Raw genomic sequence first — 49,591 nt, 5'->3', positions numbered from 1 at the left:
CGAACCACTAACTCATCGGTGGATCCGGGCTCAGGTGCACAAAAGCGCCGTTCATCGTTTCCAGCTACCGGCCGGCGGGGGAGACGTTCAGCAGACGGCCCGCCAGGCCGCGCGACTTCACGGTCAGCTTCTTGGCGACGTCCGAGAGCACCTGAGCCGCTGCCGAGTCCGGCACGGCCTGCACGATCGGGGTGCCCGTGTCGCCGTTCTCGCGCAGCCGCGGGTCCAGCGGGACCTGGCCGAGCAACGGCACCTCGGAGCCGATGGTGGTGGTCAGCGACTCCGCGACGGCCTGACCGCCACCCGCGCCGAAGATCTCCGCGCGTGAACCGTCCGGCATCTCGAAGTACGACATGTTCTCGATGACGCCCGCGACGCGCTGACGCGTCTGCAGGGCGATCGATCCCGCCCGCTCCGCCACCTCGGCGGCTGCCTGCTGCGGCGTCGTCACGACCAGGATCTCGGCGTTCGGCACGAGCTGCGCCACCGAGATGGCCACGTCGCCGGTGCCGGGCGGCAGGTCGAGCAGCAGCACGTCGAGGTCGCCCCAGAACACGTCCGCGAGGAACTGCTGCAGGGCCCTGTGCAGCATCGGGCCGCGCCACACGACCGGGGTGTTGCCCGGCGTGAACATGCCGATCGAGATGACCTTCACGTCGTGCGCCTGCGGCGGCATGATCATCTTTTCGACCTGGGTGGGCTTGCCGTCGGCACCGAGCATGCGCGGGATCGAGTGGCCGTAGATGTCCGCGTCCACGATGCCGACCGACAGGCCGCGCTCGGCCATCGCCACGGCCAGGTTCACGGTCACCGAGGACTTGCCGACCCCGCCCTTGCCGGACGCGACGCAGTACACGCGCGTCAGCGAGCCCGGCTGGGCGAACGGGATGACCGGCTCCTCGGTGCCGCCGCGCAACGTCTTGCGCAGCTCGGTGCGCTGGGCATCGCTCATCACGTCGAGGTCGACGCGCACGGACGAGACGCCGTCGAGCGCCTCTACGGCCGCGGTGACGTCCTTGGTGATCTTGTCGCGCATCGGGCAGCCCGCGACCGTCAGGTACACCCCGACGACCACAGCGCCGTCCGAGCCCACCTCGACGTCCTTGACCATGCCGATCTCGGTGATCGGGCGGCGGATCTCGGGGTCCTGCACACCGGCGAGCGCCTTGCGGACGTCCTCGACGGTGGGGAGGGGCTGCGTGGTGGTCACCCAGCCATGCTACGTCCGGTTCACACCTGTCCTACCGGCCGGTCACTTTTGACCACAGGGCCAGGTCGTAGCGGGGCCGCAGCTGTCCGTAACATCGACGTCCGTGCCGGAATCGGGTAGTTCCCGGTTGCCCACCCGTGTCGAGCTAGGGGTGTGGCGATCGTTCCTCCGCGCGCATGCACGGATCACGAGGGTCCTCGAGGCCGAACTGATTGCTGAGCAGCGCCTTTCGCTCGCGGCGTACGACGTGCTGGTTCAACTGGCCGAGACGCCTTCCATGCGCATGCGCATGACCGAACTGGCCGACGCCGTCCTGCTGTCCCGCTCTGGCGTGACCCGCCTGGTGGACCGTCTGGAACGTGCGGGCCTGGTCGGGCGGGAACGCGCCGACGGTGATGGACGCGGCATCGTGGCCGTGCTCACACCGCTCGGTGCCGAACGCCTGCGCAGCGCGTCCGCCACCCACCTCGCGGGAGTCGCCGAACACTTCGGGGAGAGCTTCGGGCCCGGTGAGCTCGAGGCCTTCGGCCGCACCTGCGACCGCCTGGCAGCGGACGACGTGTATCCGTGATCACCGTGGTGGGTCTTGTGCACGTCGAGGCCGGCCGCCTCCTCGTTGTGCGCTCACGCAACAAGAAGGCCTTCTACCTCCCCGGCGGCAAGATCGAGCCGGGCGAGGCCCCGTCCGACGCCCTGCGCCGGGAGGTGCGGGAGGAGCTCGGGATCGAGCTGGAGCGGCCGTCGGTGTTGAAGCGCTACGTCGCCCCGGCGTACGGGGAGGGCGAGGGTGCGATGGTCGACATGACCTGTTTCACGGCCTCGTTGCTGGGCACGCCGCAACCGACGAGCGAGATCGCCGAGCTGACGTACGTGACGCGCGACGAGTACCGCGAGCACGTCGAGACGGCGCCCGCGATCCACGAGGTGCTGGCGGACCTGGTCGCGAGCGGACAGGTCAGGCCGTGATCCGGCGCACCTCCGCCAGCACCTCCTCGTCGACGTCCTCTTCGGTCAGACCGGCCAGCTCGCGTTCGTCGTAGACGTCGTCGAGCAGCGCCAGTCCGTCCGCCAGCTCCAGCCGGTCGTGACCACACCAGCGATGCGCCCACCTGGCCAGCTCCCGCGGCGAGAGCTCACCGGCGAGCGTCAGCCTCGCCATCGCCCGCACGCCGGCTTCCAACCCGCCGTCCGAGCCGAGGTGGTGGTGCTCCAGACCGACCTCGGTCATCGCGTCCTCCAGCAGAAGCGGAACCTCGTCGTCAGCGGTCCGCACCGACGCCGCGGCGAGCCGGGACATCGCCGGGCCGTCCACGCCCGCCACGAGCAGATCGCACGCCGCCCGGACGACGTCGGCGGCCGATCGCCGGTCGACGTGCCACAACCCCACGACGTCGCGGAACTCCTCGACCGTCACGGTCTGACCTTCCGCTGGTTGTTCTGCTCCTTCACCAGCTTCTCCAGCTCACTGCGGATGAAGTCGCGCGTCGCCACCTCACCCACCGCGAGCCGCAACGCCGCCAGCTCACGGGCGAGGAACTCGGTGTCCGCCTTGGTCTGCGCCGCCCGCGCCCGGTCCTCCTCCAGCGACACCCGGTCCCGGTCGTCCTGCCGGTTCTGCGCGAGCAGGATCAACGGCGCGGCGTAGGCGGCCTGCGTCGAGAACGCCAGGTTCAGCAGGATGAACGGGTACGGGTCCCACTGCAGGGTCACGGCGAACAGGTTCAGCGCGATCCACGCGACGACGATCAGCGTCTGCCAGAACAGGAACTTGCCGGTCCCCAGGAACCGCGCGAGCCGTTCGGAGAACTGGCCGAACGCCTCGGGGTCGATCGAGAAGCGGAGGCCACGCGGCTCGCGCGGCTGGTCGAGTCTGCGCCGCGGCAGCAGTTCAGGCATGGCTCAGTCCCGTCTCGCGCCAGTTGTCCGGCAGCAGGTGGTCCAGCACGTCGTCGACGGTCACCGCGCCGAGCAGGTGCTCGTCCTCGTCGGTGACCGGGGCGCACACCAGGTTGTAGGTGGCGAAGTAGCGGGTGACATCGCTCAGCGAGGCCGACGGCGGCAGCCGCACCAGTGAGGTGTCGAGCACGCCGGCGACCAGATCGGACGGCGGTTCGCGCAGCAGCCGCTGGATGTGGACGCAGCCGAGGTAGCGGCCGGTCGGGGTGGCCGAGGGCGAGCGGCACACGAAGACCATCGATGCCAGTGCGGGCGTCAGATCGGGATTTCGCACTCGTGCCAACGCCTCCGCGATCGTCGCGTCCGGCGTGAGGATGATCGGCTCCGGCGTCATCAGACCACCGGCGGTGTCGAACGAGTACTCGAGCAACCGCCGGACCGGTTCGGACTCCTCGGGTTCCATCAGCTCCAGCAACCGGTCCTTGGTGCCCTCGGACAGCTCGCCCAGCAGGTCGGCCGCGTCGTCCGGGTTCATCGCCTCCAGGATGTCCGCGGCGCGTTCCTCGTCCAGGTGAGACAGGATGTCCTTCTGGTCCTCTTCGGACAGTTCTTCGATGACGTCGGCGAGCCGCTCGTCGTCCAGCGCGTCCGCCACCTCGTGGCGCCGCTTGGGCGGCAGTTCGTGCAGCGCATGAGCCACGTCCGCCGCGCGCATGCCCTCGAACACCGCGACGAGCTGCTGGGCGCCCTGCGGCTGGCCCGCGATCTCGTTGACGCTCAGGCCGCCGACGTCCTCCCAGCGGAAGACCTGCGTCGGGCCCTTGAAACCGAACCTGCCGGTGCGCTGCCGGGCTGCCACCTTCACCACCCGCCAGTCGCGGGTGCGGGTGAGCTCCATCGCGGCGTCCACGACGATCGCCGTGCTGCCGTCGGCGAGCTGGATCTTGGCGTCGAGCAGCTCGCCGATCACCATCACCTCGTTGACGCGCTGGTGGAACGGCCGCAGGTTCACCGATCCGGTCGCGAGCGTGACCGCGTTCGGCTCGATCGAGGTGAGCCGCAGCATCGGCACGAAGATGCGCCGGCGGGTCACCAGTTCCACGACCATGCCGAGCACCCGCGGCGGCTGGCGGTCGATCCGGAGACTGATCACGACGTCGCGGGCCTTGCCGATCGGTTCGCCGTCGGGGCCGAAGACGGGAAGTCCGGCCAGCTGAGCGATGTACACCCGGTTCACAGCCACCACATGACCAGGCTAGATCAGGTTCTGGCGGCCCACCCGGCGATCTCTGCGCACTTGTCCGCCAAGTCCGCCAAGTCCTCTTCGAGCGCCCAGATCCAGTTCGCGACGGCGCGGTAGAACGTCCAGTCACGCGCCTTGGCGACGTCGAGCTCACCGGCGTCGCACAGCGCGAGGAACCTGTCGGTGATCCCCTTGCGGCCGTCCAGCTCGTCGAACCTGTTCCACAGCAACGGAATCATGCAGTACTCGCGGTCACCGGACAGCGGCTTCGGGTCGATCATCAACCACGGTTCGCGGTCGCCGCGCAGCACGTTCTCGTAGTGCAGGTCCTCGTTGACGAGCGTGGTGCCCATCGACCTGGTGTCGCCGATCTCACGTGCGGCGTCGAGCATCCGGCGAGGCACCGCCGGGTGGTCGTCGAGGTCGCCCTCGAACCTGCGGATCTCCGCGGGTGCCTTCAGCTCGCGATGACGCCGCAGCAGCGAGCCGATCACGTCGACAGCCGTCTCGATCGGCTCGTGGTTCAGCGTGCGCGTGTGGTCGAGGCGTTCGAGCAGCAGCGCGCCGAGCTCCTCGTCGTGATCGAGTAGCCGCACCACGCCGTCGCCGTCGTAGAGCCTCAGCGCCAGTGGTTCGTTCTCGGTTTCCTCGCCAACCCAGGTGATCTTGAGCACGGCCGGGTGCCCGTCGGCTCGGCGGACCGGCAACACGACGGCGCAGTACCCGTTCATCACCGCCCCGTCGGGGGTGAGCTGCCAGCGGGAGCACGCCTTCGTGGCGAGTTTCGGCAGGGAGGCCACCCACTCGTCAGCTCTGTCGCCGAGATAGAGACCGAAGCCTTCCGGAACGGTGATCATGCGCTGAACTCCAGGCGGTACACCGCTTCCCACTCCGGTTTGGTGTTGAGGCGGGCCGTCCGCAACGCCTGCGTCGTCTCCTCGTCGGGTTCGGTGAGGTGCGCGGTCGCGGTGGCGTCGATGAGGTGCGAGTGCGTGCTGGGGGAGCGCACGGTGACGGTGACCTGGGCTCCCTGAGTCAGACCAGGCACCTCTTGTTCGGTGCCGCCGGTGATGACCCACAGCGCGTCGTCACGCCAGTGCGCGTGCACGAGACGAGGTTCGTGGCCGGGCGAGGTGATCCACACGGCCGCCGCTTTGCGCAGCGCCGCGTCCAGTACTCGAGTGATCTCCACCGGTTCAGCCTGCCAGGCTTTGTGAAACGGGACTCAGCGAATATGCGCCCGAACGCGACCCGTGCCACTGTGGCGCAGATAGTTACCGGCCGGTACGAGGAGGTACTCCAGTGGTCGACCAGCAGCGTCCCCGTCGCTCGTGTCTGGCGGTCCCCGGCTCGAGCCAGAAGATGATCGACAAGGCGCGCACGCTGCCGGCGGACCAGGTGTTCCTGGACCTGGAAGACGCCTGTGCGCCGCTGGCCAAGCCCGACGCCCGCAAGACCATCGTCGCCTCGCTGAACGAGGGCGGCTGGGGCGACAAGGCTCGCGTCGTGCGCGTGAACGACTGGACGACGGAGTGGACCTACCGCGACGTCACCGAGGTCGTCGAGGGCGCGGGTGCGAACCTCGACTGCATCATGCTGCCGAAGGTCCAGACGCCGGAGCAGATCGTCGCGCTCGACTTCCTGATCACGCAGATCGAGAAGACGATGGGCTACGAGGTCGGCAAGATCGGCATCGAGGCGCAGATCGAGAACGCCCTCGGCCTGAACAACGTCAACGCGATCGCCACCGCGTCCCCGCGCGTCGAGACGATCATCTTCGGCCCCGCGGACTTCATGGCGTCGATCAACATGAAGTCGCTGGTCGTCGGTGAGCAGCCGCCCGGCTACGACGTCGGCGACGCCTACCACTACATCCTGATGCGGATCCTGATGGCCGCGCGGGCCCACGACAAGCAGGCCATCGACGGCCCCTACCTGCAGATCCGCGACGTCGAGGGCTACAAGCGCGTCGCCGGTCGTTCCGCGGCGCTGGGCTTCGACGGCAAGTGGGTGCTGCACCCCGGCCAGATCGAGGCGGCCAACGAGGTCTTCAGCCCGAAGCAGGAGGACTACGACCACGCCGAGAACATCCTCGACGCGTACGAGTACTACACGTCCGAGGCCGGGGGTAAGCGCGGCGCGGTGATGCTCGGCGACGAGATGATCGACGAGGCGTCGCGCAAGATGGCTCTGGTGATCTCCGGCAAGGGCCGTGCCGCCGGCATGTCGCGGTCGAACGTCTGGACTCCGCCGGAGGACTGAGGTTCGTTACGGATTGTGCGCTACTTCACCCCGACAATCACTGGACGTGTTCGACCGTCACAGGTTGCGTTCAAAACGGGTGAAGTGGCGCACAATCCGTCACCGAGGTTTGCGATCGGCCCCCCGGTGGGGTGCATGCTCGTGGGCATGTCACGTTCGAGTAACGGTAAGGCGAGCAGACGGTTGCGGCTCTTCAAGCGCCGCGAAGACGACCTGCTCGAGCGCAGCTTCCGCAGCTGCCCGGGATGCGATGCCGACGTCCACGTGTTCGCCGACGTGTGCCGCCACTGCGGCGACTCCCTGGAGATCGTCCTCGCGAGCTGAGCCTCGCTACCGAATACCTTGGTTCGCCGCCGCGATGATCGCGATGATGACGATCGCCAGGTACAGCAGCCAGCCGGCGATGACGACGTAACCGATGATCACGCCCGCGAGCGCCATGCCGCGGCCGTCCTCCTCGCCCCGCTTGATCCGTCCCATCGCGATGTGGCCGAAGACGACGCCGACGATGGCCGTCACGCCGCAGGTCGCGAAGCCCACCAGCGACAGCACCAGCGCGAGGATCGCGTTCGTCTGCGGCTTGGGCGGCTGGTAGCCGTAGCCGCCGTACATCGGCTGCTGCCCGTACATCGGCTGCTGGCCGTAGGGCTGGCCGTATGGATCACCCGGCTGCTTCGGGTTGTACGGGTCGTACGTCATCGCGGTCCCCCTAGAAAGTGGTGAGCCGGGATCTTAGGGTTCGTCGGCGCAGTTCGTCGCGTGTGAGTGCGCGATTCCACCAGTCAGGGATGCTGTCTCGGTACAGCGGGTGTGACTGTGTTGCGGAGAGCACAACGCGGTCGCAAACGAGCGTTAACCGGTCCATACTCGCCGGTAACTCTTGCTTCGGAAGGGAAGTGCGATGGCGCGCCTCGCCCAGACCGCGGGTCTCACGGACATCCAGGAAGAAATCCTCGCGACCGTTCGCACGTTCGTGGACAAGGAGATCATTCCGCACGCCCAGACGCTGGAGCACGGCGACACGTACCCCACAGACATCGTCGAGGGCATGAAGGAGATGGGCCTCTTCGGCCTGACGATTCCGGAGGAGTACGGCGGCCTCGGCGAGTCGCTGCTCACCTACGCGCTGGTCGTCGAGCAGATCGCGCGCGGCTGGATGAGCGTCTCCGGTGTCATCAACACCCACTTCATCGTGGCGCACATGCTCAAGCAGCACGGCACGCAGGAGCAGAAGGAGAAGTACCTCCCGCGCATGGCCGCCGGTGAGGTGCGCGGCTCGTTCTCCATGTCCGAGCCGGAGCTGGGGTCCGACGTCGCGGCGATCCGCACCCGCGCGACCAAGTCCGGTGACGGGTACTCCATCAGCGGCCAGAAGATGTGGCTGACGAACGGCGGCACGTCGAACCTCACCGCGGTGCTGGTGAAGACGGACGAGGGCGCCGAGAAGCCGCACCAGAACCTCACCACGTTCCTGGTGGAGAAGCCCGAGGGCTACGGCGAGGTCCTGCCGGGCCTCACGATCCCCGGCAAGATCGACAAGATGGGCTACAAGGGCGTCGACACCACGGAGATGGTGTTCGACGGCTTCGAGATCGCGGCCGACCAGATCCTCGGCGGCGTCTCCGGCCAGGGCTTCCGCCACATGATGGACGGCGTCGAGGTGGGCCGCGTGAACGTGGCCGCCCGCGCGTGCGGCATCGCGATCCGCGCCTTCGAGCTGGCCATCGAGTACTCCCAGCAGCGCAAGACGTTCGGCAAGCCGATCGTCGAGCACCAGGCCATCGCCTTCAAGCTCGCCGAGATGGCCACCAAGGTCGAGGCGGCGCACCTGATGATGGTCAACGCCGCCCGCCTGAAGGACTCTGGTCAGCGCAACGACGTCGAGGCCGGCATGGCCAAGCTCATCGCGTCCGAGTACTGCGCCGAGGTCACGCAGGAGGCGTTCCGCATCCACGGCGGCTACGGCTACTCCAAGGAGTACGAGATCGAGCGCCTGATGCGCGAGGCCCCGTTCCTGCTGATCGGTGAGGGCACCTCGGAGATCCAGAAGACGATCATCTCGCGCGGCCTGCTGCGCGAGTACCAGTCGCGCGGCTAGAAGTTCGTCCGTTAGGGGTCATTCTTTCACGAGAGTGGCCCCTAACGTTTTTTCCGTGCCGGCCATAGGGTTCGCTCACTTTGAGCACGGATCTGACGCTTCCGAGACCTGTGTCGCCGCCGCACGTCGTCCGCATGGAGCTGGACACGTTCTCCGTCGTCGACCGTCCCGCGCTGGCCACCTGGTTCGGCGACGTCTTCACCGACCTGTTGGCGCCCCTCTGCCCGGCCTCCGTCTCCGAACTGGTCGCCGTCGCCCGCGGCTACCAACCGTCCGATACAACGCCTTGGGGCCCACCGGGTTACGCCCGCCTGCTGCTCTCTTCGGGTGACTTCACTCTTCAGTCGTGGTCTGCCGCACTGTCGGATTTGCCTTCGTTCCTGCGCGTGCAGCTCGTCCAGCTCGACTCGCAGGGCCTGCCCCTCGTCGACGGCGGCTGGTGCGCGGAAATCCTGCTGAAGGACGACCCCTCCTTCCCGCACCAGATCGTGGTCACCGCCGCCCGCTCGTTGTTCGGTGGCTGGATTTCCCATGTGGTGCAACAGAAGTGGCTCGCCGCCTTCCGCTCGGGCGCGACCCTGGCGCGGGCCTGCGGCGGCTGGATCACCTTGGACCGGGTCGGCGTCCGAACCGCGCACGAGGTCGCCGCGGGGGTGGGCCTCGACGAATCCCTTTTCACGGCAGCGGAAGTGGCCCGCGGTCCACACTGGGCGACGTTGCTGGGGCCACGCCAGGTGGCCGCTTTGGGTGGCGTGCAACAGGTTTGCGCTTCTGCGCCGTGCCACGCGGTCGAGGACCTCGGCGGCGGACGCATCCTCCTGCAGCTCACCGAGCACCTCGACGACGTGCCACCCGATGCGCTGAACGAACTGGTCAAGTTCTTGCGGCCGGTGTTGCACTGAGGGCATGAGTCCCAAAACCGACGTGCTGGTAGCCGTGGACACCGCCCTGCGCCCGACCGGCTTCGCCCGCCGCGGCCACGTCTGGCTCGAGGACCGGGCGGACGGCTGTTCCGGCTGGCTCGGGTTCGGTGTCGCGGGCTCGGTCGACCTCACGCCACTGGTCGGCGTCTGCTTCCGCCGGTACGACGAAGTCTGCCGCGCGCTGGGCGTGGGCATCCCCGGCACGCCCCTCCTGTCGCTGCCCCTGGGCGCCCTGATGGGGGAGAAGCCGGTCTGGAAGTGGACGTTCGAGCCGGGCGGCGACCACGCGGCGGTGGCTTCGTCGCTGGTGAGCGCATTCCTGAAGCACGGCGTGCCGTACATCGACAAGTACGCCAGGTGGGAGACGTTGTCCAAGGAGCTCACCGCGAAGCCCGAGACGCTGCTCGACTTCGAACGCGCGCGGAAGCTGGCGATCATCCACGTGCTGAACGGGAACGCCGGAGCGGCCGCCGAGGTGCTGAAGAAGGAGCGGGAGCGGGTGGCGGACGTCCACGACGTCCACGCGCGGTCCTACCGGGCGTTCGCGCACCGGTTCGAGCTCGCGTTCCCCGGCTGAGTGCGCTGAACCCGGCAAAACACCCGTAGGCGTCTCAGCACTCCGGACCTGGCACTGGCAGGATGGAACGATCAGCGCGTCCGACAGAGGTGGTCCCTGTGACGAGTCCGTTCGCCAACCCGAACCGGCCCGGTGTCCCGCCCCGCCTGCCCACCCCGCCGACGGGGTGGCCGATCGGCTCGTACGCCACGTACGAGGAAGCTCAGCGCGCCGTCGACTTCCTTGCGTTGGAAGACTTCCCGGTGCAGGACGTCACCATCGTCGGCGTCGACCTCATGCTCGTCGAACGGGTCACGGGCAAGCTGACCTGGGGGCGCGTGCTGGCGACGGGTGCGGCGAGCGGGGCCTGGTTCGGTCTGTTCGTCGGCCTGCTGCTCACCCTCTTCAGCCCCGAGCCCGGCGTCACGGTCGGGCCGGTGCTCACCGGTCTGATCACCGGTGTGTTCTTCGGGCTGGTGTTCGCGGCGGTCGGCTACGGGTCGGCGCGGGGCAAGCGCGACTTCCAGTCGGCCAGCCAGCTGGTCGCAGGGCGGTATGACGTGCTCTGCCACCCGAAGTCGGCGGAAAAGGGCCGTGACCTGCTCGCGAAGCTCGCGATGCGGCCCGTGAACCCCGGCAATTGAGACGCGAAGACGCCCATTGGTTCTGAATCGTTGCTCCCGCTGGTTGCGGCTGCTGATCACCGGGCCTAGGTTCGGTTGACCGGTCCGCCCGGTGCGGCCGGTGGCACGACGAGGTGCCGGGCGCAGCGGTCTGGCTCCTCCGTGTAGTCGGGAAGGAGGCAGGGCCGATGGGTGCGACACGGCGCTATCGACTCGCCGTCGGGGCAGGGGCCGCATTGCTCGCGGCAACAACTCTCACGGCGTGCGGGTCTGGCGGCCAGGGCATCACCGTCAACGTCTACAAGTATCCCCAGGAGAACTTCCAGGCCATCGTCGACAACTGCAACGCGAAGGCCGGTGGGCGCTACAAGATCGTCTACAACAAGCTGCCGCGCGAGGCGGACGGTCAGCGCGAGCAGATGGTGCGCAGACTCGCGGCAGAAGACGACAGCATGGACGTGCTCGGGCTCGACGTCACGTGGACCGCGGAGCTCGCGAAAGCCGGCTGGATCAAGGAGTTCACCGGCTCGGTCAAGTCGCAGGTGGAGAACGGCACGCTGCAGACGCCGCTCGACACGGCGACCTACGAGGGCAAGTTGTACGGAGCGCCGGACAACACCAACGTCCAGCTCCTGTGGTACCGCTCGGATCTGGTGCCCACGCCGCCGAAGACGTGGGACGAGATGATCTCCATGGCCGAGGCGCTGGTGGCGGAGGGGAAGCCCGGCCGGATCGTGGGGCAGGGCAAGCAGTACGAGGGGCTCGTCGTGCTGTACAACACCCTCGTCAACTCCAACGGCGGCACCATCCTCGACGAGAACGGCACCAAGGCGATCGTCGACGAGAAGGCCGTGCAGGCGTTGGCGGCGTTGAAGAAGCTGGCCACGTCGAAGGCGATCGACCCGTCCTTCTCCAACGCGGCGGAGGACAACGCGCGGCTCGCCATGGAGGGTGGCAACGCGGCGTTCCAGCTCAACTGGCCCTACGTCTACGCGGCCGCGCAGAAGAAGCCGGACTTCGCGAAGAACTTCAAGTGGGCGCCGTATCCCACGGTGAGCGGTGACCAGGCGAAGGTCACCGTCGGTGGGATCAACTACGCCGTCAGCAACTACACCACGCACCCGGACGAGTCGTTCGACGCGGTGTTGTGCTTGCGCAGCGCGGAAAGCCAGAAGCTCGCCGCGCTCAAGGACGGTGTGCCGCCGACCATCGAGGCCGTCTACGACGAGCCGGAGATGGCCGAGGCGTACCCGATGCGCGACGACATCAAGGAGACGCTGAAGAACGCGAGTGTGCGGCCGCGCACGCCCGCCTACCAGAACGTCTCGACGGTCATCTCCACGATCCTGTCGCCGCCCGCGAGCATCGACCCGCAGGCCACGGCGGACAGGCTGCGCAGGGAACTGCAGAACGCTCTCGACTCAAAGGGGGTGCTGCCGTGAGTCAGACGACGACAGAGGGTGCGGCGACGACGGAGACGTCACCGGAAACCGTTGCGCCGAAGAAGAAAGCCGCGCTGAGCGAGGGCAAGAAGGCCGAGCGCAGGCTCGGCTGGCTGCTCTGCGCGCCGGCCGCGATCACCATGATCGCGGTGACCGGCTGGCCGATCCTCTACTCGCTGCTGCTGTCGATGCAGCGGTTCGACCTGAAGTTCCCGGACCGCACCGAGTGGATCTGGTTCGACAACTACGTCACGGTGCTCAGCAGTCCGTACTGGTGGAACGCGGTGTGGGTGACGGTCCTGCTGACCGTTGTCACGGTCGCCGTGGAGCTGGTGCTGGGCATGGCCCTCGCGCTGATCATGCACCGTGCCCTGGTCGGCCGCGGCATCGTGCGGACGACGACGTTGATCCCGTACGGCATCGTCACGGTCGTGGCGGCGTTCTCCTGGCGCTTCGCCTGGACGCCGGGCACCGGTTACCTCTCCGAGGCGCTCGGCAGTGAGCCGGTGCTCACGGAGAAGATCCCGGCGCTGATGGTCGTGGGTCTCGCCGAGATCTGGAAGACCACGCCGTTCATGGCGCTGCTGCTGATGGCGGGTCTGGCGCTCGTCCCCGACGACCTGCTCAAGGCCGCCGCGATGGACGGTGCGAGCGCGTGGCAGCGGTTCATCAAGATCACCGTGCCGATCATGAAGCCGGCGATCCTGGTGGCGCTGCTGTTCCGCACGCTCGACGCGTTCCGCATCTTCGACAACCTCTTCGTGCTCACCGCGGGCTCGCAGGGCACGTCGTCGGTGTCGATGCTGACCTACAACAACCTCATCAAGGGCTTGAACCTCGGTATCGGATCGACGATGTCGGTCCTGATCTTCATCATGGTCGCGATCATCGCGTTCGTGTTCATCAAGCTCTTCGGCACCGCTGCTCCCGGCAGCGACGACGGGGGGAAGCGCTGATGGCTGGCATCGGTGGAGCCGAGACAACCGGCAAGAAGGTCGGCTGGGGTCTGCTCAACGCGGTCGTCGTGATCTACGCGCTGTTCCCGGTGCTGTGGATCGTGTCGCTGTCGTTCAAGTCGTCCAAGACCCTGGCGGACGGCAACTTCATCCCGCGCGAGTGGAGCCTGGAGAACTACAAGAACATCTTCTCCACGACCGAGTTCACGCGGGCGCTGATCAACTCGATCGGCATCGCGCTCATCGCGACGGCGATCGCCGTGGTGTTCGGCACGATGGCGGCCTACGCCATCGCCAGGCTGGACTTCCCCGGCAAGAACCTGCTGGTGGGCGTCTCGCTGCTGATCGCGATGTTCCCGCAGGTCTCGCTGGTGTCGCCGTTGTTCGAGATCGAGCGCTCGCTCGGCCTGTTCGACACGTGGCCAGGCCTGATCCTGCCGTACATCACGTTCGCGCTGCCGCTCGCGATCTACACCCTGTCGGCGTTCTTCCGCGAGATCCCGTGGGAGCTCGAGAAGGCGGCGAAGATGGACGGTGCGACGCCGGGACAGGCGTTCCGCCGCGTCATCGCGCCGCTGGCCGCACCGGGTGTGTTCACGACGGCGATCCTGGTGTTCATCTTCTGCTGGAACGACTTCCTGTTCGCGATCTCGCTCACCTCGACCGAGCAGTCGCGGACCGTGCCGGTGGCGCTGTCGTTCTTCACCGGCAGCTCGCAGTTCGAGGACCCGGCTGGCTCGATCGCGGCGGCCGCCGTCGTGATCACCATCCCGATCATCCTCTTCGTGTTGTTCTTCCAGCGCCGGATCGTCGCCGGCCTGACCTCCGGCGCCGTCAAGGGGTGAGCTGACAATGGCAGAGATCGTTCTGGACAAGGTGAGCAAGAGGTATCCCGACGGCGCGCTCGCCGTGCAGGAGGTCGACCTCGAGATCGCCGACGGCGAGTTCGTCATCCTGGTCGGGCCGTCCGGCTGCGGGAAGTCCACCACCCTCAACATGATCGCGGGCCTGGAGGACATCACCGAGGGCGAGCTGCGCATCGGCGGACAGCGCGTCAACGAGAAGGCGCCCAAGGACCGGGACATCGCGATGGTGTTCCAGTCCTACGCGCTCTACCCGCACATGACGGTGAAGGAGAACATGGCCTTCCCGTTGCGGCTGGCCAAGGTCGACAACGCGACGGTGGAGCGCAAGGTGCGCGAGGCCGCCGAGATCCTGGACCTCTCGCAACACCTCGACCGCAAGCCGTCCAACCTGTCCGGTGGCCAGCGGCAGCGCGTGGCGATGGGCCGCGCGATCGTGCGCAGCCCCAAGGCGTTCCTCATGGACGAGCCGCTGTCCAATTTGGACGCCAAGCTGCGCGTGCAGATGCGCACCTCGGTGTCGCGCCTGCAGAAGCAGCTCGGTACGACGACCGTCTACGTGACGCACGACCAGACCGAGGCGATGACCCTCGGTGACCGGGTCGTCGTCATGCGCGGCGGTGTCGTGCAGCAGATCGGCGCACCGCAGTTCCTCTACGACCACCCGGCCAACCTCTTCGTCGCGGGCTTCATCGGCTCGCCGTCGATGAACTTCGTGCCGGCGACGCTGGAGAACGGCTCGTTGCGGTCGGTGCTGGGCGACTGCACGCTGACGGACCGGGTGCGGCAGCTGCTGGAGGGTGCCGACGCGCCCCGCGAGGTGATCATGGGCATCCGTCCGGAGCACTTCGAGGACGCTGCCCTCCTGGACGCTTCCGCGCTGGCCTCGGGAGGCAGGTTCACCTCGCAGGTGGACGTGCTGGAGTCGATGGGCTCGGACAAGTACGCCTACTTCACGCTCACGGGCGAGCAGGCGGCGTCGGCGGAGCTCCAGGAACTGGCGGCGGACGCGGGATCGGACGACGTGCCGGGTGACGGCATCTCGCTCGTGACGCGGTTGTCGTCGGCGTCCGGCGCGGTGGAGGGAGCCTCGGCGGACATCTGGTTCGACACGGACAAGGTCCAGCTCTTCGACCCGTCCACCGGCAGGAACCTGACTTACACGGAACGGTGAATTCTCGTTTCTCGGGCCGTCTTCCCCGCGCGGGAAGGCGGCCCGTTTTTGTCACTCGATCGGGTTAGGACTAAAGCCCCGGGTTCTCCTGGGCTGATTAGTCGGGGCCATCTGCCCGGCCGAACTCGGGTCGCCATTGGGCGCTCGGCAGCGACTTCTCATCGAAACATGTTCTTCGCCGCTTCGGTTCGTCCGCACGCTTGTCGAAGGCGGGAACAGAGCCACAGGGGGGTTCCGGGGAACCGCCGCCGAGCGAAAGAGAGCGTGCAATGGGGATCCTGGACGGAAAAGCGGTCGTCATCACGGGGGCGGGCCGAGGGCTCGGCGAGGCCTACGCGATGCACGCGGCCCTGGCCGGCGCGTCGGTGGTGGTCAACGACAACGACGGTGACCTGGCAGAACGCGTGGCGGAGCACATCCGCGGCTACGGCGGCCGAGCCGTGGCCTCGAACCACACGGTCGCCGACCCGAGCGAGGCTGCCAAGATCGTCGACCTGTGCGTCGACGAATTCGGCCGGGTCGACGGTCTCGTGAACAACGCGGGACTGAACTACGAGACCGCCCCGTGGGAAGACGATCCCGAGACGATCAAGCACGTCGTCGAGGTGAACGTCCTCGGCGTCATCTATGTCGGAATCGCCGCGATGCGGGCGATGCGCACCACCGGCGGCGGCTCCATCATCAACATTTCTTCCGGCGCTTCCTTCGGCCAGCGCAAACTCGCGACCTATTCGGCGACCAAGGGCGCCGTGGCGTCGTTGAGCTACTCGTGGGCGCTCGACCTGGAAGCCGAAGGCATCCGCGTGAACGCCGTGTGCCCGGTCGCGCACACGCGGATGGTGTGGAAGTCGGAACGTTCCCTGCGCGCCATTCCGGCCGACCGCACGCCGGGCAAGGTGGCACCGCTGGTGCTGTTCCTGCTCTCGGACCGCGCCGAGGGCATCACCGGGCAGGTCATCCGCTGCAACGGCCGTCAGCTCCACATCGTGGGGCAGCCGTACTTCAAGCAGCCGATCCTGGAGAGCGACAACTGGGACACCGCTTCTGTGGAGCGGGCGTTCACGGGCGTGCTGCAGGCGCACCTCGAACCGTACGGGTTGGAGAAGAGGATGCCTCCCCGGCTCCGTGCGTTGGTGGAGCCTTCGCAGACCGCCTAGTTCAGTCGGTGGGGAGTGCCTTTCCGGCACTCCCCACCGATCATTTCCAGGCCGGGTAGTGCGGCGCCACCTCGGCGTAGCGCTCGCCCCAGTCCGGCAGCTCCGCCCCGTCCAGGTGAGCCCGCATCCGGTCGAGGAAGGCGTGCGTGCCCGGCACGAAGCCGAGCGCGTTGCGTTCGGACAGTCCGCGGTGCGTGAACGTCAGCACCGTCTCGTCGCCGTCGGTGCGCAGTTCGTAGCGGACCACGCTGTCCTCCACGATCCGTTGCTGCCACTCGTGTTCGAAGACCGCGTGGCCGTTCTCCGGCGGCTGCCAGGTGAGGATGCGGCCGGTGACGCGCTTGGTCTCCGGCGGTGCGGGCGGGTCCTCCGGCTCGATGACGATCCGGCCGTCCTCGATGTGCGTCGTGCCCAGCCACGCCTTGCGTTCGGCGGGATCGGTGATCGCGGCCCAGACGTCCGCGATCGGGAACGGCAGCCTGCGCTGGAACGTGAGGATCGCGTGGGTGCCGTCGAGGGTCACGGTGCCGAGGTCGTTCATCGGTTCTCCAGGTGCTGTTCCAGTGCGTCGAGGTGGTTGCGCCAGTAGCGGCGGTACGGCGTGATCCAGTCGTCGATGCGTTGCAAGCCATCGGGTTTCAGCGCGTAGATGCGGCGCTGGCCGTCCGGGCGCATCTCCACCAGTCCGACCTCGCGCAGGATGCGGAGGTGCCGGGACACGGCGGGCTGGGTCAGCGCCGGCAGGCTGTCGACGAGCTCACCCGCGGTGTGGTCGCGCTCGGCGAGCAGGCCCAGCAGGTGGCGGCGGTTCGGTTCGGCCACGGCCTCGAAGACGTCCACCCCACCTTTATAACCCGTGGCGTATATAAGCGCAAGCGTATGTGTGGGAGCCTTCACGTGTGCCGTTGGTGTGGGTGACCGGCACCGCCGGGGCGGGCAAGTCGGCGGTGTGCGAGGTGCTGCGGAGCAGGGGACAGCTGGCAGTCGACGCCGACTGGGAGGGTTACAACCACTGGGTGGACCGGGAGAGCGGGCAGGTCGTCGCCGACCCTCCGTACCCGGCACCGGCTGGCTGGCTCGATCGGTTCGGCTGGCGGATCAGTCGTGCGAAGGTCGAGGCCCTGGCGGCGAGGGCGCGGGAGCGGACCGCGTTCCTCTGTGGACATGTCGAGAACGAGGAAGAGGTCTGGGATCTCTTCGACCGCGTGGTCTGCGTGGTGATCGGCGACGAGACGCTGCGCGAACGACTGCTGACCCGCACGACGAACGCCTTCGGCAAGCACCCGGAGGAACTGGCGGCGGCGCTCGAGCACAACGCCCGGGTCGAGTCGGCCTATCGGCGTCTCGGTGCGACGATCATCGACGGCAGCCGGCCCCTGGAGGAGGTCGCCGACGCGGTCCTGGGATCGTTTTAGCACGTCACACGGATGGCCGCCGAAATTGTCAGACCTCGCTGTCACCATCGGGACATGGCCGAGCGCAAACCCAGAGTCACCGACTGGCGACTCGTCGTGCAGTCCCGGTTGGACCGGGTCCGCGCGGATCTCGCCGCGCTCGGCCCGCCGGACCCGGTCGATCCCGAGGGCGACGTGTGGCGGCGCACCGCCGAGGAGCAGGCGGCGGTGGTCGACGCGATGCTCAGCGATCGGGAGCCGTGGTGGCGGATGGTGCCGTCGTGGTGGTCGGGCTGGTACATCGAACGGGCCTGGCGCGCCCTGCACGAGGCCGAGGTGGCGGCGATCTCGGCGGAGCGCGGTTTCCTGGGCCGGTTGCCGGGCCTGCAGGCACGGGTGGCGCAGTACCTGGACGAGGACGATCCCCGGCGCCGTGCCCTGGAAGCGTTGCGGCCAGGGGAGTTCACGCCCGCGGTCGAGCGCGCCATCGTGGTGGACGCGTTGCGCGCGGCCTACGACAACTCCGACTTCGCCCACGCGGGCTCACGGGCGTTGCGCAACAAGCTGATCGCGGCCTCCCTGGTGCTGTTCGTCATCAACACGGTGCTGGGCGTCGTCGGCATCGTGAAGCCGGGCATCATCCCGCTCTGCGTCGACCCCAAGGAGAACGCGCTGCCGACGGTCTGCCCCGGCGGCACGACCAAGGCGACCGGAGTGGACGTGTGGCTGGTGCAGGTGCTCGGCTCGTTCGGCGCGGTGCTGGCCGCCGTGGTGCTGCTCTTACGCCGCCGGCCATCGCTCTCGCCGTACGTGATGATCGGCTACCAGGCGCTGATCAAAATCATGCTCGGCGCGGCACTGGCGGTGGTCGGCATCCTCGCGCTGGGAGCCGGCGTCACCAGCGGCCTGATCGGCATCCCGTCGGCGGCGGCCCTGCTGCTGTGGGCGGTCATCTTCGGGTACGCCCAGCAGATCGGCACGCGCCTGCTCGACAAGTACACCGACGAGGTGCTGGACCAGGCCCGGCCGCTGCCGGACGCGCCGGACGGCCCGCGGGTGGCGCCGCGGTGAGTGGCTCGGATCGTGTCGCGCGTCGCCCGCGACTTCGGTGCCGCTGCGGACGAAGCCCTGGCCGCGCTGACCCTCGCCGAGACCGGCAACCAGACCTGGAGCGCAGCCTCGACCGGGCCGTCCAGCTGAGCGCGGAGGACTGGCCCGAGGTGCTCAACCGCGAGTTCGGGCCGGTCAGCGCCGCTCGTAGCTGAGCAGCTCCTCGGTGCTGCCGGAGTGGCTGAAGCCCGCCTTCTCCAGCACGCGGGCGGAAGCCGGGTTGGTGCGCTCCACGCTGGCGTGCACGGTGTGGACGTCCTCCAGCGACAGCGCGTACGAGGCCAGTGCGGCGGCCGCCTCCGAGGCGTAGCCGCGCCCCTGGCGGGACGCCACCACGCCGTAGCCGATCTCCACCCGACCGTCGGAAGGAGGCCAGAACAGGCCGAGCGAACCCACGACTTCAGACGTCGCCCGCTCGATGATCAGGCGGTGCCCGAACGGCGAGAGCCACTCCGGGGTCGATGCGATGACGCCCGCGATCACCGTGTCGCCCTCGGCTGGGAAGTCCGCGGCCCAGGTCGGCTGGCGGTCGGCCTCCAGCACGGCCTTGACGCTGAGGGCGTCCCACGGGCGCAGGATCAGGCGTTCGGTCACAAGATCAGTCACGCGCGCACGCTAGCCGCGGTGTCCTCTGCCGTGCGACTGGGTTTCCTGGCGCACGGCGTCGATCACCTCGGCGTCCCACCGGTGGGTGCGGATGAGCCGGTACCGTTCCGCCGCCACCCACATGTAGGCCTCGGTCTCGGTGCGGTCGCCGATCATCTCGGCCTGCCGCAGCATCGCGACGACCGGCTTGTACTCCTCGGCGTACCAGCGGCGGGCGATCTCGGCGCGGTCGAGCAGCTCGCCGGTGTCCTGCATCAGCCGGAAGCCCCACGCCTCGACGTGCTCGCCGAGCTCGGCGTAGTCCCACGGGTCGGACAGGACCACGGCGGCACGGGCCTCGCCGCTCAGCGGCACGCGTTCCAGGAACAGGCGCCGGTAGTCCTTCACGATCAGGTCGCCGCGGTAGCGGATGCCGCTGGAGTTCAGGCGGGTGATCACCTGGGTCACGTAGGCGTCGATCACCGTCTGGCCGAGGGCGTGCGCGACGGAGACGCGGTGGTGCCCGTCGATGATGAAGTGCAGCTCGCCGACCCGGTACACCTCGATGGGCGGCACGTTCTCGCCTCGGCGGGTGGCCAGGGCCAGTCGTTGCCACCGTTCGCGGACGCGGCCGGAGGTCGGGCGGAAGCGGCGGTCGAAGTCGCGGGTGCGGTCGACGCTGCCCACGATCGAGTCGAGGCGGATCGACTGCAGTCCCAGACGCTTCTCGGACACCATGCCCAGGGCCTCCACGACCTCGTGGAACGGCAGCATGATGTTCACGTCGTCCGGCTCGCGGCGCAGCCAGGCCGCGAGGCGCGACATCACCTGGCGGCGGCGGGCGCGCAGGAAGTCGTTCTCGGCGTCGGCCGCGGGGAAACCGGTGTCACGTCTCATCGCGAGCTCCCGAGATGTCGAGCACCTTGTACGGGACCACGTTCACCACGCGAACCCCGTCCAGAACGCGGTCCGGCCGCGGCACACCGTGCGGGTGGATGTGGCCGTGCACCAGCAGGCCGGGCCGCAGCCGCGAGACCAGGCCGTGCAGGCACGCGAACCCGCGGTGCGGTGCGTCCGGTTCGTCGCCGCAGTCCAACGGCGGCGAATGGGTCAGCAGCACGTCCACGCCACGTCCGTCCCGCAGCCTGCGCCACCCGGCCAGCCGGGACACCCGGCGGGCGCGGCGGGCCTGCTGCCGTTCCGTCCACTGGTTCGGGCCCTTGTTGTAGCGGATCGAACCACCCAGACCGGCGATGCGCAGGCCGGCGACGTCGACCACGCGTTCGTCGGCGTTCACCGCGCCGGCCGGCCCCGGCCAGCGCACCGGGAGACCTGCCTTGGTCCACAGACCCCGCACGTTCGAGTAGCCGGAGAGGTCGACGTCGTGGTTGCCGGGGACGAAGACCAGGGGCTTGTCCAGCGCGTCGGCGAGGAACTCCAGGTAGTCGAACGGCAGGTCACCTGCCGCGAGGATCAGGTCGACACCGGAGTGCTGGTGCACCTGATCAGTCCACAGCTGTTCCACGACCTCGTCCGCCACCGCGAGCACCCGAACCATTCCAGCAGCGTAATAAGGCCTTCTCCGGATGACGCGGGACAGCGCTGCCACTAGCGTCAACACCGTGCTTGCCGAGCTGTTCGCCGCGGCCGCCCACGGATGCCGCGACCGCAGTCCGCTGACCCAGCGACTCCTCACCGACGCCGCCGCCGACCTGGTGCAGGGCGGCGTCGTGGCCAGGATCATGGCCGGCTCCGAACGCGACCGGGAGGGCACCGTGCCCGGTCTGCGGTTCGCGGGCGCCGTGCACCGGCTCGTCCTCGAAGGGCTCGCACCGGGGCTCGCGAAGCACTACCCGTCGGTCGGCGGCCAGCCGCACCTGCCGACGCTGTGGGAGGACGCGCTGCCCGCGCTCAAGGAGCACGCGGACCTCCTGCGGCACCGCGTCACCGCCACGGTCGTGCAGACCAACGAACCCGGCCGCAGCGCGCCCCTCTACGGCGGCCTGCTGGTCGCCGCGCAGGAGGCGGCGAAGGCGGCGGGCCGGCACGTGCCGTTCTGCGTGCGGCTGCTCGAAGTCGGCGCGAGCGGCGGGCTCAACCTGCGCCCTCACCACGTCGGCTACCGGCTGGACGACAGGGTTCTCGGCGACCCGGACAGCCTCCTGGTCCTCGACCCCGAGTGGACCGGCAGGCCACCTGCCGACCTCGACCACCGGCTGCGCGTCGTGGGCCGCGCCGGCTGTGACCTCCACCCGGTCGACGTGTCCACAGAGGACGGACGGCTGCACCTCAGCTCGTTCGTCTGGGCGGATCAGCTCGACCGGTGGAACCGCCTGCGGGACGCGCTGGACCTCGCCGCGACGGACCCGGTGAAGGTCGACCGGTCGGCAGGCCCGGAATGGCTCGCGAAACAGCTCGCCCGCGTCGAGCGCGACGTGCTCACCGTCGTGTGGCATTCCGTGGTGTGGCAGTACGTTTCGCCGGCGGACCGGGCGATGGGGCGGGCCGTGCTGGCCGACGCGGCCGCGAAGGCGACACCCACGACCCCGCTGGCGCTGCTGGTGTACGAGCCGCGCAGGGAGATCGACTACAAGTTCGCGCTGATGCTCAAGCTCTGGCCGGCCGGGATCTCGCTGTCGCTCGGCGTCGGCGAGGGCCACGGCATCCCGTTCACCTGGAACGTCACCCCTTGGGAGTGATGACCGGGTTCACCACGTAGCGGCCGTCGTGTTCCTCGACGGGCAGCCTGAACTCCGAACGGGCGCCGTCGCGCGTGTACTGCACCACCACGGCGCCGTCGCGGTAGAAGCCACCCTCGACGTGAGCGGTCGAGAAGTGCTCGGTGGTGGACTTGGCGACGTCCTCGCCGCCGACCGCGAGCACCGGCTGCAGCTTGTGGAAGTCGTTGGCGCGCAACGCGTTGGTGACCTCGGTCGCCAGCTCGTCCGGCGACGACGCGCCTGCGGCCGGCCAGCTCGCGATGGAGATGACGACCATCGTGAGCCAGCCGACGGCGAACACCACGATCCAAGGACGCAGGCTGCTCCTCAGCTGGCGGAACACGTCAGGGGGTTCCGCTGATGAGCACGAACACGGTGGTGATCCAGCAGAGCAGGAACGCGAGGATCCAGAAGCGGATGTTGGTGAGCATTCTGGTCATGACAGGGCCCTTCTACGACGAACAAGACGAGCGAAACCGGGACTAGAGCCAGCGATTTCGGCGCAATATTCGGTAGAGCGTCAGGCAGGCGACGAGGACCAGGCTCATCACCAGGGGATAGCCGAACTTCCACTTCAGCTCGGGCATGTAGTCGAAGTTCATGCCGTACACGCCGACGACCATGGTGGGCACGGAGATGATCGCGACCCAGGCGGTGATCTTGCGCATGTCGGTGTTCTGCTGCAGCGTGATCTTCGCGAGGACCGCGTCGACCAGCGTGGTCAGCAGCTCGTCGAACGCCGTGACGCGCTCGGACACCTCGGTGAGGTGGTCGTCGACGTCGCGGAAGAACGCCCGCACCTGCTCGGGGATGAGCGGCGTGTAGCCCTCCGCCAAGCGGCGCAACGGGTTCGCGAGCGGCATCACCGCGCGGCGCAGTTCCACGACCTCGCGCTTGAACATGTAGATCTGCTCCGCGCTCACCTCGGTGCGCGGCGCGAAGACCCGCTCCTCCATGCGGTCGATGTCGTCCTCGATGTGGTCGGTGACGTCGAGGTAGTTGTCGACGACCTGGTCGGCGATCGCGTGCATCACCGCGGCGGGACCGATCTCCAGCCGCTCCGGGTCCTCCTCCAGCACGTGGCGCAGCTTGGAGAGCCCGGAGTGGTTGCCGTGCCGCACGGTGATGACGAAGTCCTTGCCGAGGAACACCATGATCTCGCCGGACTCGACGATCTCGTTGGCGGTGTCGGGGGACTCGTTGGTCACGTAGCGGACGGTCTTGAACACCATGAAGAGCGTGTTGTCGTACCGCTCGAGCTTCGGGCGCTGGTGCGCGTGCACCGCGTCCTCGACGGCCAGCTCGTGCAGGCCGAACGTCTCAGCGATGCCCTGGATCTGCTCGGCGTCCGGCTCGTGCAGGCCGATCCAGACGAACCCCTCCTTGCGCCTGCGCACCTCTTTGACGGCGTCGGTGTGCGTCCAGCGACCGGGCAAGCGCTTGCCGTCGACGTAGACCGCGCAGTCGACCACGTAGTGCGACAACGGCACGGAGATGTGCGGGACCGGGCGCTGCTGGGCGCCGCGGCCGCGGATCGAGGGCAGGCTGGGCATGGTGAGTTCCTCCAGGTACACACGCCGGCGTGGAAGTGCAAAGCACGACGGGCGTCCTGACCAGGTGGAACTCAGAACTTCCAGATCGATCTAGAAGGCCACCTCGGTGAGGACGCGCTTGGTACTGGCAGGGTGGGGGTCCTTGCTCATTTAGGGGTCCTCACCTCCTAGGGGCGAAGGGCACGGGTGGTGGAAATCCTCACACACCGGTTGCCGAGGGTACTCCCTCTGCGTTCAGACTGTCTCCCCACCTGAGACAGATCTCGATCACACGTAGTTGGAGGGCGCGGTGCAGTTCGGTCGGTACTACGAGGAGTTCGAGGTCGGAGCGGTCTACAAGCACTGGCCGGGCAAGACGGTCACGGAGTACGACGACCACCTGTTCTGCCTGCTCACGATGAATCACCACCCGCTTCACATGGACGTGAACTACGCGGAGAAGACGACGGACTTCGGCAAGAACGTCGTCGTCGGCAACTACATCTACTCGTTGCTGCTGGGCATGTCCGTGCCCGACGTCTCCGGCAAGGCGATCGCCAACCTGGAGATCGAGTCGCTGCGGCACGTGAAGCCGACGTTCCACGGTGACACGATCTACGGCGAGACCGAGGTGCTCGACAAGACGCCGTCCAAGTCCAAGGACGACAGGGGCGTGGTCTACGTGGAGACTCGTGGCTACAAGCAGGACGGCACGGTCGTGTGCATCTTCCGCCGCAAGGTCATGGTGCCGAAGAAGTCCTACGGTGACGCTCGTGGTGGCGAGCAGCCGGGGCGTCCCGAACCGAAGGAGTGAAGTGACTTCTCTGGATCTGGCTCAACAGCGTCTGCGCGAGTTCGCGTCCGAGGCGGCAGGCATCTCGCCCCTCTACGAGCACCTCGCGTCGCGCGCTGCGGACGATCCGGAGGTCGCTGATCTGCTGACCGCCGCCAGCGAGGACAACGCCACGGGCGAACTCCTGCTGGCGGCGGCTCATCGGCTCGTCCAGGCCGAGCCGTTCCACCAGCTGTCCAACTACTACCCGTCGCTGGGCGGGACCTACGGCGCCGACGAGAGCACCTGGCCGCTGTTCCGCGATTTTCTGCTGGAACGCGCCGAACGGGTGCGCAAGCTCGTCAGCACGCAGGTGATCCAGACCAACGAGGTCCGTCGTGCCGCACTGCTCTACCCGGCCGTGGTGGCGGCGGCGAAGCAGGCGGGCGGGCCGATCGGGCTCGTGGAGGCCGCGACGACCGCGGGCCTGCTGCTGGGGCTCGACCAGTACTCGTACCGCTACCAGACCCAGGAGGCGGGCCAGCTCGTCGCCGGGCCGGCCAAGGCAGCGCTGGGCCTGCACTGCGCGCTGGAGCTCGCGCCGGGCGCGGTGCTGCCGAAGCTGCCCAAGACGATCAAGGTGGCCGCGAAGGCGGGCATCGGCGTGGCACCGGCCGATCTGGCCGATGAGGACGCGTACGCCTGGCTGGAGGCGTGTGTGTGGGCGGACCAACCGGAGCGGCTGCGACTGTTCGGTGTGGCCTGTGGAGTGCTGCGCAAGAACCCGCCCCGGCTCGTGGCCGGTGACCCGGTCGAGGATCTCGCGAAGGCGGTAGGGGCGATCGACGCGCCGCTCGTGGTCATCTCGAGCGGCTCCGGACTCGACCTCGTGCCCGCCTTGTCCGCTTTGGGCAGGCCTGTCTGGTGGGCCGCACACGAGGAAGGTGAGCTGAGGCTCATCCGTGTGCGTGACTCGGACGTCGACGCGACCACTCTGGCGACCACCGAGGCCCACGGGCAACGTCTCGTTTGGCGCTGAACGCCAACCTCGATCGCGTGAACCCTGATCAGGCCCTGGGCAGGCAGTTCCAGTCGGAAAGCGCTTGCACGAGGCCGTCCGCGGTCGGAAGTGTGGCCAACGTCGCACTGTCGACCCAGGCGACATCCGATGCGTCGTCGCCCGCTCGGAGCACACCCGACGTGACCTGGCATTCGTAGTCGAAGATCAAGAAAACCCCGTTCGGGGCCGGACGCTCGACGCTCCCGACGAGACGGCCGACGGTGACGGAGAGTCCTGTTTCTTCGGTGACTTCCCTAGTCACGGCGGTCTCGTCCGACTCACCAGACTCCACGCGTCCACCTGGTATCGACCACATGCCTTCACCAGGCGGATTGGCGCGTCGCACGAGCAGTAGTCGCCCGTTCGAGTCATGCACGATGGCGCCGACACAACGGATCGTGCGCTCGCTGCTGCCCGTCACGAACACGAAGCGTAGTCACCCCGGAACGGCGGTGCAGTCCGCTACCCCGGCTGCGGTACAAATCTCCCAAGGCGCTGAATCGTGCTGTACAACGGTCACGAACGGCGCCAAACGGGTGCGGAACGCGGACGGGGTGGACACCGTGAACCTGAAGAAGATCCTCACTTTCGCCGGCATCGCCTTGCTGCTGTTCTTCCTCATCGCGGAGCCCCAGCAAGCGGCACAGCTGGTCACCAACATCCTCAACTCGCTGCGAACTGCGGCTGAGGCCCTGATCACCTTCGTGCGACAATTGTTCTAGTTCACCCGTGCTTTCGCGGGAGGGCAGGGACAGGCACTGGCTGGTACCAGGAAGGGCTGGTAGCGCATGTTCGCACCACGTGATCCAGACGACTACCTGCTGTCGAGCGAGCGTCGGGTCATCCGGGTGCGCAGGCACTGGTCCTACCTGATCTGGGACGTGCTCGAAGCCGCGGCGCTGCTCGCCGGCTTCATGATGATCTCGTACCTGCTCCCGTCGAACGCGGGCGTGATCCAGAACGTGCTGTGGTACGGCGGGCTGCTCGTGCTGCTGCGGCTCGCCTACTTCATCATCGAGTGGTGGGTCGAGCGCATCGTCGTCACCGACAAGCGGTTCATGCTGACATCGGGCGTCTTCGAGACCAAGGTCGCGATGATGCCCATCAGCAAGGTCACCGACCTCACCTATGAGCGCACCGTGGGCGGGCGCATGCTCGGCTACGGCACGCTGATCGTGGAGTCGGCCGGTCAGATCCAGGCGCTGAACCGCCTTGAGTACCTGCCGGATCCCGAAGAGGTGTACGACGCCATTTCGGAGCTGACCTTCGGCGACAAGAAGGCGCAGGCCGAGCGGTTCTCGATGATCAAGGCACAGCGGGCAGCGCGCGGGAAGAAGATGGTCCCGTAACACGGACCGTGCGGGACGTCGTCCACACTGGACGACGTGGTCATCGATCTGCACACCCATTCGTCCGAGTCCGACGGCACCGACAGCCCCGCAGAACTGGTGAAGGCGGCGGCGCTAGCCGGACTCGACGCGGTGGCGATCACCGACCACGACACCGCGGCCGGATGGGCCGAGGCCGCTGCGGCGTTGCCTCCTGGCCTGCGGCTCGTCCGCGGTGCCGAGCTCTCCTGCGCGTGCCCTGACGGTCGTGGCAGGACGATCACGGTCCACTTGCTGGCCTATCTGTACGACCCGACGCACGTGGCGTTGATGGCCGAGCAGTCGCGGCTGCGTCTCGAGCGGCGGTACCGCCTGCAGAAGATGGCCGAGATGATGCGGGCCGACGGTTTCCCGATCGACCCGGACGACCTGATGTCCCGGCTGCCAGCCGACGCGCCGGCCGGTCGCCCGCACCTGGCGCAGGCGTTGATCCGCGCCGGGGTGGTGACGTCGGTCGACGAGGCGTTCGCGACCTACCTGACCGGTGGGCGTTATTACGTGGGGCGGACGGACACGCCCGTCGAGCGCGCGATCGAGATGATCGCCGAGGCCGGTGGCGTCACCGTGCTCGCGCACCCCTTCGCCCGTTCCCGCGGGCCGATCGTGACGGCCGACGTCGTGCGGTCGCTGGCTGCCGCCGGGCTGGGCGGGATCGAGATCGACCACCCGGACCACGATGCCGACACGCGTGCCTCGCTCCGGTCGCTCGCGTCGGAGCTGGACCTGATCGTCACCGGGTCGAGTGACTACCACGGCACCAACAAGACGGTGCGGCTCGGCGCGGAGACGACGGCGCCGGAGATGCTGGATGCTCTGGCCGAGCGGGCGACCGGCGTCAAGATCCTCGTGGGATAGGTGGCTGGAGTGTTCAACCTGCGGCTGTTCATCGAGGCCACGATCACGCTGCTGGTGATCATGGACCCGCCCGGCACCGTGCCGGTGTTCCTGGGCCTGGTCGGCCGCAAGTCGCGCGACGCCCGCAAACGGGCGGCGCGGCAGGGCGTGCTGGTGTCGTTCCTGGTGATCACGCTGTTCGCGGTCGCCGGCAACTCGATCCTGGCGTACATGCACATCGGCATCCCCGCCCTGCAGGGCGCGGGTGGGCTGCTGCTGTTGCTGATCGCGCTCGACCTGCTGACCGGCAAGGGCGCGACGAACCACCCCGAGGTCGAGGACGTGAACATCGCGCTGGTGCCGCTCGGAACTCCGCTGCTGGCAGGACCGGGTGCCATCGCCGCGACGATCGTGTTCGTGCGCCAGGCGGACGGCGCCATCGGTTCCTATGCCGCCTTGGCCGCGGCGATCGTGGCCGTGCACCTCGTGCTGCTGGGGACGCTGCGGTCCGCCGGCCTGCTGATCAAGGTGTTCAAGGAGAGCGGCATCCTGCTGATGGCCAAGATCGCCGGTCTGCTGCTGGCCGCGATCGCCGTGCAGCTGGTCGCGTCGTCGGTGCAGGGCTTCATCACCGGCGTCTAACGCTCGATGTGTGCCTTGTCCCCGTCGATGATGATGGGCCGCTCGATCAGGCTCGGGTTCGCGACCATGTGGGCGATCCACTTGGCGCGGTCGTGCTCCAGGAGCTTCGGGTAGGCGGGCTCCTTGGTGCGCGCGATCTCCCAGGGCTCCTTGCCCAGCAGCGTGAGGACGTGGTCGAGCTCCTCCTCGGTGGGGGCGTCGTCGAGGTAGCGGCGCTCGGTGTACTCGACGCCCTCGTCGTCGAGGCGTTGCTTGGCGGCGCGGCTCTTGGAGCAGCGCGGGTTGTGCCAGATCTCCATGCCGTGAATGTAGCGAGCCCGCTTCGGTCCACCGGCCTTCCACGGGGTAGTCGCGAGTTCGCGTCGGTCGTCCGGTCAACCGCCGGCGCCGAATTCGGCGGAGCCCAATTCGGCGCCGGCGATTCGGCCGGATGGCCGACTTCCCGGCGAACTCGCCGCCATCTGCGGAGCAGGGGCAGTCCAACACTGTCAGGGGTGCTGAGTAACTTGGTTGGGGTGGAACAACTCGGCTTCGACTTCGGCACCGCAGCACCGCGTCGGCTCGTGCGCGTCACGCCCGCGAAGCTCGCGACGTGGACGGACTGCCCGCGCCGCTACCGCATGACGTACCTCGACCGCCCCACCCCGCCGCGCGGCGGGGCCTGGGCGCACAACACGCTGGGCGCGGTGGTGCACAACGCCCTGAAGGCGCTGTTCGACCTGCCGGCCGACCGCCGCACGCCCGACCAGGCCGTGGCGCTGGTCAACCGGCAGTGGAAGTCCGAGGGTTTCCGCGACGTCGACCAGGCCGCCGAGTACCGCGCGCGTGCCGGCGGCTGGGTGCACGACTACGTGGCGTCGCTCGACGTCGGCTTCGAACCGCTCGGCGTGGAGCGCTGGGTGTCGTCGCCGACCGAGCGCATCGTGGCCGAGGGCCGGGTCGACCGCATCGACTACCGCGACGGCGAGCTGGTCATCGTCGACTACAAGACGGGCAGGCACGTCCTGACCTCCGACGACGCCCGCGGCTCCCAGGCGCTGGCGTTGTACGCGCTGGCCGCCCGCCGCACGCTGCGCAAACCGTGCCGCCGGGTGGAGCTGCACCACCTGCCGTCGGGGACGGTGGCGGTGTGGGAGCACACGGAGGAGTCGCTGGCCCGGCACGTGCGCCGGGCGGAGGAGGCGGCCGACGAGATCGACCTGGCGACGGAGACGTTGAAGGCCGGCGGGGATCAGGAGGTCCTGTTCCCGCCGGTGGTGGGGCGGCAGTGTCAGTGGTGCGATTTCCGGCGGAGTTGCCCGGAGGGGCAGGCGGCGGCTCCGGCGATCGAGCCGTGGGCGTTGCTGGCGCCGTAGGACCACGCTCACGCGCTGTCCGTGAGGGATGAACGGCGCATTTGTCCACGTCAGGTGAACGAATGCGCCGTTCATCGGTCGAGGCGTCCTGGTTGAGGTGCGGCGCGTCGAACGGGCCGTAAGAGGGGCGCGGGGGTGGGTGTGCGGTGTTCGTCGCAGCCGTCCGAGACCGGCTGGGCCCTCCCCGCCCGCGCACCGCTGGCCCCGTAGGGTGGCTGGAGTGGAAGTGGAAGCAGCAAAGCGGCCGTCGCGGACCTACGGAATCCTGCGCGCCGTGAGCGGGGTGCTCGCGGTGGGCATGGTGCTGCTCGCTCTGGGCAACATCGGCGTCCAGTTCTACGCGAACGCACGTGACCTGCCCGGGCCCGGCACCCTCTCGGTCACCGCGCACGTCGTGGCGGCGTTGCTCGTCGTCGGCGGGCAGATCGTGGCCGACCGGTATGCCGACTGGAAGGCGCCGATCGGCTCGCTGGCGGTGCTGGTGGTGACCGGGGTGACCCTCTGGACGTTCTGGTGGGCCTAGGCCGTTGCGGCGTCGCTGCGGATCAGGCCGTTGCGCAGTGCTGCCATCAAGGCCTGGGCGCGGTTGGACGCGCCGAGCTTTTCGTAGAGGCGTGAGACGTAGGTCTTGGCCGTCGACGGCGAGACGTACAGGGTGCGGGCGATGGCGGGGATCGAGACGCCGTCGCGCAGCAGCATCAGCACCTCGCGTTCGCGTGGTGACAAGGCCAGGCGGGCGGCGGTGGACTGGCGGCGTGCCATCGCGTTGGCCAGGCCGGCGGCGGTGAACGACGAGGCTGCCACGGCCGCGTGCCGGATGGCGCAGAGGATCTCCTCCATCGGGGCGGTCTTGCCCACGAAGGCGGAGGCGCCGGTTTCCAGGGCGCGGAACAGGACGTCGTCCTCGCCCTGTGAGGTCAGCACCACGATGCCGAGGGCCGGGTAGCGGTCGCGCAGCTCGCGGGCCAGGCGCAGGCCGTCGGCGTCGGGCAGGCCCACGGCCACGGTGACGACGTCCGGTGCCGACGCGGCGATGATGCTGGAGGCTTCGGCCGCTGTGCTCGCCTCCGCGACCACTTCCAGATCGGGGTGCGCGGCGGCGAGCGTCGTCAGGCCGAAGCGGGTGAGCGTATGTCCGTCGACGACGACAACTCTGATCGCCATGAGCTGCCCCCTCTCGGTTGAAGGTTCAACCCGCATGTCGTTCCGGACATCTCAGTTGGTTACACCGAAGGGCCTAATAGAGCCTTTGGGCCCGGTCGGACAGGGACCCTCAGAGGTGCATCAGGACTTTCGCGATGCTGATCGCGCCAGGGCCGATGATGACCACGAACATGGCCGGGAACAGGCACGCGATCAGCGGGAAGAGGATCTTGACCGGCACCTTCTGCGCTTGTTCCTCTGCCCGCTGGCGGCGGCGGATGCGCATCTCGCGGGCCTGTTCGCGCAACACGGACGCGATCGGCACGCCAAGTTCACCCGCCTGGGCGAGAGCCGAGACGAACGCCCTGAGCTCGCCCACCGTGGTGCGGTAGGTCAGGGAGCGCAGCGCCTCGTTGCGGGACTTGCCGATCTGCATCTCCTGCAGGACGCGGGCGCACTCCTGGGCCAGCGGGCCCGAGGTGTTGCGGGCGACCTGGGCGAGCGCCGCGTCGAAGCCGAGGCCCGCCTCCACGCACACGGTCAGCATGTCGAGGGCGTCGGGCAGCGCGCGGCGGATCTGCGTCTGACGCTTCTGGCCCGCGTTGAGCAGCAGCAGGTCGGGCAGGAAGAACCCGAACACCGCGCCCACCAGCAGGCCCGTGATCAGCCACGGCGTCGAACGGATGCCGAGCACGGCGCCCAGAGCGGCGCCCACCAGCAGGCAGAAGCCCTTCGCGGCGAGGACGCGGTCGGGCGTCCAGGTCGGCGGGTTGCCTGCCAGGTCGAGGCGGTGCTGCAACCGGAAGGCCACCCCGGAGGGGGACAGCCGCACGGCGATGGAGCGCAGCCAGCTCGGCGAGGCACCGACGTCGGGCTTCTCGACGACGGGGGCGGCCGAGTAGCTCGTCTCGATCAGGGCGAGTGAGCCGGCGGCGGTGACCGCGGGCTTCGTCACGACGGCGACGACGCCCAGTGCGAGGGCGAGAAGCAGGCAGCCGAGCCCGATGACGAGCACCATGTCACACCTCCACGCGCACGAGCTTGCGCATCCACAACGAGCCGAGGACGACCATCACAGCGGCGAACGCGAGCATCACGATGCCGATCAACGTGGTGTACAGCGGACGCATGTACTCCGGCCGCATCCAGAACAGGAACCCCGCCAGGCCGATCGGCAGACCGACCAGCACGTAGGCGGACAGTCGGCCCTCCGCCGACAGCGCGCGGACGTGCCGGCGCGTCTGGGAGCGGTCGCGCATGGTGGTGACGGTGTTCATCAGCACCTCGGCGAGGTTGCCGCCGACCTGGCGCTGGATCCGGATGGCCATGACGACCCACGTGAGGTCGGCGCTGCGCATCCGCAGGGCGACGCGGTCGAGCGCGTCCTCCAGCTCGGCGCCGATGCGGGTGGCGGCCAGCGCGCGGGAGAACTCGCCGGCGGCGGGCTGGTTGTCGTCGCGCACGACCGCGTCGATCGACTGGGCCAGCGAGAAGCCGGAGCGCAACGAGCTCGCGACCAGCTGCAGCACGTCCGGGAGCTGGTCGGCGAACGCGGCCCTGCGCTTCGAGATCCGCGCCTTCACCACCAGCGCCGTCACGAGCCAGCCGCTCAGAGCGCCGACGGGGATGCCGATCCACCACGTCGTCACCAGGGTCAGCAGAGCCGCGAGACCGGCGCAGGCGCAGATCCGCAGCAACGTCCACTCCGCGGCGTTGGTCTTCATCCCGGCGAGGTCGAGCCGGTCGGAGAGACGGGCGGCGCTGACGTCGCTCATCACGCGGCGAGTCCACACCAGGGCGGCCTGCGCGGCCTGGCTTTCCTCCTGTGCGGCAACGGGTTCCTGCGCGCCGTAGTGCTCCAGGTGCCGTTCCAGCTTCCGTCCAGCGGCGGAACGACGTGGCGTCAGCAGCATCATCACGACGAAGAACACCACGAGGAACGTTCCGACGATCAACACCCCGGCCTGCCAGTTCTGGCCGGGCGTGGGCGCGGGAACGGCGACGGGCACGGGTGCCGGCTCCGGTGTCGCGACGACGGACGGCGACGGTGCCGGTGCCGACGAAGGCACTGCCAGTGCGGCGAAAGCGGCGGCCAGCGCACCGGCGTCGGACGCCGTCAGCAGACGTCCACCGGCCGCCGCGGCGATCCGGCGCAGAGCGTCGTCGCTGTACTGGAACCCGATCACGTCGGTCGGCACACCGGCGGCGGCGACAGCGGAGACAGCGGCGTCCACAGTGGAGCGGGACACCGTGTCCTCGCCGTCGGACACGATCACCATGCGCCGCTCGGAAATCCCCTGCAGCGCCGACAGCCCGACCGGGACGGCGTCGAACAACGACGTGTCACCCTTGGCCTGCAACTGGTTCAGCGCTCCGATCAGTGCGCCCCGATCCGCCGTCGGTGCCATGACCAGCGACGGCTGCGTCGAGAACGCGACCAGCCCGACCTGCACGTCCGCGGGCAGCGAGCCCACGTAGGTGGCGATCGCCTGTCGCGCAACGGCGATCCGGCCCTGTGCCATCGAGCCGCTGGTGTCGAGCAGCACCACCACCCCGCGAGACGGCGCGGCGGAGGCAACGGCGAAAGCGCTGAACACGAACGTCAGCAGGGCCCCGATGACGAGCCCGGCGAGAACTCTCCTCATCGAGGACCACCCCCGAACAGGTGCGGAGGAACGTCGACACCGCGGTCGCGCAACCGTTCCACGAAGTGCGGCCGCAACCCGGTCGACTGCAGCGAACCCCGGTAGAACCCGTGCTCGTCAACCCCGGCGTGGAAGTCGAACGCGAAGATGTCCTGCAGCGTCACGATCTCGCCCTCCATCCCGATGACCTCGGTGATGTGGGTGATCCGCCGCGTGCCGTCCTTGAGCCGCGACTGGTGCACGATCAGGTCGATCGCGGACGCCATCTGCTCGCGGATCGCTCGCGCCGGCAGGTCGACGCCCGCCATCAGCACCATGGTCTCCAGGCGGGACAACGAGTCGCGCGGCGAGTTCGAGTGCACGGTGGTGATCGACCCGTCGTGGCCGGTGTTCATGGCCTGCAGCATGTCGAGCGCGGCACCGTCGCGGACCTCGCCGACGATGATCCGGTCGGGCCGCATGCGCAGTGCGTTGCGCACCAGGTCCCGCACGGCCACCTCGCCGCGTGACTCGACGTTCGGCGGACGCGCTTCCAGGCGCAGCACGTGGTCCTGGCGCAGCTGGAGCTCGGCGGCGTCCTCGATGGTGACGATGCGTTCGTCGGCGGGCACGAACGACGACAGCACGTTCAACGACGTCGTCTTGCCGGAGCCGGTGCCGCCGCCGATCAGGATGTTCATCCGCCCGTGCACGCAACACTGCAGCAGGTACGCGGTCGCGGGCGTCAGCGTGCCGAACCCGACGAGGTCGTCGACGGTGAACGGGTCGCTGGCGAACTTGCGGATCGTCAGCACCGAGCCGTCCAGCGCGATCGGCGGCACGACGGCGTTGACGCGGCTGCCGTCGGGCAGGCGGGCGTCGACCATCGGTGAGGCCTCGTCGACGCGGCGGCCGACCTTGGCGACGATCTTGTCGATCGTGCGGCGCAGGTGCGACTCGTCCGCGAACGCCACGGGCACCGGTTCCAGGCGTCCGCCGCGTTCGACGTAGACCTGGTCGTGGCCGTTGACCATGATCTCGGAGATGCTCGGGTCGCGCAGGTAGGGCTCCAGCGGCCCGTGCCCGAGGATCTCGTCGAGGACCTCCAGGGCGATGCGGGCACGGTCGGCGTTGGTCAGCGGCGTCTCGTCGCGTTCCAGCACCGCCTGCAACGTCTGGCGCACACGGGCTTCCAGCTCGCGCTGGTCGAGGTGCGCGTCGTAGAGCTTGGGACCCAGCACCTCCAGCAGTCCGGCGTGCACGCTGCGCTTGACCTCGGCGAACGGGTCCGCGACGCGGGCGTGCCTGCGCGGCTGCGGTGTCGGCGAGACGGATTCCCGTTGTGCGGCAATGCGGTTGGCCAGGCTCACCGGAACCACCTCTTGGAGGACTTCGTGGCGACGACCGCGGGCTCGGCGAGCACGTGTTCACGGGCGAACCGCGAGATCGCCTCGCTCACCGGGTGCCTGGGCAGGTCGAGGACGATCGGGTTGCCCTTGTTGACCGAGATCGGCACGTCCCGGCTGGACGGCACGTGCGCGCGGATGTCGCTGCGCACAACGCGTTCGATGTCGTCCATCGTGAGACCGACCTTCGCGTCGGACCGGTTCAACACGACCGACCGGATGTCGTGCGCGTAGGACAACAGGTCCAGCATGTCCAGCGTCACACGCAAGTTCTTCAACGCGGGCACGTCCGGCGTGGTCATCAGGACGTGGTGGTGCGAGGCGTCCATCGCCGCCAGCACGTGTTCGGTGAACGCGGACGGCGTGTCGACCACCACGAAGTCGAACATCGTCGGCAGGACTTCGAGCAACTCGCTGACCAGCGCCGCCGGAATCCGTTCCGCGTCACCGGGTTCGACCGGCGCGAGCAGCGCGCTCAGGCCCGGCCGACACGCCGTGAGCAACGAGGACGCGCCCGCGACGTCGACGTGGCCGACCATCCCGAGCCCGTGCACGATCGTGCGGACCGGTTCGGTCCGCAGGCAGATGCCGACGTCGCCGAACGCCAGATCGAGGTCCACCAGGCAGACCGACCGCGCACCACCGGCCGCGAGGACCGAGGCGAGGTTCACCGCGAGCGTCGTCTTGCCGCACCCGCCCTTCGCGGCGAACACGGTGATGACCTGGCCCTGCCTGCGTTCGTCGGCGCGCGGCTGCGGCACCCCGGTCACCTGGGCGGACAGGGCACGTGACCGGGTGCAGGCGTCCACCAGGGACGCGAGGTCGTCCCGCGCGACGACTTCGCGCACGCCGGCTCGCAGCGCACGGGTCAGGACCACGACGTCGAGCACGTCGCGCAGCAGCACCACACCGGCCGCGGGCCGCTCGACCCGCAGGTTCGCGGTGAACGCGAGCGCCTCGTCCAGGTCGACCGCGGAGCCGACGACGACCAGGGTCTCGGCGGGGTCCGCGGCGAGCAACCTGCTGACCTCGCCCAGTGTCTGCGCGATGCGGACGTCGTCGCCGAGCGCGGGGGAGAGCTGTCCGGCACGGGCGGCCGGTTCGCAGAGGATCGTCATGGCACGCCTCAGTTTCCGAACAGGGAGCGGTTGTCGACGCCGTTGCCCGGCGCGATCTCGGACTTGCCGCCGAGCAGCGCGAAGTACAGCGTTCCCGTCTGCTGGCCATGGATGAGCTTCTCCGCGTCCGCCTGCTTCACCGCGACCGTGACGATCGCCTTGCCGACGTCGCCGTCCTCGGCGGCTTTCTTCTCGTCGACGACGGAGAGGACCTCGAGACCGGTCAGCAGCAGCCGGGTGGACTGGTTGCGCTCGTACACCTTGGACAGGCCGTCACCGGACGGGGTGTTGCCCTTGCCGTCCAGCACGGTGAAGGTGTCGAAGACGGCCACCTTCGAGCCCTTCTGGATGAGCCCGCCGGCGCGTTGCCAGGCCTCTGTCGGCACGGTGACCGCGATCATCCCCTCCGGGATCGAGATGCCCTTGGCGAGCGAGGCCGCCTCGGTGAACAGCGCCTTGGTGACGAGCTGCCCCTCGGCGATCTCGGACGACGTCACGAGCTTCACGACGGACGAGTCCACAGAGGACATCGCGTTCTCCGGAACGCTGCTCTTGGGCATCTGCTCCTGTTTCACGAGGTCGGCCAGCGAGTCGCCGCTCGTGCCGGCGGGGATGCGCTCCTTCGCGACGAGCACGGTCACGGCCTGCTGACCCGCGATGGCCCGCGAGTCGGCGCTGCGGACGTAGAGGAACACCCCGGCGCTGCCGCAGACGGCCAGCAACACCGCCAGGATGATGATGAATGCGCGGTTCTTCATGACTACTCCTGGGTTTCAGCCGGTGAGCTGGACGATGCGGGCACCGAGATCGGGGCCGCCGATGGTGCCGGTGGACGGGATGAGGCCCTGGACGAAGTAGCCCGCGATGCACTTGTCCGAGCCGGTGCACTCGTTCTTGCCGGTGAGCCAGTCCTTCTGCGACGCGCCGGGGATCCAGTACCCGGTGATCACGAAGCCCGCGAAGCCGGACAGCGTGTAGGTGCCGCCGGTGCCGGTACCGCTCACGTTCTTGTAGATGGGCAGCCAGACGGGCTGGTGCGAGGCCCAGGACGCCTGCAGCGCGGTCTTGCAGTCCTTGCCCGCCGAGGTGCCGGTGTCCGAGCTGTAGGTGTTGTTGTTGATCAACACGGAACAGTCGTTGTCGGCCTCGTCGACCCAGCCGAACTCACCGGGCCCGTCCGCTCCGGAGGGACCGCTCGGGCATCCCGTTCCGCTGGTCGTGTGCAGCTTCAGCACGCGGTGCGCCGACAGCGGCGGTGTGGCGGGCGGGGTCGGGCCGTACACCGTGCCACCGGAGGTCGCGGTGGACCACTCGCACCACGAGATCGTGAGTGCGATCGTGGTCGCGGTCTTCGGCGGTCCCCAGGTGGCGCGGGCACAGGCCGCGACGCGCGTGCCGTCGTAGGAACCGTTGCCCGCCAGCGTTCTCGCGAACGACGGCGGCAGCAGCGTGTCGCCGCCCGAGGTCTGGGTCGAGGTGTGCACGTCCACGTACTTGGTGCCGGAGGACGGCTTCGCGGGGCAGTCGGTGATCGTGCCGGTCGAGGCGCTGCACGAGCTCAGCACGCCGTTGCCGTCGAACCCGCACACCTGGTCCACAGTGGACACGCCGTCCTTGGCGTTGTGGTTGGCGTAGTAGTTGGCCTTGGTGACCGTGCAGGTCGAGGCTCCGGTGGCACAGCCGCGGGCGACGGCGAGCGCACCCGCGTCGGCACCGTTCTGCAGCTCGGCGCGCTCCTGGTAGATCGAGCCGACGTCGATCACGATCGCGCCCATGCCGAGCAGGACGCCGAAGCCGAGCAGGATGCTGATCAGCACGCCGAGGGCTCCCCGGTCGTCGGTCCTCAGCCTTCGCATGGCATGACTCCCTTGGCGCTCAACGTGATGGGGCCGCCGAAGCCGCCACCGCCGAACAGGCCGGCGAACGCGCCGATCGGCGTGACGAAGTTGAACGTGTAGGTGGCCTGCACCTCGGCGTCGGCGCCCGGCGTGGACGCTGCGGGGCAGGCGGTGACCGAGACGCCGACACCGGAGAGCCCCGTGGCGGCGTTCTGCGTGCGGGTGGCAGGACCGGGTTGCTTCAGGGCGGCGACACGAGCGCCTTCCCGAGCTGCCTGGGTGAGGGTGATCTGGGCGTGCAACGCGCGCCCGAAGTCGACGATGCCCATCACCAGGATCAGCAGGATGGGCATCAGCAGTGCGACTTCGACAGCGGTCGCGCCGCGATCGCGAGCTTGGTTCGTCATGACCGCTCCGAAGAAAAGCGCGGCCGGCGCAGGGGAGACGCCGGCCGCGCGGGACAGGAGACTTCAGCCATCGATGACGTCGGCGACGAACTCGAACATGGCAGCCATGTTCTCGCCGACCGCGGTGATGGCCACCAGGGCGGCGACCGCGATCAACGCCAGCATCAGGCCGTACTCGACGGCGGTGGCGCCGCGGTCCGATTCGTGCGGACGCCTCATCATCAGGCCAGCGCGTCAGCGATCTCCTGGAACAGAGCCAGGAGGTTCTGCCCCAGCAGGGTCACCGCGGCGATGATGACGATGGCGATGAGGGCGACCATGAGGCCGTACTCGACCGCGGTCGCACCGCGGTCGTCCTCTTCCCGCTTCAGGGTGCGGGTGAGGAAGGTCTGCACATAGCTGAGGAAGGAAAGCATTGCGGTCTCCTGTGGGATTGGGATTCCGTTTTCAGGACGCCGCAACTGTGCGTGACCGCCGAGACGGTTCGGTATCGGGCGAAGAGGTGTAACGAACACGCAGATCGGAGGACATTGTCGGTCGATCGGTGGACACCGTGTCGACCGCCCGGCCAGACCTGACGTCGTCACGTTCCGTTGAGGCGGGAAGCGACCTACCTTCGATCACATGACTCTTCTCTGGGCCGTGGGCGGTGCCGTCGGCGGACTCGCGTCCGGCGTCGCGCTGCGCGACCTGGTCAACCGGTTCACGCGCACCGGCATCGCGCTGCCGCTGGTGTCGGCGGCCGTGCTGGCCGTGCTCGCGATCAAGTTCGCCGGCTCGGTGGAGGTCCTCGCGTTCGCGTGCCTCGGCGCGGTCGGCGTCGCGCTGGCGTTCATCGACACGGCCGTGCGGCGGCTGCCGGACGTGCTGACCCTGCCCGCGTACCCGGCGGTGCTGATCCTGCTCACGGTGGCGGCGCTGACCGGCGGCACGGTCGGCGCGCTCGGCCGCGCGGTGCTCGGCGGCCTCACGCTCGCGTTCGTCTACCGGGTGCTGGAGTTCGTGAACCCCGCCGGAATGGGCTACGGCGACGTGAAGCTGTCCGGTGTCATCGGCATGGCGCTGGCCTGGCTCGGCTGGCCGGTGCTGCTCCTCGGCGCCGCACTGGCGTTCATCCTGTCGGCCGTCGTGTCGCTGGTCCTGTTGCTCCTGCGCAAGGTCACGCTCAAGAGCACGCTGCCGTTCGGGCCGTTCATGTTGCTCGGAGCGTTCACCGCGGTGGTCCTCAGCTGACGGAATTCGGGCTTCCGCCGCGGTCTCCCGCGCCCTAGAGTGTGCTCTCAATCCGCTTGGGGAGGCGGGTTTTCGAACGCTGGGGGCCTTCATGACCGCGGGGGATGTGGTTGACGCGCGCCGGGAATCGGTCGCGTTGCCGATGCCGAGCCTGCTCCTTCTCGCCGCCTTCGCGGCGGCCGTTGTCGCGCAGGGCGGGTACTACCTGCCGGGCCGGGTGATGTCCGGGTTGCTGGTCGGCGTTGCCGTCGTGCTGGCGCGTCCCCGGCCGAACGTCGTTGCGGCACTGGGTGGAGCGCTCGCGGTGTGGGCGCTGGTGCGCGGGCTGCTCGAAGGCGACGTGCTGTCGGCGGTGCCGACGATGGCGGCGGCCGGGGTGTTCGTGGCCGCGGTTCTCGTTGCGGCACAGGCTGATCAGGAGCAACGGGAGCTGCTCGCCACCGTGGTCGTCGGCGTCGGGGCGCTGGTCGCGGTCAGCGGCTGGGTCGCCGTGGTGTTCCGGATCCAGGCCTGGACGACGGTCGCGGAAGGGCTGCTGCGAGCAGCGTCCACGTTGACCTACCCGAACGCCGCCGCCGCTGTGATGGCCGTTGCCGCCGTGTTGTCGCTCGTCCTGAAGCGGACGCTGCTCACCTTGGTGACGGGTTTCCTGCTGTGCACCGGAATCGGCGCGACGATGAGCCGGGCCGGCTTGATCGCGCTGGCGGCGGGGCTGCTGGTGCTCTGCGTGTTCCAGGGCCTGAAGAAGACCGTCGTGGCGGTCACGCCGTCGTTCCTCGGGGCCGTCGTCGCGGTCGGCGCGCTGCTGCCGACGATGCGGGTGGACGACGAGCCGCGGCCGTTCGTGGCGGCGGCGGGACTGGTCGCGGGAGCGTTGGTGGCGCTGGGTTTGCCGAGGCTGGGCCGGTTCGTGCTGCCGGCCGCGCTGCTGCTCGTCGCCGGTGGCGCGGTGGCGGCGTTCGGGTTCTCCGACCGGTTGGCCACGCGGATCTCGTTCAGCTCACCCGACCGCACCGACGCCACCGGTGCGGCGTTGGACCTGGTCTCTCGCGCGCCGCTGCTCGGTGCCGGACCAGGAAACGCGTCTTTTTTCTTCGACCGGGGCAACGAAGGCACCCGTGTGATGCGTTACGTGCACAACGAGTACCTCCAGGTGCTCGTCGAGCTGGGGGCCGTCGGACTGCTGCTGGCGCTGGGCGTGGTGGCGGCCGTGCTGATCGCCATGTGGCGAGGGCGCGGAACCCCGTTGTGGGCCGGCGCGACGGCGGCTGTCGTCGTCGTGCTGGTGCACAGCGGTTTCGACTTCTTCTGGCACCTGCCCGTCGTGCTCGTCGTCGCCGGTCTCTGCGCCGGTGTGGGGCTTCCGTCCACAAGGGACGGTTTGGTTGAGGGGATACGAGCATGATGAAGTTCTCCGGCGGCAAGACGCTGGCGGTCGCCGCCGTCGCGGGTGGCGCGCTCCTCGCGTCGATCGCACCGGTCATGGCATCCGTGAGCGCGGAGTCGCCTTCGCTGGCGCTGATCAGAGTCGAGCCGGACGCGAAGATCAAGACGTGGGGCGCGGCGATCGAGGTGCAGGTCACCTACGCGTGCCCGAAGACCTATTTGCCGTCGACGGGCTACGTGTACGTGAACGTCAGCCAGAACGTGTTCGGCCGCATCGCTTCCGGCAATGCTTCCAAGACCGTCAACTGCACCGGCGGCTTCGAGACCACCACGGTCACCGTCGCCGCGCAGAACCTGGCCTTCTGGCCGGGCAAGGCGTTCGTGAAGGCCGACGTGAGCGCCTACCCGCACGCGGCGACCGACGAGCGCGAGATCAAGCTCTCGTACTGATCAGGGCGTCAGCCAGCCGCTCAGCCATGTCGCGCTGGGCGGCTGGGCTGCACGCGTCGTCCGCGTGGCCTAGCGGTCCCGCCAAGCCAGCGGGGAGAGCGTTACGGCCGCTTCGGCCACACGTCGGGCCGTCTCGGTCGTGAGGCCCTTCCGGGCGGAGTCGATCCACCCGGCGACACGCTCGACTCCGGTCTCGCGGTACTCGACTGCCTGAAGCAGCATTTCGAGTTTGTCCGCGTCCTTCGCGCACCGCGCCTCGGGAGTCTGCCGGGTCTCGTACTCGTCCACGGCGGCGCGAATCAGATCTCGTGAGGCGTCCGGCAGGGCGGCCGTCTGGTCGGCGGTGATCTCCCGGGGCTCCGGCTTGCTCATGTACTTGGCCGCGGTGTGCGGGATGTCCCCCGTCCGGGTCTCCTGCGTGTCGTGCCACAGCGCGAGAAAAGCGGAGCGCTCGGGATTCGCGCCTTCCTCCGCGGCGAGCAGTGCCGCGATCTGAGCGGTCCTCATGCTGTGTTCGGCGACCGATTCGGGATCACGGACGCCGACGTGCCACCATCCCGCGCGGCGGATGCGCTTGAGCAACCCGAGCTCATAGCCGAACGCGGCAATCGCGGTGGGCTCGCCTGCCATGACTTGTCTCCCTCAAAGCAGTCGTGACCTGTCCCGCCAGGCCAGCCGCAGCAGGGTCAAGGCACTGGCTGACAATCGCGGGTTCAGCCGCTCGATGGCCTCACCCGTGAACGGCATGTCGGTTCTCCCATTCCCGCCAACGATCTTGCCTTCGTCGTTGGTGCGCACAAGGTCCGCGAACAACGTGTCGAACACATCGTCGTCGATCACCGCAACGGTGAGTTGCACAGCGCCAAGTTCCAACGGCTCGATTGCCAGCCCGTAGTGCCACAAGCGAAAGCCATCACGGGCGCGTGCCTGTTCGAAAGACTTGAAAGGCTCTTCGCTGGCGTAGTCGATCGGATGAGGGCTGTTCCCGTCGTGTTCCGGGTTTCCGAGGAACTCCTCGGAGAACTCACGCATGATGTTGCGCCACAACGAGAAGTCGTTGTAAACGTCGGTCGGGTCGACAGAGGACGGCTGGAACTCCCCGGCAGGCATGACGTGGCAGAGGCCGCCGCCGTCCGCGACCTTGCCGCCGTCTCGTTCGTGCAGCACAAATCGGTGGTCACCGTCGCGGTCTCGGCGAATGGTCAACGTGTTGACGCCGGGTGACATCAGCAGACGCTGCGGATCGAACGGGTCGCCGATGGCTGTGCGCAAGGGCAAGGCATCCCAGCCGGGGACCGAGCGATCCGCCGCCAGCCACGCAGCCTTGAACTCGTGCGCTATGGACTGCTTCACGTCGAACACCTCGAAGAACGACGTCGTGCCGAACGTCATCTCCAGTCCTTTGGCGGGCTTGATGTCGAGCAGTCGATAGCTGAGCCGGTTCTCAAGCAGTCGTGGGCGGACCAGGTCTCGCACGGCGCGACTGTAGGTCGTGTACCGGTAGCCCCGGTCTGTCAGCGGCAAGACGTGTTCCATCCGCATGGAAGTCGTAGGAGGGCCCTGCACGTCGGACCAGAGCAAGTGCACGTCATCCAGTTCCACCGGCTCGTCGAGCAGCCAGCCCGTGCCGATGAGCACGTGTCCGCCGGGACCACGTTGCTCCTGGGGATACAGCCAGGCGGCAAGCTCGGTCAGTTCACGTCCGCGGACACCGGGGGCGTTCCGCACACGCAGCCATTCAGCTTGGCTCTGCCGGACGTGTTCGACCAGCGCCGGTTCGGCCACTGGCAGCGTCTGTCCACCGGTCGGCGGTTCGGTGAGGCGTCGACGCAGTTCGAGCTGCTCGGCTCTGGCCGTCTCCCGGAGTGCGATCAGTCGGCCGCCTGCCCGAAGCGCGTTGTCCAACGCGTTCACAAGCTCTTTCGACGGCAGGTTCTTGCCGACGCGCTGTGCCATCGAGACGTATTGCCGGCTGTAGCCAACGTCGGTGGCGACATCTGCGTCGCTCAGCTCGGCATCGAGCCGGAGTCGCCGGATCTCCTTGGCCAACCTCACTGCCGCAGGCTCGGGCAGGTCGTCGTGGTCGTGTGCATCGTCTGACACGTGCGTCTCCGAAGCGGTCAGGGGAGGCAAATACTATCTGTAGTTGATTTGCCTCCTTACGTGCCGACAGTTCTGGCTGGTCAGATGGCAGCAGCCGTAGACCAGATCGTTCGCCAAGCTGTGCGAGGAAACAGACATGCCGAAGAGGATCTCCACCGCGCGTGGGCGGGAGTTCGGTGCCGGCCTGCGATCGGCCATCGCGGGTGCTGGGCTGACCTCGCGTGACGTCGCTGGAATCCTGGACTGGGACGAAGCCAAGCTTTCGGACGTGGTGAACGGCAAGGGCGGGGCCACCAAGCTCGAAGTCGCCGCGTTGCTGGGAGTCTGCCGGATCGGGGCCGCCGAATCCGCCCACCTGTTGTCGCTGTACCCGGAGACGCACATCAAGGGCTGGTGGCAACAGCACGGCATCTGTGCGCCCATCCGGCTTCGCACGCTCGCAGAGAACCTGGCCGTGGCCGAGTCGCTGACGAGCTGGCACACGCACATGGTGCCGCTGTTTCTCCAGACGGCCGACTACATGCGTGAAGTGCTGCTCGCTTGCTCCACCGTGCCGGCGACCGAGCTGCACGATCGGGTGCAGGCGCAGCTTGCGATGCAGGAGTTGCTTCGCGGTGGCAAGGAGTGCACCTTCTTCATCCACGAGTTGGCTTTGCACCTGCGCGTCGGTGGTGCGGAGGTGTACGCCGGGCAGCTGTTGCACCTCCTGCTCATGGCGACATGGGCGAACACCACGATCCGGATCGTGCCTGCCGAGCTCGGCGCGCATCCTGGCCTGGCCGGGCCGTTCACGCGGTTGATCTTCGCGAAGTACGAACCGCTGGTGTGGGTGGACACCGAGAATTCCAGCCTCGTCGCCGAGGCGAAGGACGCGATCGCGGGCTACGAGAAGGTCCTTCGCGCACTCGATGCGATGAGCTTGGACGAGGCCGAGTCCAGAGAGTTGATCGTTCGTCTGTACGACGCCTCATGCCCTGCTCGAAGACGAGCCGAGAATGCGCTGGAGACTTCAAATCCGACCTGAGGGGTGCGTGCAGCCGGCACTCACGAGCTGAGCCAGGCCCGCCACGTCGGCAGCAGCGTGCCGATGAGCTCGTGAGGTGCCTCGGTGTTCGGCGAGTGCATCACGCCGGGCAGCACCGCGAAGTCGGCGTCCAGCCGCTCAGCCATGTCGCGCTGGGCGGCTGGGCTCCACGCGTCGTCCGCGTCGCCGCACACCACCAGGGCGGGGATGCCAGACGAGCGCAGCGTGCGGGCGAGCTTCGCGACCTGGTCCGGCTCGTAGCGCAGGCCGTTGCCCATGCCGAACATCGCCGCGGCGGGCGACTTCAGGAACCTGGTGCGGTAGAAGTCCTTCAGCTCCTGCGGCAGCGCGGCCCACGCCGGGTTCTGCGACGACCGCAGCTCGTTCAGCTTCTGGATGCCCTCGACGCCCTGTTCGTTCAGCACGTGCTCGCCGACATCGAGGACTGTGCGGCGCTCACCGGCAGGCAGTTCGGAGGGGCCGGACGACATCAGGGTGAGACCGGCGATCGGCGCGCCCGCGAACACCGCGGCCCGTGCCACGAGACCGCCGTAGGAGTGGCCGAGGAGCAGCACGCGGCGGCCGTCGGCGGCGATCTTCTCGATCAGCTCGGCGACCACGGACCCCAGCGGGCCGGGGCGGTAGAGCGCCTCGTCGTCGGGGCCCGGCGAGTCCTGCTGGCCCGGCAGGTCGATCGCGAGCACCTCGAAACCGGCGTCCGCGATCGGGTCGATCATCGGCGCGAAGTCCTCTTTGGAGCCCGTGTAGCCCGGCACGAGCAGCGCCGTCGTGCGCAACGCGTCGTCGCCCATCGCGGGCGCGCGCAGCGCCGCGATCGTGCCGTAACGGCCCGGCAGGTCGACACGTTGTGCCCGGTGCGGGCTGAGCTGCGAGTACACGAGGGAACTATCGCAGTGCGACCAGGGTTTCGCCACGCTGCTCGAGCACAACGGGACCGGCTGTGGCGAGTTGCACAGGGCCCGTGTAGCCCTCGCGGTTCACCCGGATCGTGCCCACGACCTCACCCGTGGCCTGCTCGAACACCCTCAGGCCGTCCTTCACCGGGATGATCGCGCGGCCCGCGAGCGTCGTGCCGGCACCGAGCGTGCCCTCCGCCGTCCACAGTGGAGTGAGCGTGTCGTGCGAAAGGGCGATCGTGCGGGAACCGGTGAACCAGAAGACGTTCGTCTTGGTGGCGAACACGCGGGTCACGTGGTTCGGCGGCTCGACGAAGTCGGCGGCCGGCACGTCGATCGGCACGTCGGAGATCTGGTTGCCGCTCTCCGCGTCGAACACGAGCAGGCGGCTCGGGTTCGGCACCGCCACCGCCACCAGCTTCTCCGTCAGTGCCACGACCTGCACGTTCCTGCCGCCGGTCAGGACGCTCGCGAACACCTTCGGCTCGTCGGACTTGTCCGGGTTCGGCTTGAGCACCGTGACCCGGTCGGAACCGTCGTCCGGGCAGTGCTCGACGATCGCGAACTTGCCGGACGTCACGGTCACCGAGCCGTACGTGCAGCCGACGCGCGGCTGCTTGTTCGGGTTCACGATCGCGCGCAGGCTGCCGTACTCCAGCGACTTGACCAGGTCGTCGCGGCGGTAGACCTCCACGTACTTCGACCCGGTGGTGATCAGGTGGGAGCCCTCGTTGAGCAGGGCCGTGCCCGGTTCCGCGTCGCCGTTGCGCTGTGCCCGTCGCTCACCGGTGACGCCGTCGAGCGAGGTGAGCTCGGAGCAGTTGGTGCCCTTGGAGTACAGGGCCATCGCGCGCGCCCACGCCGTGCTGACCACGCAGAGCGGCAGGTCGCGCTTATACGTCCACCGCACGTCACCGGTCAGCGGGTCGCGGCCGTTGACCTCGCCGCCGTCGCCGGTGACGACCGTCGACGGCTTCTCCTCGCCCGTGTCCTTGGACGGGGTCTGCACGACGACCGGCGACTGCGTGGCGCCGCTCTTCGCGCGCCACACCTCCGCGAGCGTCGGGGGCAGTGCCGCGACCTCGGGCAACGGCTCCCACGACGACGGCCCGGTGATCGACGTCGTGGCCCGCGCGTCACTGAACGCCCAGGTCAGCACGGCCGCGACGACCGAGACCACGGCGATCAGCGCAACCGCCACGAAGTCGGCGCGGGTGCGCCACGACCGGGCGGGCGGACGTTTCTCGACGAGCTCGGACTCCGTTGCCGGCTGGTGCGCGGGCTCGTCGAGGACGTCCTCGATGTCGGTGACGTCGGAACCGGGGGACGACATGTGATCAGTCTGCCGAAGGAGCGGCCTGTTCGGCAGAGGAACGGCGACGACGACGCCTGCGGGGCTTGTCCGACGCGGGCTTGTCCGCGGCCTCGGAAGCCGTCGTCTCCGCCTGCTGGCCCTCGACGGGCACGCCGCCACGGCTGCGCGTGCGCGTCCGGGTGCGCTTCGGCCTGGTCTCCTCGCTCGCCTCCGGCGCCGCCTGCTCGGCGGAACCGCGGCCGGTGGCGCCACGACGACGGCGCTTGCGCTTGCCGTTGTCGAGCTTCTCCTCCTCCTCGGCGTCCAGACCGGCACGCGTGCGGTGGCTGAGCGGCAGCCGGCCCGTCGAGCCGGACGGGATGCCCAGGTCCTCGAACAGGTGCTCCGACGTGGAGTAGGTCTCCACCGGCTCGTCGATGCCCAGGTTGAGCAGCTCGTTGACGGACTTCCAGCGCGCCTCTTCGTCCCAGTCGACGAACGTGACGGCGACACCCGTGCGCCCGGCACGGCCCGTGCGGCCGATGCGGTGCACGTAGGTCTTCTCGTCCTCGGGGCACTGGTAGTTGATGACGTGCGTCACGTCGTCGATGTCGATGCCGCGTGCCGCGACGTCGGTGGCGACCAGCACGTCGACCTTGCCGCTGCGGAACGCCCGCAGCGCCTTCTCGCGCGCGCCCTGGCCCAGGTCACCGTGCACGGCGGCCGCGGCGAACCCGCGCTCGGTCAGGTCGTCGGCGACCTTCTGCGCGGTCCGCTTGGTGCGGGCGAAGATCATCGACAGGCCGCGGTCACGGGCCTGCAGCACGCGGGCCAGCATCTCCGGCTTGTCCAGCGAGTGCGCCCGGTAGACGAACTGCTTGGTGCGCTCGTGGGTCTGCCCCGCGTCGTTCTCCTCGGCGCGGATGTGCGTCGGCTGCTTCAGGAACGTGCGGGCGAGCGTGATGATCGGGCCCGGCATGGTCGCGCTGAACAGCATCGTCTGCCGCTCGTCGGGGACCATCGTGAGGATGCGCTCGATGTCGGGCAGGAAGCCCAGGTCGAGCATCTCGTCGGCCTCGTCGAGCACCAGCATGCGGACCTTGCCGAGCACCAGGTGGCGCTGTTCTGCCAGGTCGAGCAGGCGGCCGGGCGTGCCGATGACCACGTCGACGCCCTTGCGGAGCTGCGAGATCTGCCGCTCGTACGGGATGCCGCCGTAGATGGCGGCGACCTTCACACCCAGGTGCTTCGACGCGTCGGTGAGGTCGTGCGAGACCTGGAGACACAGCTCACGGGTGGGGACGACCACAAGCGCCTGCGGGGTGCCGTCGCCAGGCGTGGCGAGGCGGTGCAGCAGCGGCACGCCGAACCCGAGGGTCTTGCCGGTGCCGGTGCGCGCCTGGCCGATGACGTCGTCGCCGGCGAGAGCGATGGGGAGCGTCAGCTCCTGGATGGCGAACGCGCGTTCGATGCCCGCTTCGCCGAGCGCCTTGACGATCTCGTTGCGGACTCCCAGCTCGGCGAACGTGGGGGAGTCGGTGCGCACCGGGGCATTGGCCTGCAGCGGGTGCGACGTGTCTTCGACGGGAACGCCGGTCTCGCTGTGTTCCAGCAGGACCGGGTCCAGATGTGCTTCTACTTCAGCGGTCAGGATGATCAGCCTCTCTCGTACCAAGCGCGTACGAGCCCTGGCCGGGCCTCTCGACCGCGCTTGAAGAGCAGCTGCGGGAAAGGTGTACGCGCACCATTCATGCGCCGCGCAGCGTGGTCGTCACACTCGTCACGCCGGGCGTCCGTCCCCATTCTACCTGGCAGGACCCGATTGACCACTAGAGTTCGTTTCCATGGGTGTTGCGGAGGGTGTTGTCGATCTTCTCGGAGCGCTCGCTTACGGCGAGCTCTCGGCCTTCGACCGGATGACGGAGGACTCGCGTTCGGCGCCGACATTGGCCGGACGCGCGGCGTTGGCGCAGATGGCCGCCGCGGAGATCGGGCACTTCACGCTGTTGCAGAAGTACCTGGCCGCGGAGGGTGTCGCCGTCGAGGACGCGATGGCGCCGTTCGTGAAGGGCTTCGACGCGTTCCACGAGTCGACCAGCCCCAAGTCGTGGCTCGAGTCGCTCGTGAAGGCCTACGTGGGCGACGGCCTCGCCGCCGACTTCTACCGCGAGGTCGCGGAGTGGCTCGACGAGCCGACCCGCGAGCTGGTGCTCGCCGTGCTCGCCGACACGGGTCACTCGGCGTTCGCTGAGCGCGAAGTCCTGGCCGCCGTGGAGTCGGATCCGCGGGTGCGCGACCGGCTCGCGCTGTGGGGCCGCCGGCTGCTCGGCGAGGCGTTGACGCAGGCCCAGTACGTGGTGGCGGAGCGGGACGGGCTCTCCGAGCTGATCGTGCGAGGCTCTGGCGACCTCGCCGGGATCGGTCAGTTGTTCCGGCGGCTCCAGCAGTCGCACGCGCGGCGCATGACGCAGCTGGGCTTGGGCTAGGTAGGCTCGCTGTCAGATTTTCTCTTTGAGCACGGAGGTCAGCGTGGAGATCAGGATCGGCGTCGCGGACAGCCCGCGGGAACTCACTGTGACCAGTGATCTCACCCCGGCTGAGGTCGAGGCGCAGGTCGCCGACGCGGTGTCCGGCAAGTCCGCCGTGCTGACGCTGGTGGACGCCAAGGGCGGGCGGTTCGTCGTGCCCGCCAGCCGCGTCGCTTACGTGGAGATCGGCCCGCAGGACTCGCGCAAGGTCGGTTTCGGCGCCTGAAGCTTTGAACGATGAACGGCGCTTTTGTGCACTTCAGGTGGACCTGGTGTTTTAACCAGGGGTGAGGTCCTTGGGACGGGTCGCCGCGTGAGCGGCGGC

General features: G+C 68.6%; 62 protein-coding genes. 31 read left to right on the top strand and 31 right to left on the bottom strand.

Annotated features, from left to right (window positions below):
• Positions 1-64 precede the first annotated feature (64 nt).
• On the bottom strand, positions 65-1,210 hold the full coding sequence (locus IEZ09_RS38700) for an Mrp/NBP35 family ATP-binding protein (RefSeq protein WP_189258815.1): 1,146 nt from the start codon (positions 1,208-1,210) through the stop codon (positions 65-67).
• A 103-nt stretch (positions 1,211-1,313) separates the two neighbouring features.
• On the opposite strand from IEZ09_RS38700, the gene IEZ09_RS38695 reads away from it, so the two are divergent.
• Positions 1,314-1,781: a MarR family winged helix-turn-helix transcriptional regulator gene (locus IEZ09_RS38695; protein ID WP_167971364.1), complete on the top strand. Its 468-nt coding sequence runs from the start codon at positions 1,314-1,316 to the stop codon at positions 1,779-1,781.
• Positions 1,778-2,176 carry an NUDIX hydrolase gene (locus IEZ09_RS38690; RefSeq protein WP_189258814.1) on the top strand — a complete coding sequence of 133 codons (399 nt, stop codon included), beginning with the start codon at positions 1,778-1,780 and terminating at the stop codon, positions 2,174-2,176. The genes IEZ09_RS38695 and IEZ09_RS38690 overlap by 4 nt, the downstream gene beginning before the upstream one ends.
• On the opposite strand, the gene IEZ09_RS38685 is transcribed toward IEZ09_RS38690, so the two are convergent.
• Genes IEZ09_RS38685 through IEZ09_RS38665 form a run of 5 tightly spaced genes read right to left on the bottom strand, consistent with a single transcriptional unit; the run spans position 2,166 to position 5,541 of the window.
• Positions 2,166-2,624 (bottom strand): hypothetical protein, encoded by a 459-nt coding sequence (locus tag IEZ09_RS38685; RefSeq protein WP_189258813.1) that lies wholly within the window; start codon positions 2,622-2,624, stop codon positions 2,166-2,168. The two genes, IEZ09_RS38690 and IEZ09_RS38685, sit on opposite strands and share 11 nt — an antisense overlap.
• Entirely contained in the window at positions 2,621-3,106 is a 486-nt protein-coding gene (locus tag IEZ09_RS38680) for a DUF1003 domain-containing protein (protein ID WP_189258812.1), read from the bottom strand. The genes IEZ09_RS38685 and IEZ09_RS38680 overlap by 4 nt, the downstream gene beginning before the upstream one ends.
• Positions 3,099-4,352, bottom strand: coding sequence for a magnesium transporter MgtE N-terminal domain-containing protein (locus IEZ09_RS38675; protein WP_189258811.1), 1,254 nt, complete (start codon positions 4,350-4,352; stop codon positions 3,099-3,101). The genes IEZ09_RS38680 and IEZ09_RS38675 overlap by 8 nt, the downstream gene beginning before the upstream one ends.
• Before the next feature lie 14 nt (positions 4,353-4,366).
• Complete coding sequence (locus IEZ09_RS38670; protein ID WP_189258810.1) at positions 4,367-5,206, bottom strand: aminoglycoside phosphotransferase family protein; 840 nt, start codon at positions 5,204-5,206, stop codon at positions 4,367-4,369.
• On the bottom strand, positions 5,203-5,541 hold the full coding sequence (locus IEZ09_RS38665; protein ID WP_229813330.1) for a hypothetical protein: 339 nt from the start codon (positions 5,539-5,541) through the stop codon (positions 5,203-5,205). The genes IEZ09_RS38670 and IEZ09_RS38665 overlap by 4 nt, the downstream gene beginning before the upstream one ends.
• 110 nt (positions 5,542-5,651) lie before the next feature.
• Here IEZ09_RS38665 and IEZ09_RS38660 point away from each other — a divergent pair, with 110 nt between their 5' ends.
• Together IEZ09_RS38660 and IEZ09_RS38655 are read left to right on the top strand one after the other, a co-directional pair.
• Positions 5,652-6,611 carry an HpcH/HpaI aldolase/citrate lyase family protein gene (locus IEZ09_RS38660; protein WP_189258809.1) on the top strand — a complete coding sequence of 320 codons (960 nt, stop codon included), beginning with the start codon at positions 5,652-5,654 and terminating at the stop codon, positions 6,609-6,611.
• A gap of 147 nt (positions 6,612-6,758) precedes the next feature.
• The gene (locus tag IEZ09_RS38655; protein WP_156094379.1) at positions 6,759-6,935 is read left to right on the top strand and encodes a hypothetical protein; all 177 of its coding nucleotides are present in this window, start codon (positions 6,759-6,761) and stop codon (positions 6,933-6,935) included.
• A 6-nt stretch (positions 6,936-6,941) separates the two neighbouring features.
• On the opposite strand, the gene IEZ09_RS38650 is transcribed toward IEZ09_RS38655, so the two are convergent.
• The gene (locus IEZ09_RS38650; RefSeq protein WP_189258808.1) at positions 6,942-7,310 is read right to left on the bottom strand and encodes a DUF4190 domain-containing protein; all 369 of its coding nucleotides are present in this window, start codon (positions 7,308-7,310) and stop codon (positions 6,942-6,944) included.
• Between the two features lie 202 nt (positions 7,311-7,512).
• Here IEZ09_RS38650 and IEZ09_RS38645 point away from each other — a divergent pair, with 202 nt between their 5' ends.
• The 9 genes from IEZ09_RS38645 to IEZ09_RS38605 all read left to right on the top strand — a co-directional run bounded on the left by IEZ09_RS38645 (position 7,513) and on the right by IEZ09_RS38605 (position 16,403).
• Complete coding sequence (locus IEZ09_RS38645) at positions 7,513-8,709, top strand: acyl-CoA dehydrogenase family protein (RefSeq protein WP_189258807.1); 1,197 nt, start codon at positions 7,513-7,515, stop codon at positions 8,707-8,709.
• 80 nt (positions 8,710-8,789) lie between these two features.
• On the top strand, positions 8,790-9,611 hold the full coding sequence (locus IEZ09_RS38640) for a hypothetical protein (RefSeq protein WP_189258806.1): 822 nt from the start codon (positions 8,790-8,792) through the stop codon (positions 9,609-9,611).
• A gap of 4 nt (positions 9,612-9,615) precedes the next feature.
• Positions 9,616-10,209 carry a hypothetical protein gene (locus IEZ09_RS38635; RefSeq protein WP_189258805.1) on the top strand — a complete coding sequence of 198 codons (594 nt, stop codon included), beginning with the start codon at positions 9,616-9,618 and terminating at the stop codon, positions 10,207-10,209.
• 62 nt (positions 10,210-10,271) lie between these two features.
• Positions 10,272-10,832, top strand: coding sequence for a YflT domain-containing protein (locus tag IEZ09_RS38630; protein WP_189258804.1), 561 nt, complete (start codon positions 10,272-10,274; stop codon positions 10,830-10,832).
• Between the two features lie 167 nt (positions 10,833-10,999).
• Positions 11,000-12,253, top strand: a complete 1,254-nt coding sequence (locus IEZ09_RS38625; RefSeq protein WP_189258803.1) for an ABC transporter substrate-binding protein — start codon at positions 11,000-11,002, stop codon at positions 12,251-12,253.
• Positions 12,250-13,209, top strand: coding sequence for a carbohydrate ABC transporter permease (locus IEZ09_RS38620; RefSeq protein WP_370467785.1), 960 nt, complete (start codon positions 12,250-12,252; stop codon positions 13,207-13,209). The genes IEZ09_RS38625 and IEZ09_RS38620 overlap by 4 nt, the downstream gene beginning before the upstream one ends.
• Positions 13,209-14,054, top strand: a complete 846-nt coding sequence (locus IEZ09_RS38615; protein WP_189258802.1) for a carbohydrate ABC transporter permease — start codon at positions 13,209-13,211, stop codon at positions 14,052-14,054. The genes IEZ09_RS38620 and IEZ09_RS38615 overlap by 1 nt, the downstream gene beginning before the upstream one ends.
• Positions 14,055-14,061: 7 nt before the next feature.
• Positions 14,062-15,246: an ABC transporter ATP-binding protein gene (locus IEZ09_RS38610; RefSeq protein WP_189258801.1), complete on the top strand. Its 1,185-nt coding sequence runs from the start codon at positions 14,062-14,064 to the stop codon at positions 15,244-15,246.
• Between the two features lie 269 nt (positions 15,247-15,515).
• Positions 15,516-16,403, top strand: coding sequence for an SDR family NAD(P)-dependent oxidoreductase (locus tag IEZ09_RS38605; protein ID WP_189258800.1), 888 nt, complete (start codon positions 15,516-15,518; stop codon positions 16,401-16,403).
• A 40-nt stretch (positions 16,404-16,443) separates the two neighbouring features.
• Here the strand turns inward: IEZ09_RS38605 and IEZ09_RS38600 are convergent, their stop codons facing one another.
• Both IEZ09_RS38600 and IEZ09_RS38595 read right to left on the bottom strand, forming a co-directional pair.
• The gene (locus tag IEZ09_RS38600; RefSeq protein WP_189258799.1) at positions 16,444-16,944 is read right to left on the bottom strand and encodes an SRPBCC domain-containing protein; all 501 of its coding nucleotides are present in this window, start codon (positions 16,942-16,944) and stop codon (positions 16,444-16,446) included.
• Positions 16,941-17,243 (bottom strand): ArsR/SmtB family transcription factor, encoded by a 303-nt coding sequence (locus tag IEZ09_RS38595; protein WP_189258798.1) that lies wholly within the window; start codon positions 17,241-17,243, stop codon positions 16,941-16,943. Before IEZ09_RS38595 ends, IEZ09_RS38600 begins: the two co-directional genes overlap by 4 nt.
• Before the next feature lie 59 nt (positions 17,244-17,302).
• Between IEZ09_RS38595 and IEZ09_RS38590 the strand changes: the two genes are divergently transcribed.
• The 3 genes from IEZ09_RS38590 to IEZ09_RS47585 are packed head-to-tail and all read left to right on the top strand — an operon-like array spanning position 17,303 to position 18,997.
• On the top strand, positions 17,303-17,818 hold the full coding sequence (locus IEZ09_RS38590) for an AAA family ATPase (RefSeq protein WP_189258797.1): 516 nt from the start codon (positions 17,303-17,305) through the stop codon (positions 17,816-17,818).
• A 54-nt stretch (positions 17,819-17,872) separates the two neighbouring features.
• Positions 17,873-18,868 carry a hypothetical protein gene (locus tag IEZ09_RS38585; protein ID WP_189258796.1) on the top strand — a complete coding sequence of 332 codons (996 nt, stop codon included), beginning with the start codon at positions 17,873-17,875 and terminating at the stop codon, positions 18,866-18,868.
• Positions 18,869-18,997, top strand: a complete 129-nt coding sequence (locus IEZ09_RS47585; RefSeq protein ID WP_268247679.1) for a hypothetical protein — start codon at positions 18,869-18,871, stop codon at positions 18,995-18,997.
• Between the two features lie 45 nt (positions 18,998-19,042).
• On the opposite strand, the gene IEZ09_RS38580 is transcribed toward IEZ09_RS47585, so the two are convergent.
• The 3 genes from IEZ09_RS38580 to IEZ09_RS38570 are packed head-to-tail and all read right to left on the bottom strand — an operon-like array spanning position 19,043 to position 21,050.
• Positions 19,043-19,513, bottom strand: a complete 471-nt coding sequence (locus IEZ09_RS38580; RefSeq protein ID WP_189258795.1) for a GNAT family N-acetyltransferase — start codon at positions 19,511-19,513, stop codon at positions 19,043-19,045.
• Between the two features lie 9 nt (positions 19,514-19,522).
• Positions 19,523-20,389 carry a ParB N-terminal domain-containing protein gene (locus IEZ09_RS38575; protein WP_189258794.1) on the bottom strand — a complete coding sequence of 289 codons (867 nt, stop codon included), beginning with the start codon at positions 20,387-20,389 and terminating at the stop codon, positions 19,523-19,525.
• The gene (locus IEZ09_RS38570; protein ID WP_189258793.1) at positions 20,379-21,050 is read right to left on the bottom strand and encodes a metallophosphoesterase family protein; all 672 of its coding nucleotides are present in this window, start codon (positions 21,048-21,050) and stop codon (positions 20,379-20,381) included. The genes IEZ09_RS38575 and IEZ09_RS38570 overlap by 11 nt, the downstream gene beginning before the upstream one ends.
• Positions 21,051-21,114: 64 nt before the next feature.
• On the opposite strand from IEZ09_RS38570, the gene IEZ09_RS38565 reads away from it, so the two are divergent.
• On the top strand, positions 21,115-22,191 hold the full coding sequence (locus IEZ09_RS38565; protein ID WP_189258792.1) for a DUF2332 domain-containing protein: 1,077 nt from the start codon (positions 21,115-21,117) through the stop codon (positions 22,189-22,191).
• On the opposite strand, the gene IEZ09_RS38560 is transcribed toward IEZ09_RS38565, so the two are convergent.
• Positions 22,175-22,555, bottom strand: coding sequence for a hypothetical protein (locus tag IEZ09_RS38560; protein WP_189258791.1), 381 nt, complete (start codon positions 22,553-22,555; stop codon positions 22,175-22,177). The genes IEZ09_RS38565 and IEZ09_RS38560 overlap by 17 nt on opposite strands.
• A 139-nt stretch (positions 22,556-22,694) precedes the next feature.
• The gene (gene corA / locus IEZ09_RS38555) at positions 22,695-23,765 is read right to left on the bottom strand and encodes a magnesium/cobalt transporter CorA (RefSeq protein ID WP_189258790.1); all 1,071 of its coding nucleotides are present in this window, start codon (positions 23,763-23,765) and stop codon (positions 22,695-22,697) included.
• A 289-nt stretch (positions 23,766-24,054) separates the two neighbouring features.
• Between corA and IEZ09_RS38550 the strand changes: the two genes are divergently transcribed.
• Positions 24,055-24,558 (top strand): MaoC family dehydratase, encoded by a 504-nt coding sequence (locus IEZ09_RS38550; protein WP_109632501.1) that lies wholly within the window; start codon positions 24,055-24,057, stop codon positions 24,556-24,558.
• Between the two features lies 1 nt (position 24,559).
• Positions 24,560-25,555: a DUF2332 domain-containing protein gene (locus IEZ09_RS38545; RefSeq protein WP_189258789.1), complete on the top strand. Its 996-nt coding sequence runs from the start codon at positions 24,560-24,562 to the stop codon at positions 25,553-25,555.
• Positions 25,556-25,583: 28 nt separating this feature from the next.
• On the opposite strand, the gene IEZ09_RS38540 is transcribed toward IEZ09_RS38545, so the two are convergent.
• The gene (locus tag IEZ09_RS38540) at positions 25,584-25,997 is read right to left on the bottom strand and encodes an NUDIX hydrolase (RefSeq protein WP_189258788.1); all 414 of its coding nucleotides are present in this window, start codon (positions 25,995-25,997) and stop codon (positions 25,584-25,586) included.
• Positions 25,998-26,139: 142 nt separating this feature from the next.
• On the opposite strand from IEZ09_RS38540, the gene IEZ09_RS38535 reads away from it, so the two are divergent.
• The 4 genes from IEZ09_RS38535 (at position 26,140) to IEZ09_RS38520 (ending at position 28,440) form a co-directional block, all read left to right on the top strand.
• The gene (locus IEZ09_RS38535) at positions 26,140-26,298 is read left to right on the top strand and encodes a hypothetical protein (RefSeq protein ID WP_167971300.1); all 159 of its coding nucleotides are present in this window, start codon (positions 26,140-26,142) and stop codon (positions 26,296-26,298) included.
• A gap of 66 nt (positions 26,299-26,364) precedes the next feature.
• Positions 26,365-26,925, top strand: a complete 561-nt coding sequence (locus IEZ09_RS38530) for a PH domain-containing protein (RefSeq protein ID WP_109632507.1) — start codon at positions 26,365-26,367, stop codon at positions 26,923-26,925.
• A 36-nt stretch (positions 26,926-26,961) separates the two neighbouring features.
• Positions 26,962-27,819: a PHP domain-containing protein gene (locus tag IEZ09_RS38525; protein ID WP_189258787.1), complete on the top strand. Its 858-nt coding sequence runs from the start codon at positions 26,962-26,964 to the stop codon at positions 27,817-27,819.
• Positions 27,820-28,440, top strand: coding sequence for a MarC family protein (locus IEZ09_RS38520; protein ID WP_189258786.1), 621 nt, complete (start codon positions 27,820-27,822; stop codon positions 28,438-28,440). It begins immediately after the preceding gene.
• Here IEZ09_RS38520 and IEZ09_RS38515 read toward each other — a convergent pair.
• On the bottom strand, positions 28,437-28,739 hold the full coding sequence (locus IEZ09_RS38515) for an ArsC/Spx/MgsR family protein (protein WP_189258785.1): 303 nt from the start codon (positions 28,737-28,739) through the stop codon (positions 28,437-28,439). The genes IEZ09_RS38520 and IEZ09_RS38515 overlap by 4 nt on opposite strands.
• A gap of 216 nt (positions 28,740-28,955) precedes the next feature.
• Between IEZ09_RS38515 and IEZ09_RS38510 the strand changes: the two genes are divergently transcribed.
• Entirely contained in the window at positions 28,956-29,795 is an 840-nt protein-coding gene (locus tag IEZ09_RS38510; protein WP_189258784.1) for a RecB family exonuclease, read from the top strand.
• A gap of 226 nt (positions 29,796-30,021) precedes the next feature.
• Positions 30,022-30,318 carry a hypothetical protein gene (locus IEZ09_RS38505; protein WP_189258783.1) on the top strand — a complete coding sequence of 99 codons (297 nt, stop codon included), beginning with the start codon at positions 30,022-30,024 and terminating at the stop codon, positions 30,316-30,318.
• Here IEZ09_RS38505 and IEZ09_RS38500 read toward each other — a convergent pair.
• The 10 genes from IEZ09_RS38500 to IEZ09_RS38455 all read right to left on the bottom strand — a co-directional run bounded on the left by IEZ09_RS38500 (position 30,315) and on the right by IEZ09_RS38455 (position 38,747).
• The gene (locus IEZ09_RS38500; protein WP_189258782.1) at positions 30,315-30,959 is read right to left on the bottom strand and encodes a response regulator; all 645 of its coding nucleotides are present in this window, start codon (positions 30,957-30,959) and stop codon (positions 30,315-30,317) included. The genes IEZ09_RS38505 and IEZ09_RS38500 overlap by 4 nt on opposite strands.
• A gap of 109 nt (positions 30,960-31,068) precedes the next feature.
• Entirely contained in the window at positions 31,069-31,956 is an 888-nt protein-coding gene (locus IEZ09_RS38495; protein ID WP_189258781.1) for a type II secretion system F family protein, read from the bottom strand.
• 1 nt (position 31,957) lies between these two features.
• Complete coding sequence (locus IEZ09_RS38490) at positions 31,958-33,583, bottom strand: VWA domain-containing protein (RefSeq protein ID WP_189258780.1); 1,626 nt, start codon at positions 33,581-33,583, stop codon at positions 31,958-31,960.
• Complete coding sequence (locus IEZ09_RS38485; RefSeq protein WP_189258779.1) at positions 33,580-34,932, bottom strand: TadA family conjugal transfer-associated ATPase; 1,353 nt, start codon at positions 34,930-34,932, stop codon at positions 33,580-33,582. The genes IEZ09_RS38490 and IEZ09_RS38485 overlap by 4 nt, the downstream gene beginning before the upstream one ends.
• Positions 34,929-36,086, bottom strand: a complete 1,158-nt coding sequence (locus IEZ09_RS38480) for a CpaE/TadZ family protein (protein ID WP_189258778.1) — start codon at positions 36,084-36,086, stop codon at positions 34,929-34,931. The genes IEZ09_RS38485 and IEZ09_RS38480 overlap by 4 nt, the downstream gene beginning before the upstream one ends.
• 8 nt (positions 36,087-36,094) lie before the next feature.
• Positions 36,095-36,844: a Flp pilus assembly protein CpaB gene (gene cpaB, locus IEZ09_RS38475; protein ID WP_189258777.1), complete on the bottom strand. Its 750-nt coding sequence runs from the start codon at positions 36,842-36,844 to the stop codon at positions 36,095-36,097.
• Between the two features lie 15 nt (positions 36,845-36,859).
• A complete protein-coding gene (locus tag IEZ09_RS38470; RefSeq protein WP_189258776.1) occupies positions 36,860-37,942 on the bottom strand; it encodes a TadE/TadG family type IV pilus assembly protein in 1,083 nt (360 codons plus the stop codon).
• A complete protein-coding gene (locus IEZ09_RS38465; protein WP_189258775.1) occupies positions 37,930-38,331 on the bottom strand; it encodes a TadE/TadG family type IV pilus assembly protein in 402 nt (133 codons plus the stop codon). Before IEZ09_RS38465 ends, IEZ09_RS38470 begins: the two co-directional genes overlap by 13 nt.
• 63 nt (positions 38,332-38,394) lie before the next feature.
• Positions 38,395-38,553 (bottom strand): Flp family type IVb pilin, encoded by a 159-nt coding sequence (locus tag IEZ09_RS38460; protein WP_189258774.1) that lies wholly within the window; start codon positions 38,551-38,553, stop codon positions 38,395-38,397.
• The gene (locus tag IEZ09_RS38455; RefSeq protein WP_189258773.1) at positions 38,553-38,747 is read right to left on the bottom strand and encodes a Flp family type IVb pilin; all 195 of its coding nucleotides are present in this window, start codon (positions 38,745-38,747) and stop codon (positions 38,553-38,555) included. The genes IEZ09_RS38460 and IEZ09_RS38455 overlap by 1 nt, the downstream gene beginning before the upstream one ends.
• Positions 38,748-38,955: 208 nt before the next feature.
• Here IEZ09_RS38455 and IEZ09_RS38450 point away from each other — a divergent pair, with 208 nt between their 5' ends.
• The 3 genes from IEZ09_RS38450 (at position 38,956) to IEZ09_RS38440 (ending at position 41,400) form a co-directional block, all read left to right on the top strand.
• Positions 38,956-39,564 carry a prepilin peptidase gene (locus IEZ09_RS38450; RefSeq protein ID WP_189258772.1) on the top strand — a complete coding sequence of 203 codons (609 nt, stop codon included), beginning with the start codon at positions 38,956-38,958 and terminating at the stop codon, positions 39,562-39,564.
• Between the two features lie 91 nt (positions 39,565-39,655).
• Positions 39,656-40,969, top strand: a complete 1,314-nt coding sequence (locus IEZ09_RS38445; RefSeq protein ID WP_189258771.1) for an O-antigen ligase family protein — start codon at positions 39,656-39,658, stop codon at positions 40,967-40,969.
• Positions 40,966-41,400, top strand: a complete 435-nt coding sequence (locus tag IEZ09_RS38440) for a hypothetical protein (protein ID WP_189258770.1) — start codon at positions 40,966-40,968, stop codon at positions 41,398-41,400. Before IEZ09_RS38445 ends, IEZ09_RS38440 begins: the two co-directional genes overlap by 4 nt.
• A 69-nt stretch (positions 41,401-41,469) precedes the next feature.
• Here IEZ09_RS38440 and IEZ09_RS38435 read toward each other — a convergent pair whose 3' ends face one another.
• Both IEZ09_RS38435 and IEZ09_RS38430 read right to left on the bottom strand, forming a co-directional pair.
• Positions 41,470-42,030: an HD domain-containing protein gene (locus IEZ09_RS38435; protein WP_189258769.1), complete on the bottom strand. Its 561-nt coding sequence runs from the start codon at positions 42,028-42,030 to the stop codon at positions 41,470-41,472.
• A 12-nt stretch (positions 42,031-42,042) separates the two neighbouring features.
• A complete protein-coding gene (locus IEZ09_RS38430; RefSeq protein ID WP_189258768.1) occupies positions 42,043-43,503 on the bottom strand; it encodes a helix-turn-helix transcriptional regulator in 1,461 nt (486 codons plus the stop codon).
• Positions 43,504-43,639: 136 nt separating this feature from the next.
• Between IEZ09_RS38430 and IEZ09_RS38425 the strand changes: the two genes are divergently transcribed.
• Positions 43,640-44,527: a helix-turn-helix domain-containing protein gene (locus IEZ09_RS38425; protein WP_189258767.1), complete on the top strand. Its 888-nt coding sequence runs from the start codon at positions 43,640-43,642 to the stop codon at positions 44,525-44,527.
• Between the two features lie 20 nt (positions 44,528-44,547).
• Here the strand turns inward: IEZ09_RS38425 and IEZ09_RS38420 are convergent, their stop codons facing one another.
• The 3 genes from IEZ09_RS38420 to IEZ09_RS38410 are packed head-to-tail and all read right to left on the bottom strand — an operon-like array spanning position 44,548 to position 48,413.
• Positions 44,548-45,426: an alpha/beta fold hydrolase gene (locus tag IEZ09_RS38420; protein WP_229813329.1), complete on the bottom strand. Its 879-nt coding sequence runs from the start codon at positions 45,424-45,426 to the stop codon at positions 44,548-44,550.
• A 7-nt stretch (positions 45,427-45,433) separates the two neighbouring features.
• The gene (locus IEZ09_RS38415; protein WP_189258766.1) at positions 45,434-46,777 is read right to left on the bottom strand and encodes an Rv3212 family protein; all 1,344 of its coding nucleotides are present in this window, start codon (positions 46,775-46,777) and stop codon (positions 45,434-45,436) included.
• 4 nt (positions 46,778-46,781) lie between these two features.
• On the bottom strand, positions 46,782-48,413 hold the full coding sequence (locus IEZ09_RS38410; protein ID WP_189258765.1) for a DEAD/DEAH box helicase: 1,632 nt from the start codon (positions 48,411-48,413) through the stop codon (positions 46,782-46,784).
• A gap of 169 nt (positions 48,414-48,582) precedes the next feature.
• Here IEZ09_RS38410 and IEZ09_RS38405 point away from each other — a divergent pair, with 169 nt between their 5' ends.
• Both IEZ09_RS38405 and IEZ09_RS38400 read left to right on the top strand, forming a co-directional pair.
• On the top strand, positions 48,583-49,224 hold the full coding sequence (locus IEZ09_RS38405; protein WP_189258764.1) for a ferritin-like fold-containing protein: 642 nt from the start codon (positions 48,583-48,585) through the stop codon (positions 49,222-49,224).
• A gap of 43 nt (positions 49,225-49,267) precedes the next feature.
• Positions 49,268-49,492, top strand: coding sequence for a DUF3107 domain-containing protein (locus IEZ09_RS38400; protein WP_189258763.1), 225 nt, complete (start codon positions 49,268-49,270; stop codon positions 49,490-49,492).
• Positions 49,493-49,591: the final 99 nt, after the last annotated feature.

Origin of the sequence: Lentzea flava (assembly GCF_014648475.1) — a bacterium.
GTDB classification, from domain to species: Bacteria; Actinomycetota; Actinomycetes; order Mycobacteriales; family Pseudonocardiaceae; genus Lentzea; species Lentzea flava.
The sequence above is the reverse complement of the archived record's forward strand: the minus strand, read 5'-3'. Positions and strand labels throughout refer to the sequence as shown.

Coding starts and splice junctions, on each gene's coding strand:
- IEZ09_RS38445 (WP_189258771.1), top strand. CDS start 39,656: ATGACCGCGGGGGATGTGGTTGACGCGCGCCGGGAATCGGTCGCGTTG.
- IEZ09_RS38650 (WP_189258808.1), bottom strand. CDS start 7,310: ATGACGTACGACCCGTACAACCCGAAGCAGCCGGGTGATCCATACGGC.
- IEZ09_RS38655 (WP_156094379.1), top strand. CDS start 6,759: ATGTCACGTTCGAGTAACGGTAAGGCGAGCAGACGGTTGCGGCTCTTC.
- IEZ09_RS38570 (WP_189258793.1), bottom strand. CDS start 21,050: ATGGTTCGGGTGCTCGCGGTGGCGGACGAGGTCGTGGAACAGCTGTGG.
- IEZ09_RS38515 (WP_189258785.1), bottom strand. CDS start 28,739: ATGGAGATCTGGCACAACCCGCGCTGCTCCAAGAGCCGCGCCGCCAAG.
- IEZ09_RS38600 (WP_189258799.1), bottom strand. CDS start 16,944: ATGAACGACCTCGGCACCGTGACCCTCGACGGCACCCACGCGATCCTC.
- IEZ09_RS38670 (WP_189258810.1), bottom strand. CDS start 5,206: ATGATCACCGTTCCGGAAGGCTTCGGTCTCTATCTCGGCGACAGAGCT.
- IEZ09_RS38480 (WP_189258778.1), bottom strand. CDS start 36,086: ATGACGATCCTCTGCGAACCGGCCGCCCGTGCCGGACAGCTCTCCCCC.
- IEZ09_RS38630 (WP_189258804.1), top strand. CDS start 10,272: ATGGAACGATCAGCGCGTCCGACAGAGGTGGTCCCTGTGACGAGTCCG.
- IEZ09_RS38435 (WP_189258769.1), bottom strand. CDS start 42,030: ATGGCAGGCGAGCCCACCGCGATTGCCGCGTTCGGCTATGAGCTCGGG.
- IEZ09_RS38615 (WP_189258802.1), top strand. CDS start 13,209: ATGGCTGGCATCGGTGGAGCCGAGACAACCGGCAAGAAGGTCGGCTGG.
- IEZ09_RS38495 (WP_189258781.1), bottom strand. CDS start 31,956: ATGGTGCTCGTCATCGGGCTCGGCTGCCTGCTTCTCGCCCTCGCACTG.
- IEZ09_RS38635 (WP_189258805.1), top strand. CDS start 9,616: ATGAGTCCCAAAACCGACGTGCTGGTAGCCGTGGACACCGCCCTGCGC.
- IEZ09_RS38610 (WP_189258801.1), top strand. CDS start 14,062: ATGGCAGAGATCGTTCTGGACAAGGTGAGCAAGAGGTATCCCGACGGC.
- IEZ09_RS38645 (WP_189258807.1), top strand. CDS start 7,513: ATGGCGCGCCTCGCCCAGACCGCGGGTCTCACGGACATCCAGGAAGAA.
- IEZ09_RS38500 (WP_189258782.1), bottom strand. CDS start 30,959: ATGGCGATCAGAGTTGTCGTCGTCGACGGACATACGCTCACCCGCTTC.
- IEZ09_RS38470 (WP_189258776.1), bottom strand. CDS start 37,942: ATGCGAAGGCTGAGGACCGACGACCGGGGAGCCCTCGGCGTGCTGATC.
- IEZ09_RS38405 (WP_189258764.1), top strand. CDS start 48,583: ATGGGTGTTGCGGAGGGTGTTGTCGATCTTCTCGGAGCGCTCGCTTAC.
- IEZ09_RS38460 (WP_189258774.1), bottom strand. CDS start 38,553: ATGATGAGGCGTCCGCACGAATCGGACCGCGGCGCCACCGCCGTCGAG.
- IEZ09_RS38575 (WP_189258794.1), bottom strand. CDS start 20,389: ATGAGACGTGACACCGGTTTCCCCGCGGCCGACGCCGAGAACGACTTC.
- cpaB (WP_189258777.1), bottom strand. CDS start 36,844: ATGAAGAACCGCGCATTCATCATCATCCTGGCGGTGTTGCTGGCCGTC.
- IEZ09_RS38450 (WP_189258772.1), top strand. CDS start 38,956: ATGACTCTTCTCTGGGCCGTGGGCGGTGCCGTCGGCGGACTCGCGTCC.
- IEZ09_RS38455 (WP_189258773.1), bottom strand. CDS start 38,747: ATGCTTTCCTTCCTCAGCTATGTGCAGACCTTCCTCACCCGCACCCTG.
- IEZ09_RS38490 (WP_189258780.1), bottom strand. CDS start 33,583: ATGAGGAGAGTTCTCGCCGGGCTCGTCATCGGGGCCCTGCTGACGTTC.
- IEZ09_RS38680 (WP_189258812.1), bottom strand. CDS start 3,106: ATGCCTGAACTGCTGCCGCGGCGCAGACTCGACCAGCCGCGCGAGCCG.
- IEZ09_RS38425 (WP_189258767.1), top strand. CDS start 43,640: ATGCCGAAGAGGATCTCCACCGCGCGTGGGCGGGAGTTCGGTGCCGGC.
- IEZ09_RS38440 (WP_189258770.1), top strand. CDS start 40,966: ATGATGAAGTTCTCCGGCGGCAAGACGCTGGCGGTCGCCGCCGTCGCG.
- corA (WP_189258790.1), bottom strand. CDS start 23,765: ATGCCCAGCCTGCCCTCGATCCGCGGCCGCGGCGCCCAGCAGCGCCCG.
- IEZ09_RS38605 (WP_189258800.1), top strand. CDS start 15,516: ATGGGGATCCTGGACGGAAAAGCGGTCGTCATCACGGGGGCGGGCCGA.
- IEZ09_RS38585 (WP_189258796.1), top strand. CDS start 17,873: ATGGCCGAGCGCAAACCCAGAGTCACCGACTGGCGACTCGTCGTGCAG.
- IEZ09_RS38625 (WP_189258803.1), top strand. CDS start 11,000: ATGGGTGCGACACGGCGCTATCGACTCGCCGTCGGGGCAGGGGCCGCA.
- IEZ09_RS38530 (WP_109632507.1), top strand. CDS start 26,365: ATGTTCGCACCACGTGATCCAGACGACTACCTGCTGTCGAGCGAGCGT.
- IEZ09_RS38465 (WP_189258775.1), bottom strand. CDS start 38,331: ATGACGAACCAAGCTCGCGATCGCGGCGCGACCGCTGTCGAAGTCGCA.
- IEZ09_RS38415 (WP_189258766.1), bottom strand. CDS start 46,777: ATGTCGTCCCCCGGTTCCGACGTCACCGACATCGAGGACGTCCTCGAC.